Annotated in this window: 66 protein-coding genes, 2 pseudogenes and 2 riboswitches (1 of these 70 only partly in view); of the genes and pseudogenes, 65 read left to right on the top strand and 3 right to left on the bottom strand. The window is 49.0% G+C overall.

The features are described from left to right. The first annotated feature begins 287 nt into the window (after positions 1–287). Genes DW085_RS12305 through DW085_RS12285 form a run of 5 tightly spaced genes read left to right on the top strand, consistent with a single transcriptional unit; the run spans position 288 to position 5224 of the window. On the top strand, positions 288–1304 hold the full coding sequence (locus DW085_RS12305) for a LysR family transcriptional regulator (RefSeq protein ID WP_117796510.1): 1017 nt from the start codon (positions 288–290) through the stop codon (positions 1302–1304). Next, positions 1304–1801 (top strand): pyridoxamine 5'-phosphate oxidase family protein, encoded by a 498-nt coding sequence (locus tag DW085_RS12300; protein WP_118492938.1) that lies wholly within the window; start codon positions 1304–1306, stop codon positions 1799–1801. Before DW085_RS12305 ends, DW085_RS12300 begins: the two co-directional genes overlap by 1 nt. After that, on the top strand, positions 1798–3519 hold the full coding sequence (locus DW085_RS12295; protein WP_118492936.1) for a metallophosphoesterase: 1722 nt from the start codon (positions 1798–1800) through the stop codon (positions 3517–3519). The genes DW085_RS12300 and DW085_RS12295 overlap by 4 nt, the downstream gene beginning before the upstream one ends. Continuing rightward, positions 3482–4360, top strand: coding sequence for a radical SAM protein (locus tag DW085_RS12290; protein WP_118492934.1), 879 nt, complete (start codon positions 3482–3484; stop codon positions 4358–4360). The genes DW085_RS12295 and DW085_RS12290 overlap by 38 nt, the downstream gene beginning before the upstream one ends. Positions 4361–4366: 6 nt before the next feature. Next, entirely contained in the window at positions 4367–5224 is an 858-nt protein-coding gene (locus tag DW085_RS12285) for an EamA family transporter (RefSeq protein ID WP_022359449.1), read from the top strand. Here the strand turns inward: DW085_RS12285 and DW085_RS12280 are convergent. Next, on the bottom strand, positions 5221–6168 hold the full coding sequence (locus DW085_RS12280) for a DNA glycosylase (protein WP_118492932.1): 948 nt from the start codon (positions 6166–6168) through the stop codon (positions 5221–5223). The genes DW085_RS12285 and DW085_RS12280 overlap by 4 nt on opposite strands. A gap of 334 nt (positions 6169–6502) precedes the next feature. Between DW085_RS12280 and DW085_RS12275 the strand changes: the two genes are divergently transcribed. The 7 genes from DW085_RS12275 to DW085_RS12245 all read left to right on the top strand — a co-directional run bounded on the left by DW085_RS12275 (position 6503) and on the right by DW085_RS12245 (position 13434). After that, positions 6503–6901 (top strand): zinc ribbon domain-containing protein, encoded by a 399-nt coding sequence (locus tag DW085_RS12275; protein WP_022360594.1) that lies wholly within the window; start codon positions 6503–6505, stop codon positions 6899–6901. A gap of 120 nt (positions 6902–7021) precedes the next feature. Next, positions 7022–7411 carry a thioesterase family protein gene (locus DW085_RS12270; RefSeq protein ID WP_022360593.1) on the top strand — a complete coding sequence of 130 codons (390 nt, stop codon included), beginning with the start codon at positions 7022–7024 and terminating at the stop codon, positions 7409–7411. Between the two features lie 238 nt (positions 7412–7649). Beyond that, positions 7650–8366, top strand: a complete 717-nt coding sequence (locus DW085_RS12265) for an MBL fold metallo-hydrolase (protein ID WP_107000804.1) — start codon at positions 7650–7652, stop codon at positions 8364–8366. Further along, positions 8363–8740 (top strand): VOC family protein, encoded by a 378-nt coding sequence (locus tag DW085_RS12260; RefSeq protein ID WP_107000803.1) that lies wholly within the window; start codon positions 8363–8365, stop codon positions 8738–8740. The genes DW085_RS12265 and DW085_RS12260 overlap by 4 nt, the downstream gene beginning before the upstream one ends. An 89-nt stretch (positions 8741–8829) precedes the next feature. Then, on the top strand, positions 8830–10140 hold the full coding sequence (locus DW085_RS12255) for a dihydroorotase (protein WP_107000802.1): 1311 nt from the start codon (positions 8830–8832) through the stop codon (positions 10138–10140). Between the two features lie 14 nt (positions 10141–10154). After that, positions 10155–11654 carry a 4-alpha-glucanotransferase gene (gene malQ, locus DW085_RS12250; RefSeq protein ID WP_107000801.1) on the top strand — a complete coding sequence of 500 codons (1500 nt, stop codon included), beginning with the start codon at positions 10155–10157 and terminating at the stop codon, positions 11652–11654. A 142-nt stretch (positions 11655–11796) separates the two neighbouring features. Then, positions 11797–13434, top strand: coding sequence for an ATP-binding cassette domain-containing protein (locus DW085_RS12245; RefSeq protein WP_022360588.1), 1638 nt, complete (start codon positions 11797–11799; stop codon positions 13432–13434). 126 nt (positions 13435–13560) lie between these two features. On the opposite strand, the gene DW085_RS12240 is transcribed toward DW085_RS12245, so the two are convergent. Then, complete coding sequence (locus DW085_RS12240) at positions 13561–13923, bottom strand: helix-turn-helix transcriptional regulator (protein WP_022360587.1); 363 nt, start codon at positions 13921–13923, stop codon at positions 13561–13563. 288 nt (positions 13924–14211) lie between these two features. On the opposite strand from DW085_RS12240, the gene DW085_RS12235 reads away from it, so the two are divergent. From DW085_RS12235 to DW085_RS12200, 8 genes are all read left to right on the top strand, one after another. After that, a complete protein-coding gene (locus DW085_RS12235; RefSeq protein ID WP_107001017.1) occupies positions 14212–15138 on the top strand; it encodes a sugar phosphate nucleotidyltransferase in 927 nt (308 codons plus the stop codon). A 36-nt stretch (positions 15139–15174) separates the two neighbouring features. Then, positions 15175–16365 carry a dicarboxylate/amino acid:cation symporter gene (locus tag DW085_RS12230; protein WP_118492953.1) on the top strand — a complete coding sequence of 397 codons (1191 nt, stop codon included), beginning with the start codon at positions 15175–15177 and terminating at the stop codon, positions 16363–16365. A gap of 275 nt (positions 16366–16640) precedes the next feature. After that, complete coding sequence (locus DW085_RS12225; RefSeq protein ID WP_107000799.1) at positions 16641–17411, top strand: exodeoxyribonuclease III; 771 nt, start codon at positions 16641–16643, stop codon at positions 17409–17411. After that, a complete protein-coding gene (locus DW085_RS12220) occupies positions 17408–19288 on the top strand; it encodes an ABC-F family ATP-binding cassette domain-containing protein (protein WP_118492930.1) in 1881 nt (626 codons plus the stop codon). Before DW085_RS12225 ends, DW085_RS12220 begins: the two co-directional genes overlap by 4 nt. A gap of 48 nt (positions 19289–19336) precedes the next feature. After that, positions 19337–21358, top strand: coding sequence for an alpha amylase C-terminal domain-containing protein (locus tag DW085_RS12215; RefSeq protein ID WP_243034021.1), 2022 nt, complete (start codon positions 19337–19339; stop codon positions 21356–21358). Positions 21359–21386: 28 nt separating this feature from the next. After that, the gene (locus DW085_RS12210; protein WP_243034020.1) at positions 21387–22568 is read left to right on the top strand and encodes a S8 family peptidase; all 1182 of its coding nucleotides are present in this window, start codon (positions 21387–21389) and stop codon (positions 22566–22568) included. Positions 22569–22838: 270 nt separating this feature from the next. Next, a riboswitch (FMN riboswitch) is annotated at positions 22839–22956 on the top strand. A 181-nt stretch (positions 22957–23137) separates the two neighbouring features. Continuing rightward, positions 23138–23749, top strand: coding sequence for an ECF transporter S component (locus tag DW085_RS12205; RefSeq protein WP_118492928.1), 612 nt, complete (start codon positions 23138–23140; stop codon positions 23747–23749). A 182-nt stretch (positions 23750–23931) separates the two neighbouring features. Beyond that, the gene (locus tag DW085_RS12200) at positions 23932–24726 is read left to right on the top strand and encodes a creatininase family protein (protein ID WP_118492926.1); all 795 of its coding nucleotides are present in this window, start codon (positions 23932–23934) and stop codon (positions 24724–24726) included. Positions 24727–24772: 46 nt separating this feature from the next. Here DW085_RS12200 and DW085_RS12195 read toward each other — a convergent pair whose 3' ends face one another. Then, positions 24773–25639: a class I SAM-dependent methyltransferase gene (locus DW085_RS12195; RefSeq protein ID WP_117796499.1), complete on the bottom strand. Its 867-nt coding sequence runs from the start codon at positions 25637–25639 to the stop codon at positions 24773–24775. Between the two features lie 555 nt (positions 25640–26194). On the opposite strand from DW085_RS12195, the gene DW085_RS12190 reads away from it, so the two are divergent. The 45 genes and pseudogenes from DW085_RS12190 to DW085_RS11970 form a co-directional block, all read left to right on the top strand. After that, positions 26195–27583 (top strand): cell wall-binding protein, encoded by a 1389-nt coding sequence (locus DW085_RS12190; protein WP_107000795.1) that lies wholly within the window; start codon positions 26195–26197, stop codon positions 27581–27583. 423 nt (positions 27584–28006) lie between these two features. Next, on the top strand, positions 28007–28324 hold the full coding sequence (gene rpsJ / locus DW085_RS12185) for a 30S ribosomal protein S10 (protein WP_022360576.1): 318 nt from the start codon (positions 28007–28009) through the stop codon (positions 28322–28324). A gap of 105 nt (positions 28325–28429) precedes the next feature. Then, positions 28430–29065: a 50S ribosomal protein L3 gene (gene rplC / locus DW085_RS12180; RefSeq protein ID WP_022360575.1), complete on the top strand. Its 636-nt coding sequence runs from the start codon at positions 28430–28432 to the stop codon at positions 29063–29065. Positions 29066–29094: 29 nt separating this feature from the next. Next, the gene (rplD, locus tag DW085_RS12175; RefSeq protein WP_022360574.1) at positions 29095–29715 is read left to right on the top strand and encodes a 50S ribosomal protein L4; all 621 of its coding nucleotides are present in this window, start codon (positions 29095–29097) and stop codon (positions 29713–29715) included. Then, complete coding sequence (rplW, locus tag DW085_RS12170; RefSeq protein WP_022360573.1) at positions 29715–30014, top strand: 50S ribosomal protein L23; 300 nt, start codon at positions 29715–29717, stop codon at positions 30012–30014. Before rplD ends, rplW begins: the two co-directional genes overlap by 1 nt. A gap of 91 nt (positions 30015–30105) precedes the next feature. Beyond that, entirely contained in the window at positions 30106–30945 is an 840-nt protein-coding gene (gene rplB, locus DW085_RS12165; protein ID WP_022360572.1) for a 50S ribosomal protein L2, read from the top strand. 14 nt (positions 30946–30959) lie between these two features. Further along, complete coding sequence (rpsS, locus tag DW085_RS12160) at positions 30960–31241, top strand: 30S ribosomal protein S19 (protein WP_022360571.1); 282 nt, start codon at positions 30960–30962, stop codon at positions 31239–31241. A gap of 26 nt (positions 31242–31267) precedes the next feature. After that, complete coding sequence (gene rplV / locus DW085_RS12155) at positions 31268–31654, top strand: 50S ribosomal protein L22 (protein WP_022360570.1); 387 nt, start codon at positions 31268–31270, stop codon at positions 31652–31654. A gap of 12 nt (positions 31655–31666) precedes the next feature. Further along, entirely contained in the window at positions 31667–32323 is a 657-nt protein-coding gene (rpsC, locus tag DW085_RS12150; RefSeq protein WP_022360569.1) for a 30S ribosomal protein S3, read from the top strand. Then, positions 32323–32760 carry a 50S ribosomal protein L16 gene (rplP, locus tag DW085_RS12145; RefSeq protein ID WP_022360568.1) on the top strand — a complete coding sequence of 146 codons (438 nt, stop codon included), beginning with the start codon at positions 32323–32325 and terminating at the stop codon, positions 32758–32760. Before rpsC ends, rplP begins: the two co-directional genes overlap by 1 nt. Next, the gene (rpmC, locus tag DW085_RS12140) at positions 32750–32950 is read left to right on the top strand and encodes a 50S ribosomal protein L29 (RefSeq protein ID WP_022360567.1); all 201 of its coding nucleotides are present in this window, start codon (positions 32750–32752) and stop codon (positions 32948–32950) included. The genes rplP and rpmC overlap by 11 nt, the downstream gene beginning before the upstream one ends. Positions 32951–32989: 39 nt before the next feature. Next, on the top strand, positions 32990–33244 hold the full coding sequence (gene rpsQ, locus DW085_RS12135; protein WP_107000794.1) for a 30S ribosomal protein S17: 255 nt from the start codon (positions 32990–32992) through the stop codon (positions 33242–33244). Between the two features lie 27 nt (positions 33245–33271). Beyond that, on the top strand, positions 33272–33640 hold the full coding sequence (gene rplN, locus DW085_RS12130; protein WP_022360565.1) for a 50S ribosomal protein L14: 369 nt from the start codon (positions 33272–33274) through the stop codon (positions 33638–33640). A gap of 12 nt (positions 33641–33652) precedes the next feature. Continuing rightward, positions 33653–33958 carry a 50S ribosomal protein L24 gene (gene rplX, locus DW085_RS12125; protein ID WP_118492924.1) on the top strand — a complete coding sequence of 102 codons (306 nt, stop codon included), beginning with the start codon at positions 33653–33655 and terminating at the stop codon, positions 33956–33958. 23 nt (positions 33959–33981) lie between these two features. Next, complete coding sequence (gene rplE, locus DW085_RS12120) at positions 33982–34521, top strand: 50S ribosomal protein L5 (protein WP_022360563.1); 540 nt, start codon at positions 33982–33984, stop codon at positions 34519–34521. 14 nt (positions 34522–34535) lie between these two features. Beyond that, positions 34536–34721: a type Z 30S ribosomal protein S14 gene (locus tag DW085_RS12115; RefSeq protein WP_022345134.1), complete on the top strand. Its 186-nt coding sequence runs from the start codon at positions 34536–34538 to the stop codon at positions 34719–34721. Positions 34722–34922: 201 nt separating this feature from the next. Further along, positions 34923–35324 carry a 30S ribosomal protein S8 gene (gene rpsH / locus DW085_RS12110; RefSeq protein WP_022360562.1) on the top strand — a complete coding sequence of 134 codons (402 nt, stop codon included), beginning with the start codon at positions 34923–34925 and terminating at the stop codon, positions 35322–35324. A 99-nt stretch (positions 35325–35423) separates the two neighbouring features. Beyond that, positions 35424–35966, top strand: coding sequence for a 50S ribosomal protein L6 (gene rplF, locus DW085_RS12105; RefSeq protein ID WP_022360561.1), 543 nt, complete (start codon positions 35424–35426; stop codon positions 35964–35966). Between the two features lie 17 nt (positions 35967–35983). Continuing rightward, positions 35984–36352 (top strand): 50S ribosomal protein L18, encoded by a 369-nt coding sequence (rplR, locus tag DW085_RS12100; RefSeq protein ID WP_022360560.1) that lies wholly within the window; start codon positions 35984–35986, stop codon positions 36350–36352. 19 nt (positions 36353–36371) lie between these two features. Next, a complete protein-coding gene (rpsE, locus tag DW085_RS12095; RefSeq protein WP_022360559.1) occupies positions 36372–36881 on the top strand; it encodes a 30S ribosomal protein S5 in 510 nt (169 codons plus the stop codon). A gap of 15 nt (positions 36882–36896) precedes the next feature. Then, positions 36897–37079, top strand: a complete 183-nt coding sequence (rpmD, locus tag DW085_RS12090) for a 50S ribosomal protein L30 (RefSeq protein WP_022360558.1) — start codon at positions 36897–36899, stop codon at positions 37077–37079. A gap of 23 nt (positions 37080–37102) precedes the next feature. After that, complete coding sequence (gene rplO / locus DW085_RS12085; RefSeq protein WP_118492922.1) at positions 37103–37543, top strand: 50S ribosomal protein L15; 441 nt, start codon at positions 37103–37105, stop codon at positions 37541–37543. A gap of 1 nt (position 37544) precedes the next feature. Further along, the gene (gene secY / locus DW085_RS12080; RefSeq protein WP_107000793.1) at positions 37545–38861 is read left to right on the top strand and encodes a preprotein translocase subunit SecY; all 1317 of its coding nucleotides are present in this window, start codon (positions 37545–37547) and stop codon (positions 38859–38861) included. A 108-nt stretch (positions 38862–38969) separates the two neighbouring features. Beyond that, positions 38970–39614, top strand: coding sequence for an adenylate kinase (locus tag DW085_RS12075; RefSeq protein ID WP_022360555.1), 645 nt, complete (start codon positions 38970–38972; stop codon positions 39612–39614). A gap of 3 nt (positions 39615–39617) precedes the next feature. Continuing rightward, positions 39618–40366, top strand: a pseudogene (map, locus tag DW085_RS12070) (type I methionyl aminopeptidase). Between the two features lie 251 nt (positions 40367–40617). Continuing rightward, complete coding sequence (locus DW085_RS12065) at positions 40618–40890, top strand: hypothetical protein (RefSeq protein ID WP_117796495.1); 273 nt, start codon at positions 40618–40620, stop codon at positions 40888–40890. Position 40891: 1 nt separating this feature from the next. Next, positions 40892–41110 (top strand): translation initiation factor IF-1, encoded by a 219-nt coding sequence (infA, locus tag DW085_RS12060; RefSeq protein ID WP_022360552.1) that lies wholly within the window; start codon positions 40892–40894, stop codon positions 41108–41110. Between the two features lie 249 nt (positions 41111–41359). Then, positions 41360–41473, top strand: a complete 114-nt coding sequence (gene rpmJ, locus DW085_RS12055; protein WP_003497809.1) for a 50S ribosomal protein L36 — start codon at positions 41360–41362, stop codon at positions 41471–41473. A 131-nt stretch (positions 41474–41604) separates the two neighbouring features. After that, positions 41605–41973 carry a 30S ribosomal protein S13 gene (gene rpsM / locus DW085_RS12050; RefSeq protein WP_022360551.1) on the top strand — a complete coding sequence of 123 codons (369 nt, stop codon included), beginning with the start codon at positions 41605–41607 and terminating at the stop codon, positions 41971–41973. Between the two features lie 75 nt (positions 41974–42048). Beyond that, a complete protein-coding gene (rpsK, locus tag DW085_RS12045; RefSeq protein ID WP_022360550.1) occupies positions 42049–42450 on the top strand; it encodes a 30S ribosomal protein S11 in 402 nt (133 codons plus the stop codon). 18 nt (positions 42451–42468) lie between these two features. Further along, positions 42469–43062 (top strand): 30S ribosomal protein S4, encoded by a 594-nt coding sequence (gene rpsD, locus DW085_RS12040; RefSeq protein WP_107000789.1) that lies wholly within the window; start codon positions 42469–42471, stop codon positions 43060–43062. Positions 43063–43188: 126 nt separating this feature from the next. Further along, positions 43189–44151: a DNA-directed RNA polymerase subunit alpha gene (locus DW085_RS12035; RefSeq protein WP_107000788.1), complete on the top strand. Its 963-nt coding sequence runs from the start codon at positions 43189–43191 to the stop codon at positions 44149–44151. 178 nt (positions 44152–44329) lie between these two features. Further along, positions 44330–44866 carry a L17 family ribosomal protein gene (locus DW085_RS12030; protein WP_022360547.1) on the top strand — a complete coding sequence of 179 codons (537 nt, stop codon included), beginning with the start codon at positions 44330–44332 and terminating at the stop codon, positions 44864–44866. A gap of 390 nt (positions 44867–45256) precedes the next feature. Next, complete coding sequence (gene spoIVB, locus DW085_RS12025) at positions 45257–46564, top strand: SpoIVB peptidase (RefSeq protein WP_338126546.1); 1308 nt, start codon at positions 45257–45259, stop codon at positions 46562–46564. A gap of 214 nt (positions 46565–46778) precedes the next feature. Beyond that, positions 46779–46854, top strand: a riboswitch (cyclic di-GMP riboswitch). 428 nt (positions 46855–47282) lie between these two features. After that, the gene (gene spo0A, locus DW085_RS12015) at positions 47283–48089 is read left to right on the top strand and encodes a sporulation transcription factor Spo0A (RefSeq protein ID WP_117796494.1); all 807 of its coding nucleotides are present in this window, start codon (positions 47283–47285) and stop codon (positions 48087–48089) included. A gap of 257 nt (positions 48090–48346) precedes the next feature. Next, positions 48347–48964 (top strand): hydrolase, encoded by a 618-nt coding sequence (locus tag DW085_RS12010; RefSeq protein WP_243034019.1) that lies wholly within the window; start codon positions 48347–48349, stop codon positions 48962–48964. A gap of 270 nt (positions 48965–49234) precedes the next feature. Then, positions 49235–50679: pseudogene (gene glgA, locus DW085_RS12005) on the top strand (glycogen synthase GlgA). A gap of 78 nt (positions 50680–50757) precedes the next feature. Next, positions 50758–51219, top strand: a complete 462-nt coding sequence (locus DW085_RS12000) for a divergent PAP2 family protein (protein WP_022358457.1) — start codon at positions 50758–50760, stop codon at positions 51217–51219. A gap of 99 nt (positions 51220–51318) precedes the next feature. Then, complete coding sequence (locus DW085_RS11995; RefSeq protein WP_118492918.1) at positions 51319–51975, top strand: Maf family protein; 657 nt, start codon at positions 51319–51321, stop codon at positions 51973–51975. Between the two features lie 215 nt (positions 51976–52190). After that, complete coding sequence (locus DW085_RS11990) at positions 52191–53186, top strand: peptidylprolyl isomerase (RefSeq protein ID WP_107000783.1); 996 nt, start codon at positions 52191–52193, stop codon at positions 53184–53186. A gap of 149 nt (positions 53187–53335) precedes the next feature. Next, on the top strand, positions 53336–54196 hold the full coding sequence (locus tag DW085_RS11985) for an energy-coupling factor transporter ATPase (protein WP_118492947.1): 861 nt from the start codon (positions 53336–53338) through the stop codon (positions 54194–54196). A gap of 2 nt (positions 54197–54198) precedes the next feature. Further along, entirely contained in the window at positions 54199–55062 is an 864-nt protein-coding gene (locus DW085_RS11980) for an energy-coupling factor transporter ATPase (RefSeq protein ID WP_107000782.1), read from the top strand. Beyond that, positions 55059–55859 (top strand): energy-coupling factor transporter transmembrane component T, encoded by an 801-nt coding sequence (locus DW085_RS11975; RefSeq protein ID WP_107000781.1) that lies wholly within the window; start codon positions 55059–55061, stop codon positions 55857–55859. Before DW085_RS11980 ends, DW085_RS11975 begins: the two co-directional genes overlap by 4 nt. A 150-nt stretch (positions 55860–56009) precedes the next feature. Then, complete coding sequence (locus DW085_RS19850) at positions 56010–56306, top strand: LysR family transcriptional regulator (protein ID WP_243034018.1); 297 nt, start codon at positions 56010–56012, stop codon at positions 56304–56306. Continuing rightward, positions 56303–56312 carry the beginning of a LysR substrate-binding domain-containing protein gene (locus tag DW085_RS11970; RefSeq protein WP_243022410.1) on the top strand. 599 nt of this gene lie beyond the right edge of the window, so 10 of the gene's 609 nt are visible here — the first part of the coding sequence; it begins with the start codon at positions 56303–56305; its stop codon lies beyond the right edge, outside the window. The genes DW085_RS19850 and DW085_RS11970 overlap by 4 nt, the downstream gene beginning before the upstream one ends.

Here is a 56312-nt window from a genome sequence, read left to right as displayed (position 1 = left end):
TCGGGGTGGTTGGCTATGCCAGAAAGATAAGAAGATGAATTATTTTCTCTTGTTCCTTATCTTTAACTTGATTATATATCATTCATCGTATATAATCAAATATAAATAAGAAGATAATTATTATAAATTTTTTGTTATAGAATCACAAGTGGACAAAAGTGCCGGAAACCCTGTAGATAAAGGGGAAAGAATGGAACAGAATGAGAATGTTCACGGGCGGGAAGTTTCGGGATGAAATATCCCGCAGGATGCAGCGATGAGAAAAAGCAGGGTACATAGGAGGAAACATGTTCGACGGAAAAGAGTATGTATACGCGGTCTACGAGGAAAAGAGTTTTTCGAAGGCGGCGCAGAAACTGTATATTACGCAGCCGGCGTTAAGCACGGCGATCAAGAAGGTGGAGAAAAAGATAGGAACTCCGATTTTTGACCGGAGCACCTCTCCGATCGGACTGACGCCGGGCGGTGAAGTTTATATCGACGCGATCGAAAAGCTGTTTGCGCTGGAACAGAACACGCTCAATCAACTGAATAACTTAAATGGGCTTCTGGCGGGCAAGCTGTCGGTTGGCGGAACGATCTTTTTTACCTCGTTTGTACTTCCGGGCGTGTTGAGCGAGTTTTCCCATCGGTATCCGCAGATCAAGATTGATCTGCAGGAGGGCACGACCACACAGCTGACGGATAAGCTGGTTGCCGAGGAACTGGATCTTTTGATCGATAACTCGGAACTGGATGACAAAAATTATGAAAAGTATTATTATAGCACGGAGAGAATTATTCTGGCTGTTCCGAAGAGTTTTCCGATCAATGAGGAGCTGACCCAGTATCAGCTTACCGCGGAAGATATCCGGGCAGGACGCCACAGTCAGGCGGGGTTCCCGGTACTGCCGCTGCCGCTCTTAAAGAGCACTCCGTTTATCTTCGTTAAAGAGGAAAACAGTATTTACAAGCGCAGCATGAAGATGTGCAGCCGCCAGAATTATTCGCCGAATATTATTATGAAACCGGACCAGGTTGTCTCTGCGTTCAACATGGCAGGACGGGGCGTGGGCGCGACCTTCATCCCGGATGGCCTGATCGTCAATCTTCCATATGAAGTGCCGCTGTGCTTTTACAAGATGAATGAAGAGCTGGCGGTCCGTTACGTTTATTTGTACAAGAAGAGAAATAAATACCTCACGAAGGCGATGGAGGAGTTTATCCGCGTGGCAGTCGGCGACGAGGCGTTCCAGAAGGTACGGGAGCAACGGGAGAAAGAGAATCAGGAGAAGAAAGGTTCGGATAAGAAGGGGGATAAATAATGCGAAGAGGAGAACGTGCGATTGAGTCGAAAGACGGGCAGAAAGCCATTTTGGAACACTGCCGGGTGTGTAGTCTCGCCTTTTCCGGGGATGAATACCCGTATGTGATCCCGTTAAATTATGGTTTTGTGTGGAACGAAGACCAGGAGATGCCGGTGCTGTATTTCCACGGCGCTCCGGTGGGAACGAAGATTGAGCATATGGAGCGCGACAACCGGGTGGCATTCTGTGTGCAGAATGAAAAAGAGATAAAGATTCTGGAACCGGCATGCAGAAGCACGATGATTTATGAGAGTGTCTGCGGGACTGGACGGTTATCCCGTGTGGCTGATCCTGGGGAGAAAGGAGAGGCGCTGACACGGATCATGCAGCAGTATGACCCGGAGGGCGGACCGTATGAGTTTGCTCCGGAGGTGGCGGCGAGAACCACCGTCCTCTGCCTGCAGGTGGAGACGCTGACAGGCAAGAGCAATGCGCCAAAACCTGAGCAGGCATGAAACAGTTAAGACAGATGTCGATTCTGGTGCGGGGGGCACAGCTTCTGCTGCTGGTCCTCGCACTTTTTCTGGTTGTATGGCTGGTGCCGGATGCAGGGAAAAAGCATGCATCCGGGACGGAAGCTTCAGAGGCTGAGGCAGATGGCGGCGATGTGGCGGAGAATGAAAAAAATGGAGCCGCCGGGAATCTGAAGGATGATGAATCATCCGCCGGGGAAGTGATACAGGATGATGCAGATGAGAACGCTTCGGATGGAGAAACAGCTTTAAAGCGCCGGACTTCCCGGAAACAGCTGTATAAAAGAAAAAAAGAGCCCCAGAAGGCACAGGAAGAGACAGTTTATATGCCGCCGACCATCTGGCTGGCGACGGATCTTCACTATCAGTCCCCGCAGATGACAGATTTCCAGTCGGCGTTTGATACCTATACGATGGGAAATGATGGGACGATCGTGCCGTATCTGGATGAGATCACGGAGGCGTTTCTGGAGGAGGTGCGGACGGCGCATCCATCGGCACTGGTTTTGAGCGGAGATCTCTCCCAGAATGGTGAGAAAGCAAACCATGAAGCGCTTGCAGAGAAGCTAGAGCGGGTGCAGGCGGCGGGAATTCCGGTGCTGGTGATTCCGGGCAACCATGATATCAACCACCCGTGGGCGGCAACGTATTTTGATGATCAGGTATCCCCGGCAGAGGGAACAAGTTCGGAAGAGTTTTACCAGATTTACCATAAGTTTGGCTATGATCAGGCGGTGTCCCGGGCTTCGGATTCGCTGAGTTATGTTTACCGCCTGGATGAAAAATATTGGCTGATGATGCTGGACAGCTGCATATGTGAACCGGTCCATGAGACGGGCGGAAAGCTAAGTGAAGAGACGGTTGCGTGGATGAAAATGCAGCTGGAGGAGGCGAAAAAACAGGGTGTGACGGTCATTCCGGTTTCACACCACAATCTGTTGGATGAGAGTACACTCTATCCGGAGGAATGCACGATTGAAAATACGAAAGAAGTGACCGCGCTTCTGGAAACATATGGAGTTCCGGTGTATTTGAGCGGGCATCTGCATTTGCAGAGAATCAAGAAGCATACGTCAAATTTGAACACACCGGGCGGATATGGAATCCGGGAGATAGTGACTTCCCCGCTTCCAATGGCGCCGTGCCAGTACAGTATCCTAAACTGGCAGGCGGATGGCAGTCTGTCCTACCATACAAAAAAGGTAGACATAGCAGGCTGGGCGCAGCGCTACGGGGAAGAAGACGAGAATCTTCTCAATTTTGATGCTTATGCGGATCAGTTTCTGGTAGATGTGATTTCGGAACAGGCGTTTAAGGCGCTGCAGTCGGCATCAAAGGATATCAAAGAAGAGATGGCAAGGCTCTATGCCGATATGAACCGTGATTATTGTTCGGGCACGAAGATTGATGTGGCAAAGATCAGAAAAAGCGAGGCATATCAGTACTGGATCCGTTACAGCGGCAATGATTTCTGGCTGGCAAGGCTGCAGGCGATCCTGAACGATGCCCGGATGGACAACACGGTGCTGGAACTGAAAGCGGGCGTGGATTTCCCGCTGCCGGGGGAGACGATAGAAAACCCGGAGAATGCAGAAAATGAGGAAACTGCCGGAGCAGATGCGGGCAGTCCGGCAGAGGAGATACAGAAAAAGGAGGAATCATATGGACTACGAGGGAATTGTATACAGACCGCCGAGTGAGGCGCGCAGCCTGATCATTCAGGTGACGATCGGATGTGCACACAACACCTGCGGCTTTTGCAATATGTATAAAGAAAAGAAGTTTCGGATCCGGAGCCTGGCGGAGATTCTGGCAGATTTGACGGAGGTTTCGCACAATCCGTATGCGCCGTATATCGAGAAGGTGTTTTTGGCGGACGGCGATGCGCTGGTCATGAAAACAGAGGATCTTCTGGTGATTCTGGATGCGATCCACCGCCTGTATCCGGGCGTGAAGCGGGTGGCTTCCTACGGAACGGCACAGGATATTTTGCGGAAATCGGAAGAAGATCTGATCCGCCTGCGCGAGGCGGGACTCGGAATCGTCTATGTGGGTGCGGAATCCGGCGATAATGAGATTTTAAAATATATCAATAAAGGTGTGACGGCGGAACAGACCATTGAGGCAGGACAAAAACTGAAACGCTGCGGCATCGCGACCTCGGTGACGCTGATTTCGGGGCTTGGCGGACGCGGCAAGGTGGAAGAACACGCCCTGTCCTGTGCGAAACTCATCACGGCGATGAACCCGGAGTACGCATCCTTCCTGACGCTGCGCCTGTACGAGGGCACGCCGATGTATGCGGATGTCGTGGAAGGGCGGTTCCAGCGGATAACTCCGGATGAAATTGTGGATGAAATGGAAATTTTCCTGAAAAATGTGGATTCTCCGGGCACTGTATTCCGGACGAACCATGCGTCGAACTACGTGATTCTGGCGGGAACCTTAAACGGGGATATTCCGGCCATGCTTAAAAAACTGGAGGAGGCAAAGAGAACGCATCATTACCGGAAATTCCGGGAGACCGGCGATCTCTTATAAGTAGATATGATTTATCTGATTTTTGCGATTCTTTTCAGCGCGTCCCTGGCGCTGGCGCTGCGGATCAGTGAGACGTTCAGCGATAACCGATATGGGATTTTGGTTGGAAATTATGTGACCTGCCTGGTGGTGGCGTTTGTTCTGCTTCCAGATAAAAATATCTTTGCGGCAGGCAGCCGGACGGCGGTTCTCACGGGAATCGTGAATGGATTTTTGTTTACAGGAAATTTGGTTCTGATGCAGAAATGCATCCGTGAAAATGGGGCGGTTCTGTCGTCGGCATTTGCGAAGCTTGGTATCGTGATTCCGGTCACGGCGAGTATCCTGTTTTTAGGTGAGATCCCAACGCTGTTCCAGCTGGTGGGGATCGTGCTGGTTATTGTGGCGATCTGGGTCATCAACAGCGAGGGGGACCGCGGCTGCGGACGCAGACGGAGGATGGGTTCGGCGGGACTTCTGCTCGTTTTATTTGTCGTCAGCGGTATGGCAGACGGGATGTCCAAGGTAACGGAGAGGATCGGCGAGAGGCGGTTTGATGCGCTGTTTCTGTTCTATACGTTCCTGACCGCACTGGTTCTGACTGTGGTTCTGGCATTTCTCGAGCAGCAGAGAACCCGCCGCAAGATTGGAAAGATGGACTTTTTGAGTGGTGTGGCAGTCGGATTTCCAAACTATTTTTCAACCTCGCTGCTGCTGGCGAGTGTGTCGAGACTGCCGGCGTTTATCGTGTATCCGAGCTTTAGTGTCGGTACGATCCTGGTGGTCAGTTTTGTGAGCGTGCTGGTGCTCGGGGATCCAATCAGCCGGAGACAGATTGGGGGATGCGGGATTATTTTGGTGGCGTTGGCGCTGCTGAATCTTTAGAATTTTCCGTTTCGGATGCTGCGCTCATAATAAAAGATATACTGCTGCATTACCCCTGCGTATCCTTTATAGCTTCCAAAAAAATCCTGGATAATAGTAGTGTACAGGCGGCTTTTTGGAAGGCGGCGGTAGCGGATGGGGTGCTTGGGAAGGTATTCTTTGGTCAGGATCTGTTCGATCCAGGTATCGACGGGGAAGGCGTCGATGTGGTGGAGTCCGAAGAGGCAGACGCAGTTGGCGACCTTGGGACCGATGCCATAGAGGCTGGTAAGTGCGGTCATGGCTTCGTCCGGCGGCAGGGCTGCGAGAGATTCTAAGGATACGGTTCCGGCGAGGACATCCTGGATGAGGCGGTGGATGTATTTGGCGCGGTAGCCGAGTTTTAAGGTTAATAGGTCGTCCAGGCTGGCAGATGCCAGTTCTTCGGGCGAGGGAAAAGAATAGTAGGTGCGGATGGAACCGTCGGACAGGGCGGCGGTTCTCTTCGCACCGTATTTTTTTGCCAGGGCTTCGACGGCTTCGCGGATCTTTGGGATGGTTTTCTGCTGGGAGATCAGGAAGGTGATCATCATTTCCCAGAGATCCTGACGGAGAATCCGGATGCCGGAACCGGCGTCCGCCGCCGCCGCGAGGTAGGCATCGTCTGCGCGGATGGAGGCGATGAAAGAGCCGTAATCGGTGCCGAGATCGAAGTATTGTTTCCAGAAAGGAAGCGCTTCGTCCGGGCAGTCGAAGAAGAAACCGTCCGGCGTCCCGGAAATTTCCAGATAGTGTGTCCCGCTGATGAGTGACCAGATCCCCGGTTTTTCCGGAACCGGAAGCATACGGAAACATTGACCGGAGGCGGCTATCTGGGCGAGGTTCAGGTTCAGGCAGGAGATGATGTGGGAGTTGGGGAAAGTGTGTGTTTCGATTGCAGGCAGGTTTGTTGTATGTGTGTTCATGGCAGGGCATCCTCTTTTTTTAAAATATTTTTTGCTTATATCAATGGAATATCAAGTTATAAAACCTTGAATCATAAAGTATCAAATCATGTAATTCTTATGAGACGTATCATAGCATAGAAGACCTTTGACTGCAAACGGTTACCTTTTATCAGAAAGAGAATTGCATCAGAATTGCATCAGAGCGTAAAAAAATCTTGCGAAAGACGCGCTACTTAGGTATGATGTATATATGTGCGCACTCGCGCGAAGAGGAATCATGTCGCAAGCAACCGCGCTCGGCGCGAGAATGTGCCAGAGCACATGCTTTGTTCTATGGCAGGAGGGGAGACGGATGTTTTTTATCGGTGGCATCAGTTCCGGCGTGAAGCCGCTGGAGTACCTGAAAACAGTGATCTGCGGGCGCTGCGGCGCTTATGGGCGGTATCAGGTGTACATGACCTATATGTATTTTAGTTTCTTTTTTATCCCGATTTTTAAATGGAACCGGCGCTTTTTCGTAGAAATGTCGTGCTGCGGTGCGGTCTATGAGCTGGATCCGGAGGTAGGAAAGAGGCTGCTTCGGGGCGAGGAGGTCGAGATCACGGAAAGCGATCTGACACTTCGGCAGGATGGAAATGGAAATCCGTGGACGGGAAGTGATGCATCACACCGTCATAAGGTCTGTCCGTCCTGTGGATTTGAGACGGATGAGGATTTTTCGTACTGTCCAAAGTGCGGCAAACCGCTGTAAGGCGGGGAAATACAGACGGATACCGCTAAAAGAGTGATGGCGGCTGTGGAAGCACGGGACGGTTACAAAAATTTGATACAGCGCAGATTTTGGCGCAAAAAAGAAAGAGAGGCAGACAATATGTTAGAAGCTGGTATCAAGGGAAGACAGGAAGTTATGGTTACGGATGAAAATTCCGCAGCAGCAGTGGGAAGCGGTCTGTTACCGGTGTTTGCAACTCCGGCGATGGTTGCACTGATGGAGAAAACCGCGTGGATGAGCGTGGCTCCGTACTTAAACGACGGTGAGGGAACCGTTGGTACAAAGCTGGAAATTGCCCATAATGCAGCGACCCCGGTCGGCATGCAGGTTTGGTGTGAGAGTGAGCTGGTAGAAGTAGACGGCAGACGTCTCGTATTTAAGGTAGAGGCATTTGACGCGAAAGGTTCCATCGGCGGCGGCACACATGAGCGTTTCATCATCAAAAATGAGAAATTCTTAGCAAAAGCACAGAGCAAGAAAGAAAACTAAAGGTTGCGAAGAGAGCACAGCCGGCTGAAAGCGCTGCGAGTATCGTATGCGGGATACTTTTGGCTGGCTGTTGTTTCGTGTAATAGGAAATTCCTTGAAATTTCTTATTACACAAAAAGGCACTAACGTGCCAATGATGCGCACTCGCGCGAAGCAGAAACATGTCGCAAGCGACCGCGCTCGGCGCGAGAATGTGCCAAGGCACATTCTTTTTCATTATAGAAGGGAATTAATTCGTTTGAAAATCACATATATTCATCACAGCTCGTTTTCAGTTGAGCTTGAAAATGCCGTGATTCTGTTTGATTATTTTAAGGGAACTCTCCCGGAGTTCCCGGCAGGGAAGCCCCTCTTTATCTTTGCGAGCCATTTCCATGCCGATCATTATGCTCCGGTAATCTTTCAGCTGGGAGAGAAACGGGAAAATGTTTTTTATATTCTCTCAAAAGAGATTGGGAAAAAGATACCAGAGGAATATCGTAAACGATATAAAGACAGGATACGGCTGGTAAAGGCAGGAGAAAGATTTTGCCTGAATATTTCTGAAGAAAGCCTTATCGTCGAGACGTTCCATTCCACCGACGAAGGCGTCGCCTTCTGGCTCTCCTGCGAAGGAAAGGAGATTTATCACGCCGGTGACTTAAATAACTGGTGGTGGGAAGGCGAAGATATGGCATGGAACCGGAATATGGCGGCTTCTTATAAACAGGAGATGAAAAAGCTTTCCGGGCGCACGGCGGATCTGGCATTTATCCCGGTCGATCCGAGGCAGGAGCAGTGGTTTTATCTGGGCGCTGCCGGTTTTATGGAGCAGGCGGACGCAAAATGGATTTTCCCGATGCATTTCTGGGAAGATTATACGATTATACCAAAATTAATCGAACATCCATCCAGTGAAGGCTGGCGGGATCGGATTGTAGAGATTCACAAGGAAGGAGAGGAGTTTATTCGATGAAATTTACATTTGCACACAACAATTTCAATGTCATCGATCTGGACAAGTCACTGAAATTTTATGAGGAAGCACTGGGACTTAAGGAGGTACGCCGCAAGGAGGCGGCAGACGGAAGCTTTATCCTTGTTTATCTGGGCGACGCCACGACCAGCTACCAGCTGGAGCTGACCTGGCTGCGCGACTGGGAGAAGGACTCCTACAACCTGGGCGACAATGAGTTCCATCTGGCATTTGAGACGGAAGACATGGAGGCGGCACATGCCAAACATAAGGAAATGGGATGCATCTGTTTTGAAAATCCGGCGATGGGTATTTATTTCATTAACGATCCGGATGGATACTGGCTGGAGATCGTGCCGGCGAAGAGGAGTTAAGGGCTGAGTTTGTCTGAAAAAATGTTTTGACGTGATTGTGAAGGTACTGAACAGTTACGTTTTAACATATGAGTTAAAAAGGGGTTAGAATGGTAAAAATAATTAAAAACGGAAGAGTCATCGATCCGGAGAGCAGATTCGACGGAAGGGCAGATTTGTGGATTGAAAATGGAAAAATCCAGAAAATCGTGAAAAAAGATACAAAATCAGAATCAGATGAGGCATCTGACGCACCGTTCATCCCGGCGGATGCCGAGGTGCTGGATGCAGAAGGGCTGATCGTCGCGCCGGGACTGGTGGACGTCCACGTGCATTTCCGCGATCCGGGTCTGACCTACAAGGAGGACATCGAGACGGGCGCGGCGGCTGCGAAGGCGGGCGGCTTTACGACGGTGGTCTGTATGGCAAACACGAAACCGGTTGCCGATACGCCGGAGATTGTCCGGTATATTCTGGAAAAGGGTGCGAAAACGGGAATCCACGTGGAAACCTGCGCGGCAGTCTCGAAGGGATTTCAAGGAAAAGAACTGACCGATATGGAGTCCCTCAAAGAGGCGGGTGCGATCGGATTTACGGATGACGGAATCCCGCTGATGAGCGAAAAATTGGTCAAAGAGGCGATGGAGACGGCGAAACGTCTCAATGTGCCGCTCAGCTTCCATGAGGAGGATCCGGCATTTATTTTCAACAACGGCATCAACCGCGGTCCGGTGTCCGAGCAGCTGGGAATCGGTGGTTCCCCGGCGCTGGCGGAGGATTCGATGGTGGCGCGCGACTGCATGATCGCGCTTCACACGGGCGCAGATGTGGATATCCAGCACATCAGTTCCCGTAATGCGGTGCAGATGGTCGGGCTGGCGAAAAAGCTGGGCGCGCATGTCTGGGCGGAGGTGACACCGCATCATTTTACACTGGACGAGACGGCGGTTCTGGAGTACGGAACACTGGCGAAAATGAATCCGCCGCTGCGGAGTGCTGCGGATCGCGAGGCGTTGATTGAAGCAATCAAGGACGGCACGATTGATATGATTGCGACGGATCATGCACCGCACAGCGCCGAGGAGAAGGAAAAACCGCTGACCGAGGCACCGAGCGGCATCATCGGGCTGGAAACCTCCCTGCCATTGGCGGTTACCAGGCTGGTAAAAGCTGGTCACATTGATTATCTGACTCTGTTTGAGAAAATGTGCCTGAATCCGGCGAAGCTGTACCGGATGAAGGAGGCGGGACGCATCCGCGAGGGCGGCGCGGCGGATCTGGTTCTTTTTGACGACCAGACACCATATACCGTAGAAAAATTCCATTCCAAGGCGTCTAACTCCCCGTTTGTGGGAGTGAAGCTCTATGGAAAGGTTCACTATACCATCTGCAGCGGTGAGACAGTATATCGGGCAGAATAGGAGGAAACGAAGCGATGAAGACAATGTTAAAACGCGGCGCAGGCGTACTGATGCCGATTTTCAGCCTGCCGTCGCCGTATGGAATCGGTACGTTCGGACGGGCGGCGTATGAGTTTATTGATCAGTTAAAACGCGGACGCCAGACGTACTGGCAGGTGCTTCCGATGGGACCGACCTGCTACGGGGACAGCCCGTACCAGTCCTACTCTGCATTTGCGGGAAATCCGTATTTTATTGATCTGGATACGCTGAAAGACGAGAAACTTCTGACCCAGGATGAGATAGACGCCTGCTGGTGGTGCGACAAGCAGGATCAGGTCAAATATGACGCGCTGTATTATTACCGTTTTCCGCTTCTGCGCAAGGCGTATGAGCGGAGCAGCCATAAGGAAAGTGAGGAATATCAGGCATTTCTGGAAGAAAATGAAGAATGGCTGGACGACTATGCGCTCTATATGGCAGTCAAGGGTAAATATGAAGGAAAAGGCTGGATGGACTGGGACGAGGACATCCGGTTCCGCCGTCCGGAGGCGCTTTCGGCATGCCGCGAAGAGCTGGCAGAAGAAATAAATTACTGGAAGTTCTTACAGTTTAAGTTTTTTGAACAGTGGAAAAAATTAAAACAGTATGCAAAAGAAAAAGAACTTCAGATCGTCGGCGATATTCCGATTTACGTGGCGCTCGACAGCGCGGATGTCTGGAGCCACCCGGAGCTGTTCCAGCTCGACGAGGAAAATCTGACGCCGCTCAAGGTATCGGGTGTGCCGCCGGATGCATTTTCAGAGGATGGACAGCTCTGGGGCAACCCGCTTTACGACTGGGAGAAAATGGAACAAACCGATTTCGCCTGGTGGCGAAGCCGGATGAAAGCGTCCGCGAAGCTCTACGATGCGGTGCGGATCGACCATTTCATCGGCGTGGTGCAGTATTATGCAATCCCGTATGGCGCTGTGACTGCGAAAGACGGCGAGTGGGAGAAAGGTCCGGGCAAAAAGCTGACCGACGCACTTGACGAGGCGGCAGGCGAGACGAAGATCATCGCGGAGGATCTTGGTGTCTTCTGTCAGGAGGTCAAGGATCTGCTGGCAGAGACGGGCTATCCGGGCATGAAGATCATTGAGTTTGCGTTCAGTGGCGACCGTTTCAACGAGCATCTGCCGCACTGCTATGACCCGAACTCCGTAGTCTACGGTGGAACGCACGACAATGAGACGCTGGCGGGGTATTTCAAACCGGAAAAACGTCAGTGGTGGGAGCTTCAGTACATTGCCGATTACCTCGGTGCAGCACACCAGAGTGAGGTGGTAGACCGCGTGTTCCGCGCGGCATACGGTTCAGTCGCGAGCGTTGCCATTTTCCAGATGCAGGATGTGTTGAAGCTCGATAACTGGGCGCGCATGAATACGCCGGGAACTCTCGGGGAAAACTGGCGCTGGCGTCTGCTTCCGGGGCAGTTTACGGATGAGCGGGCAGATTATTTGTCCTGGCTGGTGGATACGTTCGGAAGATTTTAGTTTTTGGCGGATGGGAATAAAAACCCGTAAAATGCTTGCAAATTCGGGAAAAACCTGTAAAATATACATGGATTGCACCCGCCCGGGGCAAAGATGCACCTGGGGAGTATGAACGATTTGAACAGTATGAAAGGAAATTGCCATGATTAGTACAAGCAATGTAACACTGCGAGTAGGAAAGAAGGCGTTATTTGAGGACGTAAGCATTAAATTTATCGAGGGAAACTGCTACGGACTCATCGGTGCCAACGGTGCCGGGAAGTCTACCTTTTTACGAATCCTGTCCGGACAGCTGGAACCGACCAATGGTGAGGTTATCATCACACCGGGACAGAGACTTTCATTCTTACAGCAGGATCACTTTAAATATGACGCATATCCGGTACTTGATACCGTTATTATGGGAAATGCGAGACTCTACGAGATCATGAAAGAGAAGGAAGCTATCTACATGAAGGAAGACTTCTCCGAGGAGGACGGCGTCAAGGCTGCCGAGCTGGAGGGCGAGTTCGCCACGATGAACGGCTGGGAGGCAGAGTCCGACGCGGCGAACCTTTTAAATGGTCTGGGAATCGAGACGGATCTCCACTACAAACAGATGGCAGATCTGACCGGTGCCCAGAAGGTCAAAGTTCTTCTGGCACAGGCACTGTTCGGAAACCCGGACATCCTGCTTCTCGACGAGCCGACAAACCACTTGGATCTCGATGCGATCGCATGGCTCGAGGAGTTCTTGATCAACTTTGAGAATACGGTTATCGTGGTATCCCATGACCGTTACTTCTTAAATAAAGTCTGCACCCAGATCGCAGATATCGACTATGGCAAGATTCAGCTCTATGCCGGAAACTACGATTTCTGGTACGAGTCCAGCCAGCTGATGATCAAGCAGATGAAGGAAGCCAACAAGAAGAAGGAAGAGAAGATCAAGGAGCTGCAGGAGTTCATCCAGCGATTTTCTGCCAATGCTTCCAAGTCTAAGCAGGCAACCTCCAGAAAACGTGCTCTGGAGAAGATTGAGTTAGATGAGATCAAACCGTCCAGCCGTAAGTACCCGTATATCGACTTCCGTCCGGAACGTGAGATCGGTAATGAGGTATTAAGCGTAGAGAACCTGTCTAAGACTATCGATGGTGTGAAGGTTCTTGATAATATTTCTTTCATTCTCGGACGCGAGGACAAGGTAGCATTTGTAGGACCGAACGAGCAGGCAAAGACCGTTCTCTTCAAGATTCTTTCCGGCGAGATGGAGCCGGATGAGGGATCCTATAAATGGGGTCTGACCACCAGTCAGGCATATTTTCCGAAGGACAATTCGAAAGAGTTCGATAACGACGACACGATCGTAGACTGGCTGACCCAGTACTCTCCGGTTAAGGATGTGACTTATGTCCGCGGATTCTTAGGACGTATGCTGTTTGCCGGTGAGGACGGCGTGAAGAAGGTCCGCGTTCTTTCTGGTGGTGAGAAGGTGCGCTGCATGCTTTCTAAGATGATGATCTCCGGTTCCAATGTCCTGATTCTGGACGAGCCGACCGACCATCTGGATATGGAGTCCATTACCGCTCTGAACAACGGTATGATCAAGTTCCCGGGCGTGCTGTTATTCTCCTCCCGTGACCACCAGATCGTTGAGACGACCGCAAACCGTATCATGGAAATCGTAAACGGCAAGCTGATCGATAAGATTACTACTTACGATGAGTATCTGGCAAACGATGAGATGGCGAGAAAACGTCAGGTATTTACTGTTACGGATAGTGAGGAAGAGGACGACTAAGAGCTGGAATCAAAGTGATTTAGACAAAAGTCGAAAGATAAAAGACAGCCCCAGACGCTGCATGTGAGCGATGCCTGGAGCTGTCTTTTGCACATCTATGGTGTCAATGTCCCGTTTTTAGCGCGATCAATCCTTCTTATGGCGTGATTCCAGATAAACCAGGTAATTGATGTATTCGATCAACTGCTTTTTCGTGGAAGTCTGGAATGATGAGATACGCCCATTGACCTCTCCATAGGTGACATTTTTAAGAAATGGTTTCGCCATTTCGGGCGGATTCTTCGGGTAGGAGGTTCGACCGAGAATATAATCGGCGCTGACTTGGTAATAATCCGCCAGTTTTATCAGATGCCGAAGAGGCAGATCCGTCCGGTTTGTTTCATAGCGGGAATAGATTTGCTGAGTTGTACCCAGCAGACTGGAAATTTCCGCCTGCGTTTTTCCTTTGTCCTCCCGTAAATCACGGAGCCGGTCACCAGCAGCAATCATTTAAAGCACCTCCCGCATACATCAAATATTTGTGAAAACAATCTATCATACAAGTATGCGCAGAACTAAAAGATACAATTAACTGGTGTAGAAACAGTAAAAAATACATTTATAAAAATGTAAACAAAAAAAGAATATCCGCTCTATAGAATAAAACGGCAGCCGGGTTTTTGTTTTACTGTTTACAGTCTGCCCGAATTAGTTTAAAATAAAAGGAAATAGGCAATTCTGCTTTGAATGAAAACGGGCAGGATTGCGGATAAGAAACAGAAAGCGAGGACAATTTTCATGAGTCAGAAGCCAGTTCTGGTGATCATGGCGGCTGGTATGGGCAGCCGGTACGGCGGCTTGAAGCAGATTGATCCGGTCGATCGGGAAGGAGATCTGATCATCGATTTTTCGATCTTCGACGCAGTCGAGGCTGGATTCGAAAAGGTCGTATTTATTATCAAGAAATCGATTGAGAAAGAGTTTAAGGAACATATCGGAAACCGCATGGAAAAGCACGTGCAGGTGGAGTATGTGTATCAGGAAAATGACCGTCTTCCGGATGGGTTTGAGGTTCCAGAGGGACGCGTCAAACCGTGGGGAACCGGTCATGCGATTCTCTGCTGCAGCGAGGTGATCGACGGACCGTTTGCGGTGATCAACGCGGATGATTACTATGGAAAATCGGCATTCAAGGCGATCTATGATCGTCTGGCATCCTGCGGTGATGATGACAAATATCAGTATGCGATGGTTGCCTATCATCTCTACAACACATTGACGGAAAATGGGCATGTGGCGCGCGGCGTCTGTACGGTGGATGCGGATGGACATCTGGCAGATATCCACGAGAGAACGCGCATCGAGAAGCACGGCGATCAGGCGGAATATACCGAGGATGACGGCGCAACCTGGGAGCAGCTGGGGGAGGATACGCTTGTATCGATGAACCTCTGGGGCTTTACTTCCAGCATCTTAAAGGAGTTAAAGGCGCGTTTTGTTCCATTTTTGGAGAAAAATCTGTCGGTAAATCCACTCAAATGTGAGTATTTCCTCCCGTTTGTGGTGGATGAACTTCTGAAAGAGGGGAAAGCCGAGGTGACCGTGTTAAAGAGCGTGGACCGCTGGTACGGCGTGACCTACAAGGAAGATAAGAAGATGGTGACAGACGCGATCCAGGGGATGAAGGACGGCGGTCTGTATCCGAAAAAACTTTGGGAAGAGTAAGAATGAAGAGATAGGTATTAGGAAGGAAAAATGGGTATGAGCAAGTTGATGAAAAGCCTGCCGTTTCGGCTGGTGCTGGGTGTAGCGATCGGTATTATTGCCGGTCTTATAGCAAATGAAAGTTTTATGAATCTCGTTGTGACGTTGAATTATATTTTTGGGCAGATTATTTCGTTCTGTGTACCGCTGATCGTCATCGGCTTTATTGCCCCGTCGATCACGAAGCTTGGAAAGAATGCCTCCAGATTGCTTGGAGTAGCGCTGATTCTGGCGTATACATCGTCTCTTGGCGCGGCGCTGTTTTCGATGGCAGCCGGATATACGTTGATTCCGCATATGTCGATTCAGTCGGCAGTCGATGGACTGCGCAGCCTGCCGGAGGTTGTCTTTAAACTGGACATTCCGCCGCTCATGGGCGTCATGAGTGCGCTGGTATTTTCCGTTATGATTGGTCTGGCAGCGACCTGGACCAAGGCGGTGACGGTAACGAAACTCTTAGACGAGTTCCAGAAGATCGTTCTGGAGATTGTACAGAAGATTGTCATTCCGATTCTTCCGGTTTACATCGCATTTACGTTCTGTTCCCTGGCATATGAGGGAACCATCACAAAACAGGCTCCGATCTTCATTTCGGTTATCCTGATTGTTATGGCAGGCCACTATATCTGGATGGCGCTGCTGTATACACTGGCTGGTATTTACTCTGGCCGTGACCCGAGAGGCGTTATCAAGCATTATGGTCCGGCATATCTGACGGCAGTCGGTACGATGTCTTCTGCGGCGACCCTGGCAGTGGCGCTCAGCTGTGCCAAAAAGGCAGAGCCGCTTCGTGACGATATGGTTGATTTCGGTATTCCGCTGTTTGCGAATATCCATCTGTGCGGTTCGGTTCTGACCGAGGTATTCTTTGTCATGACGGTATCCAAGATTTTGTACGGCGCCCTCCCAGATATGATGACGATGGTTCTGTTCTGTGTTCTTTTAGGTGTATTTGCCGTAGGTGCACCGGGTGTTCCGGGCGGTACGGTTATGGCATCCCTGGGACTGATCACCGGTGTCCTCGGTTTCGATGCGACCGGAACGGCGCTGATGCTGACGATCTTTGCGCTTCAGGACAGTTTTGGTACTGCCTGCAACGTAACGGGCGATGGCGCGCTGACCCTGATGCTGACGGGATATGTGGAGAAACATGGGATTAAACATCAGGATTTACACGTAGATTTATAAAAATGAGAGAGGTGGGGCAGGCAGCAGCCGCCCCGAAACAGGTCTGTGAATGCGCCGCTGGCTCTTCGCACTATCGTTGTTCGCTTGCTTTCACTACACTTGTTCGTCTGTGTCGGACTTGCGTCCGCCCCATTCGGACAAGCGTGTTCAAGATGCGTACAACTGATAGGCGAAAGCCTGCTCTGCATCCACAGACCAGTTTCGGAGCGTCTGCCACCTGCCTGCTGTCTTTTTATGTATCGGAAAAACCTTATTTGATAAAAAGGAGAGATAGAATGAAAAAAATGATTTCCTGGAACGTAAACGGCTTGCGGGCGTGTGTGGGAAAGGGATTTCTGGATGTATTCCATGAGCTGGATGCGGATATTTTCTGTATTCAGGAGAGTAAGCTGCAGGAAGGGCAGATTGATCTGGAGCTTCCGGGGTATTATCAGTATTGGAGCTATGCGGAGAAGAAGGGATATTCAGGAACGGCGTTATTTTCGAAGGAGGAGCCGATTAGCGTGAGCTACGGTCTTGGCATTGAGAAGCACGATCATGAAGGGCGCGTCATTACGGCGGAGTACCCGGATTATTATGTGGTGACCTGCTATACGCCGAACTCCCAGAATGAGTTGGCGAGACTTCCGTACCGGATGCAGTGGGAGGATGATTTCCGCCAGTTTTTGAAGAAGCTGGAGGAGAAAAAGCCGGTTATTTTCTGTGGGGATCTGAATGTGGCACACACGGAGATTGACCTGAAAAATCCAAAGACGAACCGGAAAAATGCCGGATTTACGGATGAGGAGAGAAGCAAGTTTACGGAGCTTCTGGACTCTGGATATATCGACACGTACCGCTATTTTTACCCGGATAAAGAGGGCGTTTATTCCTGGTGGTCGTACCGGTTTAAGGCGCGCGAGAAGAATGCTGGGTGGCGGATTGATTATTTCTGTGTTTCCAAGAGCCTGAAGGACCGGCTGGCGGGCACACAGATTCATACGGAGATACTGGGTTCGGATCACTGCCCGGTAGAATTACAGATAAAGGATCGGGATGAGACATGAATTTACTGACAGCAGAACATCTGAAAAAATCATATACGGAACGGCTGCTTTTTGATGACGTGGCATTTTCCATCGGTGAAGGTGATAAGATTGGTCTCATCGGCATTAACGGAACCGGAAAATCTACTCTTCTAAAGATTGTAGCCGGTCTGGAAGAGCCGGATGAGGGTACGGTGGTAAAGGGACGAAATCTCTATATCCGTTATCTGCCTCAGAATCCGGAGTTTGAAGCGGGACGGACCGTCTTAGACTGCGTGATCCGGGAAAATATGGCGCATGAGCACGCCTGGGATCTCGAGGGCGATGCGAAATCCATGCTGAATAAGCTTGGAATCACCGATTATAGTGCCAAGGTGGAGACACTTTCGGGCGGACAGAGAAAGCGCGTTGCCCTCGCAGCGGTGCTGTTATCGACGGCGGATCTGTTGATTTTAGACGAGCCGACGAACCATCTGGACAGTGCGATGGCGGACTGGCTGGAAGAGTACCTGAAAAAATTCCGCGGCGCGCTTCTGATGATCACGCACGACCGGTATTTCCTTGATAACGTGACGAACCGCATCGTCGAACTGGACAAGGGAAAGCTGTACAGTTATCAGTCCGGCTATGAGGGCTATCTGGAATTAAAGGCAGAGCGCGAGGCGATGGCGGTGAGCTCGGAGCAGAAACGCCAGAATATCCTGCGGACGGAGCTGGCGTGGATCCGGCGCGGCGCACAGGCACGCAGCACGAAGCAGAAAGGGCGTATTCAGCGCTTCGAGGCGTTGAGTGCGGTGGAAGCGCCGAAAGTAGATGGAAATGTGGAGATGAGCTCGATTTCCAGCCGTCTCGGACGAACCACGGTCGAGGCACACCATCTTCATAAGGCGTATGGTGACCGCCTCCTGATCGATGATTTTTCCTATATCTTCTTGAAGGATGACCGCATCGGCATCATCGGACCGAACGGTAGCGGAAAATCGACGCTGATGAAGATGATTACCGGCTGGGTGAAACCGGATTCGGGCGAGACGATCATCGGCCAGACCGTAAAAATGGGTTATTTTTCACAGGAAAACGAAGATATGGATCAGTCGATGCGCGTGATCGACTACATTAAAAATGTGGCAGAGTACGTGCGGACGGCGGACGGGCTGGTATCGGCATCCCAGATGTTGGAACGGTTCCTGTTCCCGTCCCATATGCAGTACACGCTGATCGGCAAGCTATCGGGCGGCGAGCGGCGCAGACTCTATCTGCTCCATATCCTGATGGGCGCGCCAAACGTCCTTCTGCTCGACGAGCCGACCAACGACTTGGATATCAGCACGCTGACGATTCTGGAGGATTATCTTGATCATTTCCAGGGGATCGTGATTACGGTATCGCATGACCGGTATTTCCTTGACCGCGTAGTGCGCCGGATCTTCGCCTTTGAGGGCGGCGGCGCGATCCGTCAGTATGAGGGCGGCTATACCGACTATCAGGCAGCCTGCGGGGAACGCATAGCGGCAGAGATGGAGGCATCTGGGACGGCATCCGGTCAGGAACGCGGCAGAGGTCAGAAGACCGGAGGCGCTTTTGGTGCGGGAACGTCAGATGCAGCGGAGACGGCAAAGGATAAAAACCGCGGCCGCCAGCGCGAGAAAAAGCTCAAATTCAGTTATATGGAGCAGAAAGAGTGGGAGACGATCGAGGATGATATCGCGGCGCTGGAAGAGGCAATCGCGGATCTGGAGCAGCAGATGCAGGACTCTGCCCGCGATTATACGGCTCTGAACGGCATCATAAAGGAAAAAGAGGAAAAAGAAGCTCTTTTGGAAGAAAAGATGGACCGCTGGATGTATCTGAACGATCTGGCGGAAAAAATAGAAGCACAGGCAGCTGCTCACAAGTAGGCACTTTTGGAACCGAAAGTGCCGTATGAAAACGTGGAGGGGATACAGGTGAAAGCAGAAAAAATCGTGAGACAGAAGATAAGAACCCCTGATTTTACACCGGGAATCAAGCGGACAGAGACGGGAATGCACTTGTGCGTCGAGGCACCGGGGACATTCTGCCATCTGACAATTTATGAGACAGGTAAAAAACAGGGTGTCCGGATCCCATTTTCCCCGGAAGAACGGGTGGGGGATCTCTGGATGATGGAGCTTGCGGGCGATGATTTTTCGGGACTGGAATACACGATCGAGACCGAGCAGGGGGAGCTGCCGGATCCGTGCGGGCGCATCTATACAGGACATGAGCGCTGGGGCGATTTAAAAGCGGCGCTCCGTCCGGTGCGTTGCCGTTTCCCTGAAGAAACGTATGACTGGGAAATGGATCAGCCGCTGAAACATCCGTATGATGAGACGATCCTGTACCGGCTGCATGTGCGTGGATTTACCCGTCATACTTCTTCCGGCACCGGGGAGCGGGGAACGTTCCGTGCGCTGACGGAGAAAATTCCCTATTTAAAGGAATTGGGTATCACAGCAGTTGAATTAATGATGCCGAATGAATTTCAGGAAGTGATGATGGAGGATGGGGCAGACGGGAATCCGTATGCGACCGGGACACCGACCGGACGGCTCAATTACTGGGGCTATGGGGCGGGATACCTGTTTGCGCCGAAAGCTTCGTACACATCCGGGAAAGAGAAAGAACCGGAGCGGGAATTTAAGGAACTGGTGAAAGAATTTCATAAAAATGATATCGAAGTGCTGGTTGAGCTTTATTTTACCGGCGAGGAGAGCGCGGCACTGGCGCAGGAGGCGGTTCGTTTCTGGGTTTACGAGTATCATGTGGATGGCGTGCACCTGTCCGGGTTTGCGCCGGCCGAACTGCTGGCGTCGGATCCGCTGTTAGCTGATACGAAGCTATTAGCTGGTTCCTGGGATGGCGTGCGTGTGCCAAAAACGGCAGCGGCACCGAAGCTGCGGGAGCGCCGCTGGCATCTGGGCGAGTACAATGAAGGATTTTTGATCGATATGCGCCGGGTATTAAAGGGCGATGAGGATCAGGTCGGCCGTCTCATTTACCAGACACGCCGGAATCCGGACGCGTATGGCGTGATCAACTATATGGCGGCGACAAATGGCTTTACGATGATGGATATGGTTTCCTGTGAGCAGAAGCACAACGAAGCGAACGGGGAGAATAACCGGGACGGAAGCGATTATAATTATACGTGGAACTGCGGTGTCGAGGGCACGACGCGGAAAAAGAAGATTGTGCAGATGCGGAAAAAACAGCTCCGCAACGCATTTTTGCTGCTCTTTCTGAGCCAGGGAACGCCGATGTTTTTAGCGGGCGATGAGTTCGGCAATTCCCAGAACGGCAACAATAATGCTTACTGTCAGGACAATGAGATTTCCTGGCTCAACTGGCATCAGCTGGAGACGAACCGGGATATTTACGAATTTGTAAAATATATGATAGCGTTCCGCAAAGCGCATCCAGTGTTCCATCTGCCGGTGGAGCCGAAAAATATTGATTACCTCGTCTGCGGACACCCGGATGTTTCCTACCACGGCGTCAAAACATGGTGCCCGGAGTTTGAAAATTTCCGCCGCCAGCTCGGCATTCTCTACTGCGGCGAGTACGGGCGAAGAGCGGACGGCACCAGCGATGACTATTTCTTTGTCGCCTACAATATGCACTGGGAGCCGCATGAATTTGATCTTCCGAAACTTCCGAAGGGAATGCAGTGGACTCTGTGCATCAACACAGACGACGCAGACAATAACGGAATCTGTCCGCCGGAAAGCCTGGAGGCAGGGCAGGAGCCGCAGGAAGAGCTTCGCCAGTATATGGTTCCGCCGCGGAGTATTCTGGTATTTCGCGGCTTTAAGCCAATTTCCGGTCCGGCATCCGAAAAGGATGGCAAAAAAGCTGGGAAAGTGGTAAAATCGGTAAAACGGCAGAATGTCAGAAAAGAACCGGCAAAGGAAGCGGAGACTGTGGTTGCGGCAGCGCGCGAACTGTAAGAACGGAATTGAAAGAGGATAAAGCAAGTTGAAAAAGAAACTTTTTAGAGGGCTGGCAGCCGCCCTGTGTGCTGCCATGATGGCAGGGAGCGCGGCGCTTCCGGCATATGCGGCGGGTCCGTCACGGGAGTCGGTTCCCTATGCGGATTCCTATGCCTCCTATCAGTGGGCTTTTTTAAATACAGGTGAACTGCGTCTGGTGCCGAGCCATACGGCGGCGGTGGATGCGGCGATTGGGGCGATTACCGGCAGCCCGGCGCTCTCAGCAGATGGAACGGTCCGTTCTCTGGAAGGGATCGATATGAATATTGTCCCGGCATGGAAGAAATATGACGCGAAAAGTGGAAAACGTCAGGTGATTGTGGCGCTGATTGATACAGGGGTTGACATAACTCACCCGGAGCTTAGCGGTTCGATCTGGACGAATACGGGGGAAATCCCGGGCGATGGCATTGACAATGACGGAAATGGTTATATCGATGACGTTTACGGCTGGAATTTCTATGATAATAATGCCCAGGTATTTACCGGGACGGATGACAATCATGGTACCCACTCGGCGGGCACGATCGCGGCGGCGAGAAATGGAGTCGGAACGGTTGGAATCTGCGATCCGGCGTATGTGAAGATCATGGTGATCAAGACGCTTGGAACATCGTCCGGTGTCGGAACCGTCAGCAACGTGGTTAAGGCGATCCGGTATGCGCAGGCGAACGGCGCGTCGATCTGCAATCTGAGCTTTGGCACGATGAAATATAGCGAGGAGCTGTATCAGGCGATCAAGGATTCGGGGATGCTGTTTATTGTGGCGGCTGGAAACGGTGACGCCTCCGGCAATGGCTACAGCATCGATGAGCAGCCGATGTACCCGGCAAGCTTTGAACTGGACAATATCATTTCCGTGGCAAACCTGCGCTTTGACGGTCAGCTCGACCGTGCGTCTAATTACGGGGTGAGAAGCGTGGATCTGGCAGCGCCGGGCAATTATATCCTGAGCACGATCACGGGCAATGACTATGCCTACATGAGCGGCACATCGATGGCGGCGCCGATGGTGACCGGAACGGCGGCGATGCTGTACTCCTGCGATGCGTCCCTGTCGCTTATGGATGTGAGAAACCGTATTCTGCAGTCGGCGCGGCCGATTGAGAGTCTGTCCGGCAAGATGGCAACCGGAGGTATGCTGGATGCCGGGGCGGCAATGCCGTAGATGGGAAGTTACTGTTCGCAGGTAGGCACTTTTGGAACCAAAAGTGCCGTAGAAAACGTGGTGGCATCAGGAATTTGCCGTATTTAAATGCGAAGCCACGGCAAATTCCGTTACTGGGCACGTATGCGTGAACAGTAACGATGGGAAAAACGAAAAGAAAGATTGTTAAAAAAATATTGAAATTCTTGTTTGTATATGATACTATGAACGGGTGAGATAATTGCCCCGCAGATTCATATGTTTATATGTATGAAGACGGAGTAATTACCATGATTTCTTCGGGGCAGGGCGAAATTCCCTACCGGCGGTATAGTCCGCGAACCGCGACGGCGGCCGATTCGGTGAGATTCCGAAACCGACAGTATAGTCTGGATGAGAGAAGAGGCAGGAGTCAGAGAGTGTACCGTTTGAGCGTAAGCAGGCTGGTGTACATCGGCTAAGTTGCGATTTATTATCCCAGGTCCCGAACAACCTGGGATTTTTTTAGTTTTACAAATGCAGCTAGTCCGGCACTTGATTCATACTCCTCCTTCGGAGAAATGAGTTTTAAAACCGAAAGGAGATTTAAGATGAAGACAGAAAAATGGAGTATTCAAAAATTGATTTATACGGCGATGCTGGCAGCGGTTGCTGGCGTGCTGATGTCATTGGAATTTTCGGTTCCGATGATGCCGCCGTTTTATAAGGTAGATTTCAGTGATGTACCGTCTGTGATTGCCGTGTTTCTGATGGGACCGGTATCCGGTATCTGTGTAGAAGTCATCAAGCTGTTAATCAAGCTGATTACTGTCGGAACTAACACGATGTACGTCGGTGAGCTGGCCAACCTGATTGCGGCGTTCCTGTTCGTATGGCCGCTGTGGTTCCTCTATCAGAAGCTGGGCGCTAACCGTAAGGCAGCTGTAGAAGCACTTCTGCTCAGTATCGTGATCCGCACCGCGTGTGCATGCTTTATCAATGCGAACATTACGCTTCCGTTATATGCGAAAGCGATGAGCCTGCCGCTGGATGAAGTGATCCGCATGGTAGCGTCGGTCAACCCGGCGATCAAAGACCTGAATGGATTTATCATCCTGGCGACGATCCCATTCAACGTATTGAAAGTGGGACTCAACTATATCGTTGGACAGCTTTTGTTTGTACGCCTGCGTGCGGCGAAGATTGTGCCGAAAGCAGTATAAAATGAAATAAGAGGAATGGTTTGACGGATTTGGCTGTTTGCTGTGAAACGGCAGAACCATTTCATAGAAAGGATTGTCGGGAAACCGCTGGGAAAGCTGCCTGGGGGAAGAATCCCGGACAATCCTTTTTGTTTGATGGAACGTGCAAAGACATATCTGTTTTTATAAGAGGAGGAGATACTATGATACGTAACTATAGAGATTTGACAAGATGGGAAATGGAGCAGGTGGACCGTGAGAACACGATTATCCTGATTCCGCTCGGGGCGCTGGAACAGCACGGCAATCAGGCACCACTGGGAACGGATGATATTATCGCGGAGGCGATGAGTCAGGAGATCAAAAAGGCACTGGAGGCAGAGGGGGAAGAAGACTTCCCGATGCTGCTGTTTCCGGTGATTCCGGTGGGCTTAAGTACAGAGCATAAGAATTTCTGCGGTTCGGTCACAGTCCGGCCGGACACTTACTATCATCTCTTATATGATATATGCGTCAGCCTGGCGCATCACGGTTTTAAAAAGCTGGCTTTTTTGGTATGCCATGGTGGGAATGCGCCGATAGCGCAGGTTTTAAGCCGGGAACTTCGGAGTGAGCTGGGGATTGCACCGTTTATCCTTTCATCGGGGGCATTTGGTCATCCGGATGTAAAAGCAACGATTTCAAAGGGGAATATCTGGGATTTCCACGGTGGAGAGATGGAGACATCGATGGTAATGGCGGTCGATGAGAGTCTTGTGAAGCTGGAACTTTCGGAAGCGGGAGAGCCGACGGCGTTTGAGAAGACCCGCGCCCTGAAGCCATACGGTCCGGTTTCGATCGGCTGGGTGTCGGAGGATTGGAAAACAAAAGACGGATCGCCGATTGGAATTGGAGGAGATCCGTCTGGTGCAAGCGCCGAGAAGGGGCGAATTATATTAGAGACGAGTGCGCGGGAACTGGTCCCGGGGCTGTTAGATATCCGGGATTGGAATGAATAGGAATCAAACTTAAAAATGGGGTGTCTATGTCATCCGAATACCAGTGTTATTTACCAGATTCCCAGCGTCCGGATGCACCGCATGGTAATACCAGTCCGGTGCGGGTAACCGGAAGTCCCAGCTCGTCCGATTTCACTGTGCCGCCGTGGGTGGAGGCAACTTCGGTTGAGAGCATATAGGTCAGGACGGACGGCGCCAGCCCGGTGGTGTAGGAGTTGATGAGGAAGAAGAGCGGGTTGTCCGATAACAGTTTCGTACAGAGCTGCACGAACGGGTAAATCGAAGTTTCGATCTTCCAGATCTCGCCTTTCGGTCCGCGGCCGTAGGACGGCGGGTCCATGATGATTCCGTCGTAATGGTTGCCGCGGCGGATCTCACGCTCAACAAATTTCACACAGTCATCGACGATCCAGCGGATGGGTGCATTTTCCAGCCCGGAGGAACGGGAGTTTTCCTTCGCCCAGGCTACCATGCCCTTGGAGGCGTCCACATGGGTCACGCTGGCGCCGGCTGCGGCTGCCGCCAGGGTAGCGCCGCCTGTGTAGGCAAAGAGGTTTAAAACCTTGATTGGGCGTCCGGCATTGCGGATGCGGTCACCGAACCAGTCCCAGTTTGCCGCCTGCTCCGGGAAGAGACCTGTGTGCTTGAAGCTGAACGGTTTTAAGTTAAAGGTCAGTTCTTTGTAATGGATCGACCACTGCTCCGGCAGGTCGAAAAATTCCCATTCGCCGCCGCCCTTGGAGCTTCTGTGGTAGTGTCCGTTCATCTTTTTCCAGCCGCGGTGTGTCTTGGGGGTGTTCCAGATAACCTGCGGGTCCGGGCGAACCAGAAGATAGTCGCCCCACCGCTCCAGTTTCTCTCCTTCGGAGCAGTCAATCACTTCATAATCGTTCCATCCATCTGCAATCCACATAAAATTTTATCCTTTCAAAAAAATGAGGCGCAAACCCCGGAAAAGGGTATCTGCCGCCTTTATAATCGGTGTTATCCATAAGCCATTTCCATCCAAATGGCATAAATGGTTACTGTTCCCGGGTAGGCACTTTTGGAACCGAAAGTGCCGTAAGAAAACGTGGTGACAGCAGGAATTTGCCGTATTTAAATGCGAAGCCACGGCAAATTCCGTTACTGGGCACGATGCGTGCACAGTAACCATAAACGCAGTCTGTCTGACCGGAAAAACGGTTCAGTTGAAATGCATACCTAATTATATCGGTCATTGATTGGCGTGTCAAACCTTTTGAACGGCTTCCTGCCAAAAAAAGTAAATAAATTGAAAGATAAATCTCCTTGAAGATTCCTATATCTCCTGTTAAAATGTATATTAGGTAAAAGATAGATTGCACGTATCTGGAACAAAACAAGGCGTTATAAGCATCTGATGCAGTCTCCACACGACGGGAAGTGTGCGAATGCGCAGCAGGTGGGAGAATAGACGTTATCAATCGTGAACTGGGAGGGCTTGTATATGAAGAAACAGAAACTGGCAGTCTGCGTCCTTTCCGCAGCGCTGATGATAGGGGCGGCGACCCTGACATCTTACGCGGCAGAAGGCTGGCAGCAGTCTGGAAACAGCTGGATATATGTGGACAACAATGGCAACAAGGTGACGAATACCTGGAAGAAGGGAGCAGACAATCTCTGGCGCTATCTCGATTCCCAGGGCAACATCGCGTCGAACTGCTGGGTGGACGACGAATACTTTGTCGAGAGTACCGGCATCATGGCGACTGACAAGTGGCTGAAACTGCCGAAGCGCAATCCGGCATGGAACGAGACTTCCGCTACGACGGTCTGGTACTATTTCTCCACCAGCGGAAAGATGGTATCCGACGGCTGGTCCAAGATCGGAGGCAAGTACTATTACTTCGACGGTGATGGAGCGATGCAGACGGGCTGGGTGGATGATGACACCTACTACACGAATGCAGATGGTGTCATGCAGATCGGCTGGGCATATCTGGAAGATCCGGATGATACCAAAAAGGACGATGATGAAGTGAAACCCGGCGACGACGATGAGGATCATCATTGGTACTACTTTCAGAGTTCGGGAAAGAAATATGTGCCTTCTTTAGGCAGTGCCAAATATAAACAATATAAGATTGACGGAACCTACTACTGCTTCGACGAAAACGGAGCGATGCAGACCGGCTGGGTCGATATGGGAAATTCCTCTGGATTTGAAAATTACCGTTATTATCAGAGCAACGGTCAGGTACAGACTGGCTGGCTCTCCACGACTCCGCCGGAGGATGATGATTACAATCTGGATCTCGGCAGCGATGTACAGTGGTATTATTTTTCAAGCAACGGCGAGCCGAAGGTGGGTCCGAAGATTTCTGACGCTTCGACGAGCAACCTGGTCCGCATCAACAATATTACCTACTTATTTAATGAGAAGGGCAACCCGGTCTATGGTCTGAGACGTCTGGAGGTAGGAACGAGCGGTCAGTATGCCTGCTATTTCTTCGGCGCGGACAAGGCGACCAGCTCAGTCGTAAAAGGCAAGGGAAATGTAGTAGAGGGCGACGGAACGACCGGACAGTTCTATTTCACTGACAGCGGCAACAAGGCTGGACGCGGCTACTCAGGTGTGGAGGATGGATTCCTGTACTACATGGGTAAGCTTCAGAAGGCAGACAGCGGTACTAAGTATGAAGTCATTGAAGTCAATGACAAAAACTATCTGGTAACGACGAGCGGCAAGGTAGTGAAATCCAGCACCGTGAAGGATGCGAACGGCACAAAGTTTAAGACAAGCTCTGCGGGTGTTGTCACAGAGGTGGACGGCACAAGCGACGATGGCAGCGACGAGGCTAGAACCCCGGTGGAACCGACGTATTGGGAGGATTAATTAAAAAAGCTGGGAGTCTTCTCGACTGAGATAAAATTTCTGCATGGAAATATATTCTTGTGGATAAACAGGAGTTTCTTCTATATAAAAGGTGTAATTACCCACCGGAAGAAGAAACTCCTGTTTTTTCTTGAAAAATATAGATTTTTTCTTAAAAAAACACTTGCATTTCCCGGAAAGCTGTGTTATTATAACGAAGCTGTGGCATGATAGCGATGAAACGAGAGGTTGCTGCTTATGATAAGCAGGTTATTCCGCGGAGCGAATGTCAAGTTAGGAAACTGGCGACAAGTCACTGTACAAGAATAGAGTATCCTGAAGACAAATGACGGATTTGGTGTGTGGACTGCGAGGACACACACGGGTATGTGTACAGTCACCGCTTGTCGTGCTTAATAGTACGAAAAGGAGGCGACTTTTTTTATGGCAAGTCAAGTAATGAGAATCACACTGAAAGCTTATGATCATCAGCTGGTAGATACATCCGCTGCAAAAATCATTGAGACTGTAAAGAAAAACGGATCAAAGGTGAGTGGACCGGTGCCGCTGCCAACTAAGAAAGAGGTAGTAACCATTCTGCGAGCAGTTCATAAGTACAAAGATTCCAGAGAGCAGTTCGAGCAGAGAACTCATAAGAGACTCATCGATATCATTGCTCCGAGCCAGAAGACAGTTGATGCACTGCAGAGACTGGAAATGCCGGCTGGCGTGTCCATCAACGTAAAGATGAAAAACAAATAATTAAGAATCCTATACTAGTTTAGATAGAGACATCTGGACAGTTCTAGGATGAACGCGGGAGTTTGACGAACGCGTTCCGCTGTAGAAAAACAGGAGGTCAGATTAATGAAGAAAGCGATTTTAGCTACCAAAGTCGGAATGACTCAAATCTTCAACGAAGACGGAGTTTTAACTCCAGTAACCGTTCTTCAGGCTGGACCGTGTGTTGTTACACAGGTTAAGACAGAAGAGAACGATGGCTACAAAGCAGTACAGGTTGGTTTTGTAGACAAGAGAGAAAAACTTGTGACAAAGCCGGTTAAGGGTCATTTTGACAAGGCAGGCGTTGCTTACAAGAGATATGTAAGAGAGTTCCGCTTAGAGAATGCTGAAGAGTATTCTGTAAAAGACGAAATCAAGGCAGACATCTTCGCAGCAGGCGATAAAATTGATGCAACTGCTATTTCCAAAGGTAAAGGTTTCCAGGGTGCCATCAAGAGACACGGCCAGCACAGAGGACCGATGGCTCACGGTTCCAAGTTCCATCGTCATCAGGGTTCCAACGGTTCTGCAACCACACCGGGACGCGTATTTAAGGGCAAAGGAATGCCGGGTCACATGGGCAGCGTAAAAGTAACTGTTCAGAACCTGGAGGTTGTTAAGGTTGATACTGAGAACAACTTACTCCTTGTTAAAGGCTCTGTACCGGGACCGAAGAAATCCTTAGTAACAATCAAAGAGACAGTAAAGGTCGCTAGATAAGGCTTTTACGGGAAAGGAGGAACATACAGATGGCAAACGTATCTGTTTTCAATTTAGAAGGCAACGAAGTTGGCACATTAGAACTGAATGATGCTGTATTCGGTGTAGAAGTAAATGAACATCTGGTTCACATGGCAGTTGTAGCACAGCTTGCTAACAAACGTCAGGGAACTCAGAAAGCAAAAACCCGTTCCGAAGTTTCCGGCGGTGGTAAGAAACCGTGGAGACAGAAAGGTACCGGACATGCAAGACAGGGTTCAACAAGAGCTCCGCAGTGGACGGGCGGCGGCGTAGTATTCGCTCCGACACCACGTGATTACACAATCCGTTTAAATAAGAAAGAGAAGAGAGCTGCTCTTAAATCCGCTCTGACAAGCCGTGTAAACGAGAACAAGTTCATCGTAGTTGAGGCTATGAACTTCGACGAGATCAAGACAAAGAAATTTGTTGAGGTTATGAACAACCTGAAAGTAAACAAAGCTTTAGTTGTTCTGGATGAGGCTTGTGACAAGGCTGTATTATCCGCTAGAAACGTGGCAGACGTTAAGACTGCTTCCGTAAGCACCATCAACGTTTACGATATCCTGAAATACAACACAGTAGTAGCAACCAAGGCTGCTGTAGCTTCTATCGAGGAGGTATATGCATAATGGCAAACGTACAGTACTATGACGTAATCCTCAAACCGGTTGTAACTGAGAAGAGTATGAATGCTATGACAGACAAGAAATACACCTTCCTGGTACACACCGAGGCAAACAAAACTATGATCAAAGAAGCCGTTGAGAAGATGTTCCCGGGCACCAAAGTTAAGAGTGTCAACACCATGAACATGGACGGCAAGACAAAGAGAAGAGGCATGACATTCGGTAAGACAGCTGCAACAAAGAAAGCTATCGTTCAGCTGACCGAGGACAGCAAAGAGATCGAGATCTTCGCTGGTTTATAATTCATCCTCAATAGACAATTATACGACGAACACTATGTCGTGAAAAACATGAAGAAACGCCAGGAGGCGTTGAACGAAAGGAGTCAAAGTCATGGGAATTAAATCTTACAGCCCATATACACCTTCCAGAAGACATATGACCGGCTCTGATTTCTCTGAGATTACAAAATCCACACCGGAGAAATCCTTAGTAGTTTCTTTAAAGAAGAACGCAGGTCGTAACAACCAGGGTAAAATCACCGTTCGTCACAGAGGCGGCGGTTCCAGAAGAAAATATAGAATCATCGACTTCAAGAGAAATGCAAAAGACGGTATCGCAGCAACCGTACTTGGTATCGAGTACGATCCGAACCGTACAGCAAACATCGCTCTGATCTGCTACGCAGACGGCGAGAAAGCTTATATCCTTGCTCCGGCTGGTTTACAGGTTGGACAGAAGGTTATGAGCGGTGCAGAGGCTGAGGCAAAAGTTGGTAACTGCTTACCGCTTTCTGAAATCCCGGTTGGTGCACAGATTCACAACATCGAGCTTCTTCCGGGCAAGGGTGGTCAGCTGGTTCGTTCCGCTGGTAACTCTGCTCAGTTAATGGCTAAAGAAGGCAAATATGCAACCCTTAGATTACCGTCCGGAGAGATGAGAATGGTTCCGATCAGCTGCCGCGCTACTATCGGTGTAGTTGGCAACGGCGACCACAACCTGATCAATATCGGTAAGGCTGGTAGAAAACGTCACATGGGTATTCGTCCGACTGTCCGCGGTTCTGTTATGAACCCGAATGACCATCCGCATGGTGGTGGTGAGGGCAAGACCAGTATCGGTCGTCCAGGTCCTTGCACACCTTGGGGCAAACCGGCACTCGGCCTGAAGACCAGAAAGAAAAACAAACAGTCTAATAAGTTAATCGTAAGAAGAAGAAACGGTAAACAGTAATAGGAGGTATACTAATGGGTCGTTCATTAAAAAAAGGACCATTTGCAGATGCTCATCTTTTAAAGAAAGTAGATGAGATGAACGCAGCAGGACAGAAACAGGTTATCAAAACCTGGTCCCGCCGTTCCACAATCTTCCCGCAGATGGTTGGACATACAATCGCAGTTCACGATGGTAGAAAACATGTTCCGGTATACGTGACAGAGGACATGGTTGGACATAAACTCGGTGAGTTCGTAGCCACTAGAACTTACAGAGGCCACGGAAAAGACGAGAAGAAAGCAGGACGTAAGTAAGTTACGCTTGAAAGGAGGTTTCACCAATGGCTAAAGGACATAGATCCCAGATTAAAAGAGAAAGAAATGCTAATAAGGATACGAGACCGTCGGCTAAGCTGTCTTACGCCAGAGTATCCGTTCAGAAAGCATGCTTCGTATTAGATGCCATCAGAGGCAAAGATGTGAAGACAGCGCTTGGTATTGTAACATACAATCCTAGATATGCTTCTACTTTAATTAAAAAATTACTCGAGTCTGCTGTTGCTAACGCAGAGAACAACAACCAGATGAATCCGGAGAACCTGTACGTTGCAGAATGCTTCGCTAACAAGGGACCGACAATGAAGAGAGTAAAACCGAGAGCACAGGGCCGCGCTTACAGAATCGAAAAGAGAATGAGCCACATCACAATCGTGCTTGATGAGAAATAAGAGGAGGCAATTATGGGACAGAAAGTTAATCCGCACGGCTTAAGAGTCGGTGTTATTAAAGACTGGGATTCCAGATGGTATGCGGAAGCTGATTTTGCAGATAACCTGGTAGAGGATCACAAAATCAGAACCTTCCTTAAGAAGAAATTATACAGCGCCGGTGTTTCCAAAATCGAAATCGAGCGCGCTTCTGATAAAGTAAAAATCATTCTTTACACTGCTAAACCGGGCGTTGTTATCGGTAAGGGCGGCGCAGAGATCGAGAAGACAAAAGCTCAGGTTCAGAAATTAACTGACAAGAAAGTTTTTGTAGACATCAAAGAAGTTAAGAGACCAGACAGAGACGCTCAGCTCGTTGCAGAGAACATCGCTCAGCAGCTTGAGAACCGTATTTCCTTCCGTCGTGCGATGAAGTCCGCTATGGGCAGAACCATGAAGGCTGGAGCTAAGGGTATCAAGGCTTCCGTATCCGGACGTCTTGGCGGTGCTGATATGGCTCGTACAGAGTTCTACAGCGAGGGCACTATCCCGCTTCAGACATTAAGAGCAGATATTGACTACGGTTTCGCTGAGGCAAACACAACATACGGCAAGACCGGTGTTAAGGTTTGGATCTACAAAGGCGAGGTACTTCCTGCGAAAGGAAATAAGGAAGGGAGCGATAAATAATGTTAATGCCGAAAAGAGTAAAGCGTCGTAAACAGTTCCGTGGTACCATGGCCGGCAAGGCGCTTAGAGGAAATGTAATCAACTACGGTGAGTACGGTTTAGTCGCTACAGAACCGTGCTGGATCAAATCCAACCAGATCGAGGCAGCCCGTGTTGCCATGACCCGTTACATCAAACGTGGTGGTAAAGTTTGGATTAAGATTTTCCCGGATAAACCAGTAACTGCTAAACCGGCTGAGACTCGTATGGGTTCCGGTAAAGGCGCACTTGAGTACTGGGTAGCAGTAGTAAAACCAGGCCGCGTAATGTTTGAGATCGCGGGTGTACCAGAGGAGACAGCGAGAGAAGCGCTTCGTCTTGCTATGCACAAACTTCCGTGCAAGTGCAAGATTGCTTCTAAAGCAGATTTAGAAGGCGGTGATAACAGTGAAAATTAATAAGTATGTAGAAGATTTAAAAGCTAAGACATCTGCAGAATTAAACGAAGAATTAGTAGCTGCTAAGAAGGAACTCTTCAACTTAAGATTCCAGAACGCTACCAACCAGCTGGATAATACAAGCAGAATTAAAGAAGTTCGCAGAAACATCGCTCGTATTCAGACTGTTATTACAGAGAAAGCGAACTAATTATCATAGATTCCTAAAATAGGAAAGGAGATATCTACCGTGGAAAGAAATCTTAGAAAAACACGTACCGGTAAGGTAGTAAGCAACAAGATGGACAAAACAATCGTAGTTGCTATCGAAAACCACGTAAAACATCCTTTAATCGGTAAGATTGTTAAGAGAACTTATAAATTAAAAGCACACGACGAGAACAACGAGTGCGGTATCGGTGATACTGTAAAGGTAATGGAAACAAGACCGTTATCCAAGGATAAGAGATGGAGACTCGTCGAAATTATCGAGAAAGCGAGATAATTTCTAAATCAGAAAGGAGTATTGGGCATGATTCAGCAGGAGACCAGATTAAAGGTTGCCGACAATACCGGTGCGAAAGAATTACTCTGTATCCGCGTTATGGGCGGCTCTACTAGAAGATATGCAAATATTGGCGATGTAATCGTTGCCAGCGTTAAAGATGCAACACCAGGCGGTGTTGTAAAGAAAGGCGATGTAGTGAAGGCCGTTGTTGTACGTACCGTTAAGGGCGCACGCCGTAAAGATGGTTCCTACATCAAATTTGATGAGAACGCAGCCGTTATCATCAAAGACGACAAGAACCCGAGAGGAACCCGTATTTTTGGGCCGGTTGCCAGAGAGCTTCGTGAGAAACAGTTTATGAAGATTGTTTCCCTGGCTCCGGAAGTACTGTAGGAGGTGTCAGCTGTGCATAAAATTAAAAAAGGCGACCTGGTAAAGGTTATCACAGGTAAAGACAAAGACAAAACCGGAAAAGTTCTTTCCGTTAATGTAAAGAAGAATACAGTCCTGGTTGAGGGATGCAACATGGTAACAAAGCATACCAAACCGTCTGCAGCTAATCAGCAGGGCGGCATCATCCATCAGGAAGGCGCGCTTGACATTTCCAACGTTATGCTGGTAGTGGATGGCAAGGTTACGAGAGTTGGCTTCAAGGTAGAAGACGGCAAGAAAGTCCGCGTTGCTAAGGCAACCGGTAAAGTAATTGACTAATACAGAGAGGAGGAACGTTAAAATTGGCTAGATTAAAAGAAATGTATCAGAGCGAAATCGTAGACGCTATGATCAAAAAATTCGGATATAAAAATATCATGGAAGTGCCGAAGCTGGACAAGATTGTTATCAACATGGGCGTTGGCGAGGCAAAAGAAAATGCTAAAGTTCTGGACTCTGCTGTAAGAGATATGGAAATCATCACTGGCCAGAAGGCAGTTCTTACAAAAGCGAAAAAATCAGTCGCTAACTTCAAACTTAGAGAGGGTATGGCTATCGGCTGTAAAGTTACCCTGCGTGGCGAGAAGATGTATGAGTTCGCTGATCGTCTGATCAACCTGGCTCTTCCGCGAGTAAGAGACTTCCGCGGTGTAAATCCGAACGCATTTGACGGCAGAGGCAACTACGCTCTGGGTATCAAAGAGCAGCTTATCTTCCCGGAGATCGAGTACGATAAAGTAGATAAGGTAAGAGGTATGGATATCATCTTCGTTACCACTGCTAAGACCGACGAAGAAGCACGTGAGCTGTTAACTCAGTTCAACATGCCATTTGCTAAATAATAGGAGGATTTATCATGGCTAAAACTTCAATGAAGATTAAACAGCAGCGTCCGGCAAAATTCTCCACCAGAGAATATAACCGCTGCAGAATCTGCGGTCGTCCGCATGCATATTTAAGAAAATACGGCATCTGCAGAGTTTGCTTCCGTGAATTAGCTTACAAGGGCGAAATTCCGGGCGTAAAGAAAGCAAGCTGGTAGGCATTGAGCACTTGATGAGGTAGTTTCGAATCTAGTGCGAAAGCCCGTCCCGAGACTTAGTGAGTCAGAGTCGAAGACGATAGACGAGCTTAGTCGAGTGGACGATGCCTATATTATAGAGGACACATCCTAGTGTTCCCAAAACCCACCGAAACCCACTTACAGTAAGTGGTAGTCAAATTATAAGGAGGCACACTCAAAATGACAATGAGCGATCCGATTGCAGATATGCTTACAAGAATCCGTAATGCTAACACTGCAAAACATGATACAGTAGATGTTCCGTCTTCCAAGATGAAATTAGCAATCGCTGACATCCTGGTAAAGGAAGGTTTCATCAAGAAATATGACGTTGTTGAGGACGGCAATTTCAAGACTATCCGTATTACCTTAAAGTACGGTAAAGACAAAAACGAGAAAATCATCTCCGGCATCAAGAGAATATCCAAACCGGGTCTGCGTATCTACGCAAACAAGGAAGATATGCCGAAGGTACTGGGCGGTTTAGGTGTAGCTATCATCTCCACCAACCAGGGCGTTATCACTGACAAGCAGGCAAGAGAACTCGGCGTAGGCGGAGAAGTTCTTGCATTTGTTTGGTAAGCCGAAAGCATCATCATCGGTTTAGACAAGGTATAGATACAACTGAAAACAGAGAAGCCGCTCAGGCTTCTCCGAAAATCTAAGTAGGAGGTAAAAGGCATGTCACGTATCGGAAGAATGCCAGTTGCGATTCCGGCGGGCGTAACCGTAACAATCGCAGAGAACAATTTAGTGACTGTAAAAGGTCCGAAGGGAACTCTTGAGAGAGAACTCCCGGTTGAGATGAACATCAAAGAAGAGGATGGTCATATCGTAGTTACCAGACCGAACGACTTAAAGAAAATGAAATCTTTACACGGTCTGACAAGAACCTTAATTAACAACATGATTCATGGTGTAACAGAAGGCTATGAGAAAGTCCTGGAAGTTAACGGTGTTGGTTACAGAGCAGCGAAGCAGGGCAAGAAACTGGTTCTCAGCCTTGGTTACTCCCATCCGGTAGAGATGGAAGATCCGGAAGGCATTGAGACTGTTCTGGAAGGACAGAACAAGATCACTGTTAAAGGTATCAGCAAAGAAAAAGTTGGCCAGTATGCAGCTGAGATTCGGGATAAGAGAAGACCTGAGCCGTACAAGGGCAAAGGTATTAAGTATGCCGATGAGGTTATCAGACGTAAAGTTGGTAAGACTGGTAAGAAATAATTAAGGAGAGTGTGAAGATGGTTAGCAAACAGTCAAGAAGCGAAATTCGCGTTAAAAAACACGTTAGATTACGCAACCGTTTTTCTGGCACAGCCGAGAGACCGCGTTTAGCAGTGTTTAGAAGTAATAATCATATGTATGCTCAGATCATTGATGATACAGTTGGAAAAACTTTAGTAGCAGCTTCCACTGCCGAGAAGGAAGTTAAAGCTGAACTGGAGAAGACGAACGATGTTGCAGCAGCAGCTCACGTTGGAACTGTAATCGCTAAGAGAGCGCTTGAAAAAGGTATTAAAGAAGTTGTCTTCGATAGAGGCGGATTTATTTACCACGGAAAAGTTCAGGCATTAGCAGATGCAGCCCGCGAGGCTGGTCTGGAATTCTAGTAGGAAGGAGAACATACACATGAAACGTACAAAAATTGATGCCAACCAGTTCGAGTTAGAGGATACTGTAGTGGCAATCAAACGTGTATCCAAGACCGTTAAGGGCGGACGTACAATGCGTTTTTCCGCTTTAGTAGTAGTTGGAGATAAAAACGGCCACGTTGGTGCTGGTATGGGAAAAGCTGCTGAGGTTCCGGAAGCAATCCGCAAGGGCAAAGAGGCAGCTGCCAGAAACCTGATGGAGGTTCCGTTCGATGAGAACAATAGCATCCCGCACGATTTCCTCGGCAAATTCGGAAGCGCTAACGTACTTCTGAAGAAGGCTCCGGAAGGTACCGGTATTATCGCTGGTGGTCCGGCTCGTGCCGTACTGGATCTGGCTGGTTACAAGAACATCCGTACAAAATCCCTTGGTTCCAACAACAAGGCAAACGTAGTTCTTGCTACCCTGGCAGGCTTAGGTTCTTTAAAGACTCCGGAAGAGGTTGCAAAACTTCGCGGTAAGTCTGTAGAAGAAATTCTGAACTAATAGGAGGAGATAAAAATGGCAGAGAAATTAAAAATCACATTGGTTAAGTCTCCTATTGGCGCTATCCCGAAGCAGAAAGCAACGGTTGCAGCTCTTGGTTTAAACAAGACTGGCAAGACAGTTGAGCAGCCGGACAACGCCGCTATCAGAGGCATGATCCAGAATGTTAGACATTTAGTTAAAGTAGAGGAAATCTAAGATATTTGCAAGGAGGTGCAGTCATGGATTTATCCAATTTAAAGCCGGCGGTAGGCTCTAAGCACAGCGACAGCTTCAGAAGAGGTCGTGGTCACGCATCAGGCAACGGTAAGACTGCTGGTAAGGGACATAAGGGACAGAAAGCTCGTTCCGGCGCTCCGAGACCAGGATTTGAAGGCGGTCAGATGCCGTTATATAGACGTCTCCCGAAGAGAGGCTTCACAAACAGAAATTCTAAGACCATCGTTGGTATCAACGTAAGCGTTCTTGAGAGATTCGAGAACGACACAGTTGTTACGGTTGAAACATTAATCGAAGCAGGCATCGTAAAGAACCCGCGTGACGGCGTTAAGATCCTCGGCAATGGCGAGCTGACCAAAAAGCTGAACGTAAAGGTTGATGCGGTAAGTGAAGGCGCGAAAGCTAAGATCGAGGCCGTTGGCGGAACCTGCGAGGTGATCTAATATGTTAAAAACGCTCCAGAATGCATTTAAGATAAAAGAGGTCAGAGAAAAACTCCTCTATACGTTCTTTATGCTGGTTGTGACCCGTATCGGATCGCAGCTGCCGATTCCCGGAGTTAATACAACATTTTTCCAGGAACTGTTTACAAGACAGTCCAATGATGCGTTTGGTTTCTTCAATACGATTACCGGCGGTTCGTTCACGAACATGTCGGTATTCGCATTGAGTATTACCCCGTACATCACTTCTTCCATTATCATGCAGCTTCTGACAATTGCAATTCCGAAATTAGAGGAAATGCAGCAGGAGGGCGAGGACGGAAGAAAGAAGATTGCGGAATATACGCGTTACCTTACGGTTGCACTGGCGCTGATGCAGTCCGTCGCTATGGCGATCGGTTTCGGCGGCAAGGGACTTTTAGTTGAGTTTACTGCCCTGAATGTGATTGTCGCTATTGTGACAATGACAGCCGGAAGTGCCATGCTGATGTGGATCGGTGAGCGAATCACCGAGAACGGCGTCGGAAACGGTATTTCTATCGTGCTTCTGTTCAATATCATTTCAACCATGCCAAGCGATATGATTACGCTCTATGAGCGTTTCCTGCAGGGCAAGATCGTGGCGGTTGCAGTTGTAACAGCCGTGATTATCGTAGCGGTTATCGTAGCGATGGTTGTATTTGTTATCATTTTACAGGATGCAGAGCGGAGAATTCCGGTTCAGTATTCTAAAAAGATGCAGGGACGTAAGATGGTTGGCGGTCAGTCCACAAGCATCCCGTTAAAAGTAAATACAGCAGGTGTTATTCCTGTTATCTTTGCTTCATCCCTGATGTCTTTCCCGGTGGTAATTGCTGGATTTTTCCAGGTTAATTATGACACCATCGGAGGAAAGATTCTTCTGGCTCTGAATTCCAGCTCCTGGTTTAATCCAGAGCGTCCGGCTTATTCAGTTGGTTTAATTGTCTACATCGCGTTGATTATTGTGTTTGCGTATTTCTACACATCCATTACATTCAACCCGCTTGAAGTAGCAAACAACATGAAGAAATCCGGCGGCTTCATCCCGGGCATTCGTCCAGGAAAGCCAACATCCGATTATCTGGATGGAATTCTGGAGTATATTATACTGATTGGTGCCTGCGGACTGATCATTGTCTGCCTGGTTCCGATTATTGTCTCTGGACTGTTCTCAGTGAGCCGTCTCTCCTTCGGAGGTACTTCTCTTATCATTATCGTAGGTGTAGTACTTGAGACAATCAAAGCAGTCGAATCACAGATGCTGGTTCGCAACTATAAAGGATTCTTAAACGACTAAGACAACTCGCTTTCTGGGCGGGAGCTTGCTTACTTTACGGCTGGAGGTGGCCGGAGACAGCTCCTGCCTGGAGGCGATTCTGTTGTATATAGGGAGATTGTAACCATTATGAAGATTGTTATGTTAGGAGCACCGGGAGCCGGAAAAGGAACACAGGCTCAGAGAATTGCAGAAAAATACGGCATTCCGCACATTTCTACCGGAGATATTTTCCGTTCCAATATCAAGGCAGGCACAGAGCTTGGTAAAAAAGCAAAATCGTTCATCGATCAGGGGCTTTTAGTACCGGACGAGGTAACGATCGGCATGCTTCTTGACCGGATCCATGAGGCTGACTGCAAGAACGGCTATATTCTGGATGGATTCCCAAGAACGATCCCGCAGGCTGAGAGTCTGACAGAGGCGCTGGCAGCAAACGGCGAGGCGATTGATTTCGCGCTCAACGTAGATGTGCCGGATGCAAACATCGTAAACCGCATGGCAGGACGCCGTGCGTGCTTAAAGTGCGGCGCTACCTACCACATCCAGTTCGCAGCACCGAAAAAAGAAGGAATCTGCGACAAGTGCGGTTCTGAGCTGGTGCTTCGTGATGATGACAAGCCGGAGACTGTACAGAAACGTCTGGAAATATACCATGACCAGACACACCCGCTGATCGAGTACTATGAGAAGAAGGGCGTTCTTCATACGGTAGACGGTACACAGACCATGGAAGACGTATTCAAGAACATTACGGATATTTTGGGAGCTTAAAACATGGCAGTGACGATAAAATCTCCCAGGGAGATTGAACTGATGCGTGAGGCGGGAAGAATTCTCGCCAAAACGCATGAGGAACTGGCGAAGAATCTTCGGCCGGGTATGTCCACCTGGGATATTGATCATATGGGAGAGGAAATCATCCGGAGTTACGGCTGCATTCCCTCGTTCAAAAATTACAACGGCTATCCCGCATCGATCTGCGTCTCTGTCAATGATGAGGTTGTACATGGAATCCCGCACAAGGAACATTTTCTCGATGAGGGAGACATCGTCAGTCTGGATGCAGGAGTGATCTACAAAGGATACCACTCAGACGCAGCCCGGACTTACGGCATCGGAGAGATCGACGATGATGCCAAAAAACTGATTGAAGTTACCAGACAGAGCTTCTTTGAGGGAATTAAATTTGCCAAAGCTGGCAATCATCTCAATGACATCTCTGCAGCGATCCAGAAATATGCCGAAAGTTTCGGTTTTGGTGTTGTCAGGGATCTGGTTGGTCATGGAATCGGTTCCCATCTGCATGAGGATCCGGAGATTCCGAATTTTGCAAGAAAAAGAAAAGGAATTCTCTTACAGCCCGGCATGACGCTCGCGATCGAGCCGATGATTACCGAGGGCAGCTACGAAGTAGTCTGGCTCGATGATGACTGGACGTCATGACGGAAGATGGCGGCTGGGCTGCTCATTATGAAAATACGATTCTTATTACAGAGGGCGAACCTGAGATCCTTTCCTTATAAAGAAGAAGTAAGCTGGGGAAGTTTTTACGAAGACCTAAGCAGGCTTTCCGATTACAGTATGTACGCATCTTGAGGCAGATGTCCGAGCCGATCAATAAGGCGGGCAATGGCAAAAATTCTTTGTCGAAGACAAATCTGCATGAATTTTTGCCCTGTTTGCAAGCTAAGTGAGCAAATAGGCAAGCGAACAAACTGTAATCTGAGAACTGCGGCGGGAGCGGAAACACCTGTCTACAGAAACGGAGATCAGAATGACGGAATATGGAACTGGCTGTCTGGTCCGCTCACTTGCGGGCCACGACAAAGGCACTTATTATATTATAGTCAGAGAAGATGCACGCTACGTGTATCTGGCAGACGGACGCACTAAAACCGCCGCCAAGCCGAAACGCAAGAAGAGAAAGCACGTGCAGTTCTCCCACAAATGGGATGAGGCGCTGGCAGCCCAGTTTGCGGACGGCGCGGCAGTCCAGGATGAAGCGATCCGCTATTTCATTCAGAAATCATTGCAGGGAGGTATATAGAATGTCGAAAGCAGATGTAATTGAGATTGAGGGCGTAGTAGCAGAGAAGCTGCCGAACGCTATGTTTAAGGTAGAACTGGAAAACGGACACATCGTACTTGCTACGATCAGCGGAAAACTCCGTATGAACTACATCCGTATTCTGCCGGGCGATAAGGTTACAATGGAAATGTCGCCATACGATCTCTCTAAGGGAAGAATCATTTGGAGAGATAAATAAAGACCAATCCATTTTTCTCAATAAAAATATTGAGAGAAGTGTAAATTTCGCTTGCATTATAGGATTTTAAATGTTATAATGCTTTAGCGAACTTTGTTGAAGCATCAGGTAAGATCCGCCCTTTTGTCCTCTCACGGCAGGGGGATGGAACGAGTCTGTTGTACCTGTAAGTCCGACACAGGACTACAATAGGTTATAAAAAATTGTATGTCCGAGATTGGACGGACTATTACGGAAAGGAGAATTGCTGTGAAGGTTAGATCATCGGTTAAACCAATTTGCGAAAAGTGCAAGATCATCAAGAGAAAAGGCAGTATCAGAGTAATCTGTGAGAATCCGAAGCACAAACAAAGACAGGGCTAATTTGATTTAGCACCTATTTTTTCGCGCGGCTTTCTATTATGAACCACTCGGATGAGTTGTTCAGTAGTTTAAGCAAATTTATACATTATCAACGAAGAAGTAAGAAAAACTAATGGAGGTGTACTACACACATGGCTCGTATTTCAGGTGTCGATTTACCAAGAGAGAAACGCGTAGAGATCGGCTTGACTTACATCTACGGTATCGGTAGAGCAAGTGCAGCCCGTATCCTGGCCGAAGCTGAAGTTAATCCTGACACTCGTGTTAAGGACTTAACTGACGACGAAGTTAAGAAGCTTGCGGCAATCATCGCTGACAGTCAGGTGGTTGAGGGTGATCTGAGAAGAGAGATCGCTATGAACATCAAGAGACTGCAGGAGATTGGATGCTACAGAGGCATCCGTCATAGAAAGAGCCTTCCGGTTCGTGGTCAGAAGACAAAGACCAACGCTAGAACTCGTAAGGGTCCGAGAAAGACAGTAGCAAACAAGAAGAAATAATTAAGTAACAAGGAAACTGAATCAGGTTAGGTTTAGCAACAGGATTCAATATTTGAGAAAGTAGGTTAGTTTAAAATGGCTAAAAAAGTGTCCACTGGCAAGAAAGTGACAAAAAAGCGTGTAAAGAAAAACGTTGAACGCGGACAGGCGCACATCCAGTCATCTTTTAATAACACAATCGTTACTTTAACAGATGCACAGGGTAATGCCTTATCATGGGCAAGTGCAGGCGGTCTGGGATTTAGAGGTTCAAGGAAATCTACTCCATATGCAGCTCAGATGGCTGCAGAAACTGCAACGAAGGCAGCTCTTATCCATGGCTTAAAGTCTGTAGACGTTATGGTAAAAGGTCCGGGATCAGGTCGTGAAGCAGCAATCCGTGCTCTTCAGGCATGTGGTCTGGAAGTAACAAGCATTAAGGACGTAACTCCGGTTCCGCATAACGGATGCCGTCCGCCGAAACGTAGAAGAGTCTAATTAGGAGGTGCAAGTAAAGTGGCAGTAGATAGAGTTCCTGTACTTAAAAGATGTAGATCTCTTGACCTTGATCCGGTTTATTTAGGAATCGACAAGAAATCAACGAGAAAATTAACGAGAGCCAACAGAAAGATGAGCGAGTATGCACTCCAGCTGAGAGAGAAGCAGAAAGCAAAATTCATCTACGGTGTGTTAGAGAAACCGTTTAGAAATTACTATGCAAAAGCATCCAGAATGAATGGTCAGGTCGGTGCTAACCTGATGATCCTTCTGGAGTGCAGACTGGATAATGTATTATTCAGAATGGGCTTTGGCCGTACAAGAAAAGAGACACGTCAGATCGTAGATCACAAGCACGTTCTCGTAAACGGCAAGAGCGTAAACATCCCGTCCTACTTAGTTAAGGCTGGCGATGTAATCGAGATCAAAGAGAAGTACAAATCTTCACAGAGATATAAAGATATCGCTGAGGTAACCGGCGGAAGAATGGTACCGGCATGGCTGGAAGTTGACGCTGAGAACCTGAAAGGTACTGTTAAAGAGTTACCGAGCAGAGACGAAATTGACGTTCCTGTAAACGAAGTGCTTATCGTCGAGCTGTACTCCAAATAATAAGAAGTATTACTATTATGTTAGTCCAGAATCTCCCATGTATCTGCTTTGGCAGCTGCTTGGGAGATTCCGAGACTACAAGAGTATGGCAGACCCTCAAAAATGTTCCCAAAAGGAGGGGCTATCGTGTTCGATTTTGAAAAACCAAAAATTGAAATTGCTGAGATTTCCGAAGACAAAAGATATGGCAAATTTGTGGTTGAACCGCTGGAAAGAGGCTATGGTACCACATTAGGCAATTCTTTAAGAAGAATTATGCTTTCCTCTTTGCCTGGTGCAGCAGTAAGTCAAGTGAAAATCGACGGCGTTTTGCATGAGTTCAGTTCTATCCCTGGTGTAAAAGAGGATGTAACTGAAATTATCATGAACATCAAGAGTCTGGCGATCAAAAACAGCAGCGAGACGAATGAGCCGAAGACGGCTTATATCGAGTTCGAGGGCGAAGGCGTCATCACAGCAGCTGACATTCACGCTGATTCTGACATTGAGATTTTGAATCCGGACCAGGTCATCGCTACATTAAGCGGCGGCGCGGACAGCAAATTCTACATGGAGCTGACGATCACGAAGGGCCGCGGCTACATCAGCGCAGATAAGAACAAGAGTGAAGATCTTCCGATCGGAGTTCTGGCTGTTGATTCTATCTACACACCGGTGGAGCGTGTCAATATGACCGTTGAGAACACCCGTGTGGGTCAGGTGACAGATTATGATAAGCTGACATTAGATGTATACACAAATGGAACGCTGGCACCAGACGAAGCTGTCAGCCTGGCAGCAAAGGTTCTGAGCGAGCATCTGAACCTCTTCATTGACCTTTCCGAGAATGCCAAGACCGCAGAGGTTATGGTAGAGAAGGAAGACAACGAGAAAGAGAAAGTGCTTGAGATGAACATCGACGAGCTGGAGTTATCCGTTCGTTCTTACAACTGTTTAAAGAGAGCCGGAATCAATACAGTGGAGGAGCTGTGCAACCGCACACCGGAAGATATGATGAAAGTCAGAAATCTGGGCCGCAAATCCCTGGAAGAGGTTCTTGCAAAACTGAAAGAATTAGGCCTGCAGCTCAACCCGAGCGAAGAGGCTTAAGATACCGCGTGGGTGGACGTGCTTTGCAGTGCGTCCCTTTCATGCAGATACGGGGACGGGTAAGTCCGAATGGCACAGGTCCCTGCATAACCATCAAACAATTATATTTTATATAGCAGACATTCAGTAAGTCCAAAGAGCATGAGTGCCGGCTTCCGCAAATGGAGGAGAAAGAATCATGGCAGGATATAGAAAACTTGGAAGAACTTCCAGTCAGAGAAAAGCAATGCTGCGCAGCCTGGTAACCGCACTGTTATTCAACGGCAAGATCGTTACCACTGAGGCAAGAGCAAAAGAAGTGAAGAAGATCGCTGAGGGTCTGATCGCTCTGGCAGTAAAAGAGAAAGATAACTTCGAGACCGTTAAAGTTACCGCTAAGGTAGCTCGCAAAGACGAGAACGGCAAGAGAGTAAAAGAAGTTGTTGACGGCAAGAAAGTTACCGTTTACGACGAAGTAGAGAAAGAGATCAAGAAAGATAAAGCTTCCAGACTTCACGCTAGAAGACAGATGCTGAAGGTTCTCTACGATGTAACAGACGTTCCGACTGCAAGAGCAGGCAAGAAGAAAAACACTAAGAAGGTAGATATGCCGGCTAAGCTGTTTGATGAGCTTGCACCGAAGTACGCTAACCGCAATGGTGGTTACAGCCGTATCGTTAAGATCGGTCAGCGTAAGGGCGACGGCGCTATGGAAGTTCTGTTAGAGCTGGTATAATTTAGATAGATTCGTTTGTTTAAGTTGTATCAAATCTTCGTTCTTTTACGCAAGTTTTGAATCATAAGATGATTTTATACCCCCGGTTTGGGAGACAGAGAAATCTGTCTTCTGAACCGGGTTTTTTGACGTTAGAATGGAATTTTTCAGGTTTTCCATTTACCTTGAGAAAAAGTCAGGGTTTTAATAACACTTGAATGAAAAAAATAGAAAGAATGGCGCAAAAATAGCAGACTGAATTTTACGGTTTTCCGCATACTAGGATTAAACGATTTTATCGAACAAGTTCTTGGATTCAAACAGAGTGTACATCTGCATTTCGTTGAGATTCGCCGCAGTGCGGAATCTACGGAACGGGGGAGGTACATAAGAGTAGAAGGAGGAAAAACCGTGCGAAAAAACTCTGGTATGTGGAAAACAATAAGTCGGAAGGAAAAACTTCGCCGTGTTCTGCTGATAATCTTTGGTGCGGGGGTCATTGCGCTTGCCGGTGTGTCTTATCAATATGTGAAGAACGCGGTTCCCGACCGCATCAATGTGGTGGTGGATCGGCAGGAGCAAGTTCGCTTTGGGCTGCCGTTTCGGGCATTGCTGGAAAGTGAGAGCGAGGAGGTGGTTCTAAACGGCAGCTCTAAAATTCCGTCCGACCAGATCCATCTGCAGCTCAACCAGCCCTTTTCCATCTATTCTGAACAGGAGGGAACGTACCGTTTAAGTCTCAAACTCTTTGGAATATGGAAATTAAAGGATATCGAGGTAGATGTGTCGGACGTCCAGTATGCGGTTCCCTGTGGGCTGCCGGTGGGTATTTACATGAAATCCGATGGACTGATGGTGATTGGAACCGGAAGGGTGACGGCACAGACGGGGGAAGTGATAGATCCGGCGGACGGGATCCTGCGTTCTGGAGATTATATCGAGGCAATCAACGGGACGCCGGCGACGGACAAGAAAGATATGATACGGGCGGTCAAGGAAGCGGGAAATATGGCTCTGACACTTTCAGTGCGCCGCGAGGGAGAGACGATGGATGTACAGATGACGCCGGTACAGACGCAGGAGGGAGACTATAAGCTTGGGCTGTGGATCCGCGACGATACGCAGGGCATCGGTACGATGACCTATGTATGTGCTAACGGCGCGTTTGGAGCGCTGGGACACGGTATCAGCGACGGCGACACGGGACTTCTGGTGCAGACCTCCGGCGGCGAACTATACGATACGGAGATTCTGGGCGTGGAGAAGGGAAGTTTCGGAAAGCCGGGCGTGATGTCGGGCGTTATTTACTATGGAAATCAGTCGCGGCTGGGAAGTGTGGAGGCTAATACGGATCAGGGCATTTTCGGGACGGCAAATCCGCGCTTTTTAAGCCGGGTAAAGAACCCTGCAATTCCGATCGGTTACCGTCAGGACGTCAAAAAAGGCCGTGCCTGCATCCGCAGCAGCGTGTCCGGGGAATTGAAAGACTACGAGATTGAGATTCAGAAAATAGACCACTCTTCCAACCGCCACAACAAGGACATGGTCATCCGCGTAACCGATCCGGAACTTCTGTCCCTGACCGGCGGGATCGTCCAGGGCATGAGCGGCAGCCCCATCATCCAGAACGGAAAACTCATCGGAGCAGTCACGCACGTTTTTATTCAGGATTCGACGCGAGGGTATGGGATTCTGGTGGAGAATATGCTGGGACATTGAATCTGGATGCAAAGTAACTGTTTACAAGTGGGAATTTTCTGGACTGAAAATTCCATATGATACAGTTCTGGCAGCAGATTTTGCCGATTTTGAATACGCAGCATCGGCAAAATCCTGTTGCTGGGCACACGTGTGTGAACAGTAACATGCAAAGTACAAAGTTTTTGCTCTCTTTATTGACAGGATATAAAAAAAGCGTATATAATAGAGCAAATTACATATTTGGCAAAACAGTTGAAAAGCTGCGACGCAAAGCTATAGGGCCTGTAAAATGGCAGCCAGTTGCATTAACACGATAACAGAGTATGTTATAGTTGTATGGCTATGGCGTAACTCTGTTTTTTTATAGGAATTTATCGAAACTTGATCTGCAAAGATGGAATTTTCATGTTCAGAAACCGGTCGTGGAGGCTTTTTAATTGCGTGTATTTTGTGTGTCTTTCGACCGGAATCGGTAAAACGTGGTGATAAGGGATCGTTAGATAGGCGTATGGCGGCTGGGCGGTAGAAGGTTTATAGCGGAATCTTAACAGATACGGTTAGCTACAATACATGCTTATATATAGTTTGCATCTTGTGTAATTTATTTTGCATCAAAAGAATTGATAGACAAAATGAGCGTTGAGTGTCGAACTGCGCGATCAAAACGAGTTGAAACTTGTTAAAAAAAGAATTTATAATTATTTTAATCATCACAGGTGCCGAGGAGGAGAATATTATGGCAGAAATGAAGATTGCGATCGCAGAGGATAATCGTCAGGCATTGGATATGCTTGGAAATATACTGGAAAGTGATAAGGAGATTCAGGTGGTCGGAAAAGCGGAAAACGGAACCGATGCCTATAATATGATCGTAAAGACAAAGCCGGATATTGTATTTCTGGACGTAGTGATGCCGGGAATGGATGGAATTTCGGTTATGGAGCGCATCAAGACAAATCAAGACTGTTCAGCTGACACTTCCTTTGTTATGATTACAGCTGCGAGCAGCGAGAATCTGACAGCGGATGCTTTTCGGATGGGCGCCTGTTATTACATAGTAAAGCCATTTTCGAAGGAGGCGGTTTTAGACAAGGTACATCGCCTGAAGAATTACAGGAACCGCGCTTCGACCCTGGCGGGCAACCGGAAGGTGGAGCCGTATATGGTGTCGGCGGAATATGAAAGACAGAATCTGGAGAGCGATGTGACGCAGATTCTGCATGAGATTGGGATTCCGGCTCATATTAAGGGATATCAGTACCTGCGGGATGCGATTATTTTGTCAGTCAGTGATAAAGAAATGCTCGGTTCTGTGACGAAAATCCTGTACCCGACCATCGCCAAGAAGCGCCAGACCACTTCAAGCCGTGTCGAGCGGGCAATCCGCCACGCGATTGAGGTCGCATGGAGCCGCGGCAAGATGGACACGATCAACGATCTATTTGGATATACCGTCAGCACAGGGAAAGGAAAGCCGACCAATTCGGAATTTATCGCATTGATTGTTGATAAGATTTGCCTGGATTATAAGCGGGATGTATAAAATCGTGCGGTGCTTTTTGGAGCCGAAAGTGCTGTAAGCCTTTTTAACACGATTGTAACACATTTATGAAAGTGACTGATTGCATGGGTAAATGTGTGTATGATAAGATAAAGGGGAAATAAAAGATGCAGGACTGAAAAACTGCCCCTGTATAAAACAGCTGGACAGAGAGGTCAGGAAAGCAGCTAAAAGAACGGAGAATTGCCTATGAAAAAAAAAGTACCGGCGTACAATGGAACCTGCGGGATCACACGATTATGTGTCCGTATTGTATCAGTGAATGTTCAGGAATCCGCATCTTTGGAAAGCGTATCAAATCGATCGCTTTCTCAACGGATGTGGCAATCATCAAAAATATCAACGCGGATGCGATCATCGCAGTTTATCCGTTTACTCCGCAGGCAGCTATCTCACAGTCGATCATCAGCATCTCGGATGTGCCGGTGTTTGTCGGGGTTGGCGGCGGTCTGACCGGAGGAAAGCGTTCCGTCCGTCTGGCGCTTCAGGCAGAACATCAGGGAGCCTACGGTGTAGTGGTCAATGCGCCGATCGCGGATGAGGTCATCACGGAGATCAAGCGGGTGGTTGACATTCCGGTCATTGCGACGATTGCTTCGGTTCACACGGATGTCCGCCGCAAACTGGAGGCGGGAGCCGATATTTTAAATGTATCAGGCGCTGCCGCCACCGCATCGATGGTAGCCGAGATCCGGAAGGAGTATCCGGACGTTGCCATTATCGCGACCGGAGGACCGACTAACGAATCGATTTTGGAGACGATCGAGGCAGGAGCCAATGCGATCACGTACACGCCGCCGTCCAACGGCGAGCTGTTTGCGCGGACGATGAGGAAATACAGGGAGATCAATCCCTGATTATACAAAAGGCGGGGCCGAAGAGAAAACATAATTTCCTTTTCGGCTCCGTCTTTTATTTTTGTTTCATAGGAAGCGGTAAAATTTATAATTCATCCGGTACTATGCAAAATATCCAATTCAGAAAATACAGTCTGCAAATCGGAACTATTTGTCATATATTTCCCGATTTTTTTCTCTGTCGCCTACTTTCTAATTCCCTGATTCTATTGTATAATAATTTTAATAGGGTGCCAGATCGCGAGCGGGCACGGTTGGGAGGTAGTAGCTATGAAGAATATTCTGTTTATTGCATCGGAGGCGGTTCCATTTATCAAAACAGGAGGTTTGGCAGACGTTGTCGGATCCCTTCCAAAATGTTTTGATAAGCAGTATTTTGATGTGCGTGTCATGATCCCGAAGTATCTGTGCATCAAAGAGTCATTCCGCAATGAAATGAAGTATGTGAACCATTTTTATATGGATTATCTGGGACAGAACCGGTATGTGGGCATCCTGGAATATGAATATGAGGGCGTGACCTTCTATTTTATTGATAATGAGAGTTATTTCTGGGGTGACCGCCCGTATGGGGACTGGTATTACGATCTGGAGAAGTTTTCCTTCTTCTGCAAGGCGGCTCTCTCATCCCTGCCGGTGATCGGCTTCAAGCCGGATGTCATCCACTGCCACGACTGGCAGACGGGACTTATCCCGGTGCATCTCAAGGACAAATTCCACGGCGGTGAGTTCTTCCGGGATATCAAGTCCGTCATGACGATCCACAACCTGAAATTCCAGGGTGTGTGGGATGTGAAGACAATCCAGCATTTCTCTGAGCTGCCGGACTACTATTTTACACCGGATAAGCTGGAAGCTTACAAAGACGGCAATATGTTAAAAGGCGGCATCGTATACGCGGATGCGATCACGACGGTCAGCAACACCTATGCGGAGGAGATCAAGACTCCCTTCTACGGCGAGGGACTGGACGGTCTGATGCGTGCGAGAAGCAACAGTCTGCGCGGTATCTTAAATGGTATCGATTACGATGAATTTAATCCGGAGACAGATAAACGGATCGTACAAAATTATAACGCAAAGACATTCCGCAAGGAGAAATCCAAGAATAAAAAGGCGCTGCAGGCGGAGCTGGGACTGGCGCAGGACGAGAAAAAGTTCATGATCGGTATTGTCTCCCGTCTGACCGACCAGAAGGGACTTGACCTGGTACAGTGTGTGATGGATGAGATCTGTACGGAAGATGTACAGCTGGTTGTGCTGGGAACCGGAGATGAACGGTATGAAAATATGTTCCGCCACTATGACTGGAAGTACAATGATCGTGTTTCCGCTAATATTTATTATTCGGAAGATATGTCGCATAAGGTATATGCAGCCTGTGACGCATTCCTGATGCCGTCGCTGTTTGAACCATGTGGCTGAGCCAGCTCATGGCGCTTCGCTACGGAACCGTGCCGATCGTGCGTGAGACGGGTGGTCTCAAGGATACTGTATGGCCATACAATGAATACGATGGAACCGGAACAGGATTTTCATTTGCTAACTACAATGCACATGAGATGCTCGACTGCATCCGCTATGCAAAATACATCTATTATAATAAGAAGCGCGAGTGGAACAAGATTGTAGACCGCGGCATGGCGGCTGATTTTTCCTGGCAGACATCGGCTGGAAAATATCAGGAATTGTATGACTGGCTGATAGGATATTAATGACGGACCGAGTGATTTAGAGACAGCGGCATATGTGTGGAAGAAAACAGAGGAATTAAGATAGTACAGGAGAGAAACATGACTTTTTTTCAGGAATTGACATCAAACCAGACGCTGATGACCGGCGTGACCGGGTGGGTGGTCGCCCAGGTGCTCAAGACGATTCTGGACATCGGGCTGAACCATTCGTTCAACCCGGAGCGTCTGGTTGGCTCCGGCGGTATGCCGAGTTCCCACTCATCCACTGTATGTTCGCTGGCAACGGCGGCGGCGCTGCGGTACGGAGTGGGAAGCTTTGAATTTTCCATCAGCTTTATTCTGGCGATGGTTGTTATGTATGACGCGATCGGTGTCCGGCAGGAGACAGGAAAGCAGGCGCGGGTATTGAACCGTCTGCTGTTCGATGATTTCCTCAAGCTGGATGGCGTGGTGTTACAGGAAAAATTGAAGGAATACGTGGGGCATACGCCGATACAGGTAGCAGCAGGCGCGATTTTAGGCATTTTGATTGCATTTATTCTCGATCCGATGTTCATATAACGAACATCGGATCTTTTCATTTTGGCTGATAGATGGTATAAATATAGGGATAACGTGTATCTAAGCGTTAAATGAAACTGAGGAAATGAGAACAGAACAATGGAACAGAGAAGAGACATAGAAAATATCAAACCAGCCTGCCGGTTAATTCTGGCGAGTGCGTCTCCGCGCCGCAGGGAGCTTTTGGAGCGGATTGGGCTGAAACCGGAGATTCATCCGAGCACTTTGGAGGAAAATCCGCTCTGTACGGAACCGGCGCAGGTTGTGATGGAACTGGCGGGACAGAAGGCGCGCGATGTGATGGCGCAGGTGCGTGAGGAGGCACGGACGACGGGAATCCCATTTTCCGGGATTATCATTGGTTCCGATACCGTTGTTAGTGTGGATGACGAGATTTTAGGAAAACCGGCGGATCGGGATGAGGCGCTTGAGATGATCGGACGGATCCAGGGGCGCAGCCACCGTGTATACACGGGCGTGGCGATCCTGACTGAGGATCGGGAGAGCTGCTTTGCGGTTGAGACGCGGGTGGATGTATATCCGATGAGCGATGCGGAGATCGAGGCGTATGTAGACTGCGGCGAGTCGATGGACAAGGCGGGCGCATACGGCATTCAGGGAAGCTTTGCCGCGCATATCCGCGGAATCGACGGTTCTTACACGAATGTGATGGGGCTGCCGGTCGGAAGACTCTATCAGGAATTGAAGCGGATCTGTCCGGAGAAGATAGAGGATCTGTTCAAGCATACGGTCTGAGGTGGATGGCGGATGGAAAGAAAGTTACTGTTCACGGGTAGGCACTTTTGGAACCGAAAGTGCCGTAAGAAAACGTGGTGGCAGACCGTGAACCAGAGTGGAAGGATTGACAGAACGCAGCGCTGTTGGTCATATGTGTGAACAGTAATAAATCAGCCGCTCAGAGAGAATATGTGACAGGAATTGCTAAAATATGCAGGAGAAAGGGAGTATCCATGCAGAAACAGAAAAGGAAGACAAACCATATCCACCGGGCGGCGTGTGCCCTGCTTGCGGGGCTGGCGCTCAGCCTGGGGCTTTTGACTGGATGCGGCTCGGACGGCAGCACGATCGTGGTGGGAAAGAAGAATGAAAAAGGTTATTCCCGCGCGGAAGTGATGGTGATTGCCATGACGGAGAAAAAACGCTATGAGGAGGTCTGTACGGATCAGATCTGGGGCGTTTCAGTTGGAGAAAAGGGCGATGATTTTGAAACGTATCTAAAAAAACAGATCCGTTCGTTTATGGATGAGCTGAAAATCATGAACCTGCTGGCAGCCGACCGGGGGATTTCCCTGACTTCAGAGGAGCGGGCGGCGATGGACAGGGCAGCAGCCGAGTATTTTGGGCGTCTGCCGCAGTCGGCGATTGACTCGATGGGCGTGACGGAGGCGGATGTCCAGCATATCTATGAGGATTATGGTCTGGCGGAGAAGCTGGCGGGACAGCTCACGGACAATGTGGCGCTGGAGGTCAGCGACAGTGAGGCAAAGGTGATCCATGTCAGTCAGATAAAGACATCGGATGAGAGCGAGGCAGACGCCTTCCAGCGGGCGGCATCGCAGGAAGATGCCGATTTCCAGTCCTGTGCCGAGGAGGCGGGGCTGACGGTGAGTGACCGGGTGCTGGGGCGCGGCGATGAGTCGGATGCCTATGAGAAAGAGGCATTTTCCCTTGCCGAGGGCGCAGTCAGCCAGGTGATCCATGCGGACGACGCGTACTATGTGCTCAAATGTACGGACGATTACGACGAGGACGAGACGGCGGCGCGCAAGGAGCGCATCTACGAAGAGCGGAAAAAACGCGCCTTTCAGGAGATCTACGACCGGTTCAGCAATACGATCTCCGTTTCTTACAGCAGTGGGCTCTGGGACAGTCTGGATCTGACCTCGGAGTTCGAGAAAAATGACGCGGATTTCTTTGAGATTTACGCGGAATATGCGATCAAATAGGTAGTCTGTACCTGGGGCGGGCAAATAAAAAGTAAACTTATTTTTAAAAAAGGATAACAATTCGGAACAACCGCTTGACTACCGGGGAAAATTCTTCTACAATGAACGGTAATGTCCGGTCAGGCGGACATACTGTGGAGGAAAAATACATGAATATCATAAAAGCGGTCAATCTTGTATTTGATTATATAAGACGCGATGAAGAGGGGCAGGTAGAGGAAGTAAAGCGCGCCCTGGATCATGTGAATCTGGAGATTGAGAAAGGCAGCTTTGTGGCGATCCTGGGACACAATGGTTCCGGCAAGTCCACATTTGCCAAGCAGATCAATGGCATTTTGAGCCCGACCGACGGTACGCTTTTTGTATCGGAGATGGATACAAGGGACGAGGCGCATCTGTGGGATATCCGCAAAAATGCGGGCATGGTCTTTCAGAACCCGGATAACCAGATCATAGGGAATATAGTGGAAGAGGACGTCGGATTCGGTCCGGAAAATATCGGAGTTCCGACCGAGGAGATCTGGAAGCGAGTGGATGAGAGCTTAAAGGCAGTCGGGATGACGATGTACCGCAAGCAGTCCCCGAACCATCTGTCCGGCGGACAGAAGCAGCGTGTGGCGATCGCAGGCGTCATGGCGATGAAACCAGAATGTATCGTGCTCGATGAGCCGACGGCGATGCTCGATCCGAACGGACGCAAGGAGGTTATCCGCACCGTCCATGAGTTAAACCGGGCGGAAGGAATCACGATGGTGCTGATCACCCATTATATGGAAGAGGTGGTCGATGCAGACCGCGTGATCGTCATGGATGACGGTCATATCGTGATGGACGGCACGCCGAAGGAGATTTTCTCCCGCGTGGAGGAGCTAAAACAATACCGGATGGATGTGCCGCAGGTGACGGAGCTTGCGTGGGAGCTGCAGAAAAAGGGAATGCCGCTTCCGGATGGAATCCTTCGTAAATCGGAGCTTCTGGACGCACTGGTACCGCTTTTGAAAGAGGAATAGAGATGGCAATACAGGTAGAAGATTTGTGCTACACCTACGGCGAGGGCACGGCGTTAGAGCGCCAGGCATTAAAGCACGTGAGTTTTGAGATTCAGGACGGCGAATTTGTCGGTCTGATTGGTCACACTGGATCGGGAAAATCAACCCTGATCCAGCATTTAAACGGTCTGATCAAGCCGACCAGCGGCGACATTAAGTATCAGGGTGTCAGCATTTACAGCCAGGGTTATAAATTAAAGGATCTGCGGAGTAAAGTGGGGCTGGTGTTCCAGTATCCGGAGTACCAGCTCTTTGAGGCAGATATTTTTACAGACGTCTGTTTCGGACCGAAAAATCTGGGGCTTCCGCAGGAAGAGGTGGAAAAACGTGCCCGCCATGCCTTAAAGCTGGTCGGCATGGATGAAAAATTTTATAAGCAGTCCCCGTTTGAACTTTCCGGCGGACAGAAACGCCGCGTCGCGATCGCGGGTGTACTGGCGATGCGTCCGGAGATGATGATCCTCGACGAGCCGACGGCGGGACTCGATCCGCAGGGGCGCGATGAGATTTTAGGTCAGATCGAGCGCCTGAACCGGGAGCACGGGCTGACGATTTTGGTGGTTTCCCACAGCATGGAGGACATGGCGCGCTACGTGGACCGCATCATGGTCATGAACGACGGCGTGAAGATGTTTGACGATACGCCGAAGGAGGTATTCCGCCATTACAAGGAGTTAGAGGCGATCGGTCTTGCCGCGCCGCAGATCACTTATGTGGTGCAGGGACTTCGGGAGCGCGGGATTCCGATCGACGACACGATCACGACGGTAGAAGAGGCGCGGGAGGCGATTCTGGCGCTGTATAACAAGCGGAGGGAGAAACAATGATACGGGATATCACAATCGGACAGTATTATCCGGTCGAATCAGTGGTTCACCGGCTGGATCCGCGTACCAAGCTGTTTGGAACGCTGATCTACATTATTTCATTATTTTTCGCGGACAACCTGCTCTGCTATGCAGTGGCAACCGTATTTCTGGCGATGGCGGTCCGCACCTCACGCGTACCATTTAAATTTATCGTGCGGGGACTCAAGGCGATCGTGTTCCTGTTACTTATCAGTATCAGCTTTAACCTGTTTTTGACGAGCGGACGGGTTATTTTCCAGATTGGATTTTTAAAAGTGACGCATGAGGGCTTGCGGCTGGCAGTTTTCATGGGTCTGCGCCTGATGTATCTGGTGATTGGTTCCTCTGTCATGACGCTGACGACGACCCCGAATCAGCTTACGGACGGCTTGGAGCGGAGTCTGGGATGCTTGAACCGTCTCCATGTGCCGGTGCATGAGATCTCGATGATGATGTCGATCGCGCTGCGCTTTATCCCGATTCTGATTGAGGAGACGGATAAGATCATGAAGGCACAGATGGCGAGAGGCGCTGATTTTGAATCTGGCAATCTCGTACAGCGGGCAAAGAGCATGATCCCGATTCTGGTACCACTTTTCGTATCGGCGTTCCGCCGCGCGACGGATCTGGCGATGGCGATGGAGGCGCGCTGCTACCGGGGCGGAAGTGGGCGCACGAAGATGAAGCCGCTGCATTATGAGAGGAGAGACCGGATTACCTACTTGATTCTTCTGGCTTATCTGGGAATTGTGATTGTACTGCGGATCGTTTTTTAGCGAAAAAGGGGTTACTGTCCGCGGGTAGGCACTTTTGGAACCGAAAGAGAGGTGCATAGGCTGTGCAAGCTGTGTGCCTCTTGATTTTTGTATTTTGGTTAGTTACAGCTAACATAAGGTGGAATGGAGAACAACAGAAGGAGGACTTCAATGGAATTAAAACAGCTTGAATATTTTATGGTTGCCTGTGAAAAAGGTAGTTTTAATCAGGCAGCAGAATGCCTATACACATCCCAACCGAATGTCAGCAAGGTGATCGGGATGCTGGAACAGGAGCTGGGGCGTGCGTTATTTGAGCGGACAAGCAGAGGGCTCAGGGTTACCCCATATGGAGAAACGGTCCGGGAGTATGCACACAATATTTTAAATCATGTGAGTCTTATTAACTCGCTGGCAGAAGATACGCAGGAACGGAAATTTACCGTTTCTACCTACCGAGCAACATGATTGCGA

Source organism: Clostridium sp. AF50-3, assembly GCF_003477445.1.
Taxonomy (GTDB): domain Bacteria; phylum Bacillota; class Clostridia; order Lachnospirales; family Lachnospiraceae; genus Otoolea; species Otoolea fessa.
Note: the sequence above shows the minus strand (reverse complement) of the source record. Positions and strands in the feature narration are given on the sequence as shown.

Excerpts from the sequence above, each read along its gene's own strand:
- rpsK (WP_022360550.1), top strand. The coding sequence starts at position 42,049 with ATGGCTAAAAAAGTGTCCACTGGCAAGAAAGTGACAAAAAAGCGTGTA.
- infA (WP_022360552.1), top strand. The coding sequence starts at position 40,892 with ATGTCGAAAGCAGATGTAATTGAGATTGAGGGCGTAGTAGCAGAGAAG.
- DW085_RS19850 (WP_243034018.1), top strand. The coding sequence starts at position 56,010 with ATGGAATTAAAACAGCTTGAATATTTTATGGTTGCCTGTGAAAAAGGT.
- DW085_RS12290 (WP_118492934.1), top strand. The coding sequence starts at position 3,482 with ATGGACTACGAGGGAATTGTATACAGACCGCCGAGTGAGGCGCGCAGC.
- rplO (WP_118492922.1), top strand. The coding sequence starts at position 37,103 with ATGGATTTATCCAATTTAAAGCCGGCGGTAGGCTCTAAGCACAGCGAC.
- DW085_RS12280 (WP_118492932.1), bottom strand. The coding sequence starts at position 6,168 with ATGAACACACATACAACAAACCTGCCTGCAATCGAAACACACACTTTC.
- DW085_RS12240 (WP_022360587.1), bottom strand. The coding sequence starts at position 13,923 with ATGATTGCTGCTGGTGACCGGCTCCGTGATTTACGGGAGGACAAAGGA.
- DW085_RS11995 (WP_118492918.1), top strand. The coding sequence starts at position 51,319 with ATGGAACAGAGAAGAGACATAGAAAATATCAAACCAGCCTGCCGGTTA.
- DW085_RS12295 (WP_118492936.1), top strand. The coding sequence starts at position 1,798 with ATGAAACAGTTAAGACAGATGTCGATTCTGGTGCGGGGGGCACAGCTT.
- DW085_RS11980 (WP_107000782.1), top strand. The coding sequence starts at position 54,199 with ATGGCAATACAGGTAGAAGATTTGTGCTACACCTACGGCGAGGGCACG.
- DW085_RS12230 (WP_118492953.1), top strand. The coding sequence starts at position 15,175 with ATGAGCAAGTTGATGAAAAGCCTGCCGTTTCGGCTGGTGCTGGGTGTA.
- DW085_RS12235 (WP_107001017.1), top strand. The coding sequence starts at position 14,212 with ATGAGTCAGAAGCCAGTTCTGGTGATCATGGCGGCTGGTATGGGCAGC.
- rpmD (WP_022360558.1), top strand. The coding sequence starts at position 36,897 with ATGGCAGAGAAATTAAAAATCACATTGGTTAAGTCTCCTATTGGCGCT.
- rplF (WP_022360561.1), top strand. The coding sequence starts at position 35,424 with ATGTCACGTATCGGAAGAATGCCAGTTGCGATTCCGGCGGGCGTAACC.
- DW085_RS12300 (WP_118492938.1), top strand. The coding sequence starts at position 1,304 with ATGCGAAGAGGAGAACGTGCGATTGAGTCGAAAGACGGGCAGAAAGCC.
- DW085_RS12205 (WP_118492928.1), top strand. The coding sequence starts at position 23,138 with ATGAAGACAGAAAAATGGAGTATTCAAAAATTGATTTATACGGCGATG.
- rpsM (WP_022360551.1), top strand. The coding sequence starts at position 41,605 with ATGGCTCGTATTTCAGGTGTCGATTTACCAAGAGAGAAACGCGTAGAG.
- rplW (WP_022360573.1), top strand. The coding sequence starts at position 29,715 with ATGGCAAACGTACAGTACTATGACGTAATCCTCAAACCGGTTGTAACT.
- DW085_RS12065 (WP_117796495.1), top strand. The coding sequence starts at position 40,618 with ATGACGGAATATGGAACTGGCTGTCTGGTCCGCTCACTTGCGGGCCAC.
- rplC (WP_022360575.1), top strand. The coding sequence starts at position 28,430 with ATGAAGAAAGCGATTTTAGCTACCAAAGTCGGAATGACTCAAATCTTC.
- DW085_RS12220 (WP_118492930.1), top strand. The coding sequence starts at position 17,408 with ATGAATTTACTGACAGCAGAACATCTGAAAAAATCATATACGGAACGG.
- DW085_RS12115 (WP_022345134.1), top strand. The coding sequence starts at position 34,536 with ATGGCTAAAACTTCAATGAAGATTAAACAGCAGCGTCCGGCAAAATTC.
- rpsE (WP_022360559.1), top strand. The coding sequence starts at position 36,372 with ATGAAACGTACAAAAATTGATGCCAACCAGTTCGAGTTAGAGGATACT.
- DW085_RS12270 (WP_022360593.1), top strand. The coding sequence starts at position 7,022 with ATGTTAGAAGCTGGTATCAAGGGAAGACAGGAAGTTATGGTTACGGAT.
- rplN (WP_022360565.1), top strand. The coding sequence starts at position 33,272 with ATGATTCAGCAGGAGACCAGATTAAAGGTTGCCGACAATACCGGTGCG.
- rplV (WP_022360570.1), top strand. The coding sequence starts at position 31,268 with ATGGCTAAAGGACATAGATCCCAGATTAAAAGAGAAAGAAATGCTAAT.
- malQ (WP_107000801.1), top strand. The coding sequence starts at position 10,155 with ATGAAGACAATGTTAAAACGCGGCGCAGGCGTACTGATGCCGATTTTC.
- DW085_RS12245 (WP_022360588.1), top strand. The coding sequence starts at position 11,797 with ATGATTAGTACAAGCAATGTAACACTGCGAGTAGGAAAGAAGGCGTTA.
- DW085_RS11975 (WP_107000781.1), top strand. The coding sequence starts at position 55,059 with ATGATACGGGATATCACAATCGGACAGTATTATCCGGTCGAATCAGTG.
- DW085_RS12190 (WP_107000795.1), top strand. The coding sequence starts at position 26,195 with ATGAAGAAACAGAAACTGGCAGTCTGCGTCCTTTCCGCAGCGCTGATG.
- rplD (WP_022360574.1), top strand. The coding sequence starts at position 29,095 with ATGGCAAACGTATCTGTTTTCAATTTAGAAGGCAACGAAGTTGGCACA.
- DW085_RS12195 (WP_117796499.1), bottom strand. The coding sequence starts at position 25,639 with ATGTGGATTGCAGATGGATGGAACGATTATGAAGTGATTGACTGCTCC.
- DW085_RS12010 (WP_243034019.1), top strand. The coding sequence starts at position 48,347 with ATGTGTCCGTATTGTATCAGTGAATGTTCAGGAATCCGCATCTTTGGA.
- spo0A (WP_117796494.1), top strand. The coding sequence starts at position 47,283 with ATGGCAGAAATGAAGATTGCGATCGCAGAGGATAATCGTCAGGCATTG.
- DW085_RS12075 (WP_022360555.1), top strand. The coding sequence starts at position 38,970 with ATGAAGATTGTTATGTTAGGAGCACCGGGAGCCGGAAAAGGAACACAG.
- DW085_RS12200 (WP_118492926.1), top strand. The coding sequence starts at position 23,932 with ATGATACGTAACTATAGAGATTTGACAAGATGGGAAATGGAGCAGGTG.
- DW085_RS12260 (WP_107000803.1), top strand. The coding sequence starts at position 8,363 with ATGAAATTTACATTTGCACACAACAATTTCAATGTCATCGATCTGGAC.
- rpsJ (WP_022360576.1), top strand. The coding sequence starts at position 28,007 with ATGGCAAGTCAAGTAATGAGAATCACACTGAAAGCTTATGATCATCAG.
- secY (WP_107000793.1), top strand. The coding sequence starts at position 37,545 with ATGTTAAAAACGCTCCAGAATGCATTTAAGATAAAAGAGGTCAGAGAA.
- DW085_RS11985 (WP_118492947.1), top strand. The coding sequence starts at position 53,336 with ATGAATATCATAAAAGCGGTCAATCTTGTATTTGATTATATAAGACGC.
- DW085_RS11990 (WP_107000783.1), top strand. The coding sequence starts at position 52,191 with ATGCAGAAACAGAAAAGGAAGACAAACCATATCCACCGGGCGGCGTGT.
- DW085_RS12305 (WP_117796510.1), top strand. The coding sequence starts at position 288 with ATGTTCGACGGAAAAGAGTATGTATACGCGGTCTACGAGGAAAAGAGT.
- DW085_RS12000 (WP_022358457.1), top strand. The coding sequence starts at position 50,758 with ATGACTTTTTTTCAGGAATTGACATCAAACCAGACGCTGATGACCGGC.
- DW085_RS12225 (WP_107000799.1), top strand. The coding sequence starts at position 16,641 with ATGAAAAAAATGATTTCCTGGAACGTAAACGGCTTGCGGGCGTGTGTG.
- rplP (WP_022360568.1), top strand. The coding sequence starts at position 32,323 with ATGTTAATGCCGAAAAGAGTAAAGCGTCGTAAACAGTTCCGTGGTACC.
- rpsH (WP_022360562.1), top strand. The coding sequence starts at position 34,923 with ATGACAATGAGCGATCCGATTGCAGATATGCTTACAAGAATCCGTAAT.
- rpsS (WP_022360571.1), top strand. The coding sequence starts at position 30,960 with ATGGGTCGTTCATTAAAAAAAGGACCATTTGCAGATGCTCATCTTTTA.
- DW085_RS12285 (WP_022359449.1), top strand. The coding sequence starts at position 4,367 with ATGATTTATCTGATTTTTGCGATTCTTTTCAGCGCGTCCCTGGCGCTG.
- rpsC (WP_022360569.1), top strand. The coding sequence starts at position 31,667 with ATGGGACAGAAAGTTAATCCGCACGGCTTAAGAGTCGGTGTTATTAAA.
- DW085_RS12255 (WP_107000802.1), top strand. The coding sequence starts at position 8,830 with ATGGTAAAAATAATTAAAAACGGAAGAGTCATCGATCCGGAGAGCAGA.
- DW085_RS12275 (WP_022360594.1), top strand. The coding sequence starts at position 6,503 with ATGTTTTTTATCGGTGGCATCAGTTCCGGCGTGAAGCCGCTGGAGTAC.
- rplR (WP_022360560.1), top strand. The coding sequence starts at position 35,984 with ATGGTTAGCAAACAGTCAAGAAGCGAAATTCGCGTTAAAAAACACGTT.
- DW085_RS12030 (WP_022360547.1), top strand. The coding sequence starts at position 44,330 with ATGGCAGGATATAGAAAACTTGGAAGAACTTCCAGTCAGAGAAAAGCA.
- rplB (WP_022360572.1), top strand. The coding sequence starts at position 30,106 with ATGGGAATTAAATCTTACAGCCCATATACACCTTCCAGAAGACATATG.